Annotated in this window: 56 protein-coding genes and 1 riboswitch (1 of these 57 running past the window's edge); of the genes, 31 read left to right on the forward strand and 25 right to left on the reverse strand. The window is 70.6% G+C overall.

The features are described 5' to 3' along the window. Both Pth03_RS42235 and Pth03_RS31780 read right to left on the reverse strand, forming a co-directional pair. Positions 1-976 (reverse strand): malectin domain-containing carbohydrate-binding protein (locus Pth03_RS42235; protein ID WP_203948131.1); only part of this gene is annotated, 976 nt, incomplete at its 3' end. 250 nt (positions 977-1,226) lie between these two features. Further along, positions 1,227-1,640 carry a hypothetical protein gene (locus Pth03_RS31780; RefSeq protein ID WP_203948132.1) on the reverse strand — a complete coding sequence of 138 codons (414 nt, stop codon included), beginning with the start codon at positions 1,638-1,640 and terminating at the stop codon, positions 1,227-1,229. 227 nt (positions 1,641-1,867) lie between these two features. On the opposite strand from Pth03_RS31780, the gene Pth03_RS31785 reads away from it, so the two are divergent. Beyond that, positions 1,868-2,845, forward strand: coding sequence for a Ppx/GppA family phosphatase (locus Pth03_RS31785; protein ID WP_203948133.1), 978 nt, complete (start codon positions 1,868-1,870; stop codon positions 2,843-2,845). 62 nt (positions 2,846-2,907) lie between these two features. After that, entirely contained in the window at positions 2,908-3,039 is a 132-nt protein-coding gene (locus tag Pth03_RS42240) for a hypothetical protein (protein WP_275413256.1), read from the forward strand. 23 nt (positions 3,040-3,062) lie between these two features. On the opposite strand, the gene Pth03_RS31790 is transcribed toward Pth03_RS42240, so the two are convergent. Further along, entirely contained in the window at positions 3,063-3,200 is a 138-nt protein-coding gene (locus tag Pth03_RS31790; RefSeq protein ID WP_203948134.1) for a hypothetical protein, read from the reverse strand. 164 nt (positions 3,201-3,364) lie between these two features. Here Pth03_RS31790 and Pth03_RS31795 point away from each other — a divergent pair, with 164 nt between their 5' ends. From Pth03_RS31795 to Pth03_RS31815, 5 genes are all read left to right on the forward strand, one after another. Then, complete coding sequence (locus Pth03_RS31795; RefSeq protein ID WP_203948135.1) at positions 3,365-3,856, forward strand: metallophosphoesterase family protein; 492 nt, start codon at positions 3,365-3,367, stop codon at positions 3,854-3,856. A 73-nt stretch (positions 3,857-3,929) separates the two neighbouring features. Continuing rightward, on the forward strand, positions 3,930-4,343 hold the full coding sequence (locus Pth03_RS31800) for a PH domain-containing protein (RefSeq protein ID WP_239119514.1): 414 nt from the start codon (positions 3,930-3,932) through the stop codon (positions 4,341-4,343). 100 nt (positions 4,344-4,443) lie between these two features. After that, complete coding sequence (locus tag Pth03_RS31805) at positions 4,444-4,848, forward strand: DUF3592 domain-containing protein (RefSeq protein WP_203948136.1); 405 nt, start codon at positions 4,444-4,446, stop codon at positions 4,846-4,848. A 161-nt stretch (positions 4,849-5,009) separates the two neighbouring features. Then, positions 5,010-7,457, forward strand: a complete 2,448-nt coding sequence (locus Pth03_RS31810; RefSeq protein WP_203948137.1) for a CehA/McbA family metallohydrolase — start codon at positions 5,010-5,012, stop codon at positions 7,455-7,457. 78 nt (positions 7,458-7,535) lie between these two features. Beyond that, entirely contained in the window at positions 7,536-8,999 is a 1,464-nt protein-coding gene (locus tag Pth03_RS31815; protein WP_203948138.1) for a WS/DGAT/MGAT family O-acyltransferase, read from the forward strand. Between the two features lie 13 nt (positions 9,000-9,012). Here Pth03_RS31815 and Pth03_RS31820 read toward each other — a convergent pair whose 3' ends face one another. The 7 genes from Pth03_RS31820 to Pth03_RS31850 all read right to left on the reverse strand — a co-directional run bounded on the left by Pth03_RS31820 (position 9,013) and on the right by Pth03_RS31850 (position 17,540). After that, positions 9,013-10,590: a serine/threonine-protein kinase gene (locus Pth03_RS31820; protein WP_203948139.1), complete on the reverse strand. Its 1,578-nt coding sequence runs from the start codon at positions 10,588-10,590 to the stop codon at positions 9,013-9,015. A gap of 88 nt (positions 10,591-10,678) precedes the next feature. Continuing rightward, positions 10,679-11,989 carry an NAD(P)/FAD-dependent oxidoreductase gene (locus Pth03_RS31825; RefSeq protein ID WP_203948140.1) on the reverse strand — a complete coding sequence of 437 codons (1,311 nt, stop codon included), beginning with the start codon at positions 11,987-11,989 and terminating at the stop codon, positions 10,679-10,681. A gap of 115 nt (positions 11,990-12,104) precedes the next feature. Further along, a complete protein-coding gene (locus tag Pth03_RS31830; protein WP_203948141.1) occupies positions 12,105-12,953 on the reverse strand; it encodes an ABC transporter permease in 849 nt (282 codons plus the stop codon). Between the two features lie 44 nt (positions 12,954-12,997). Further along, entirely contained in the window at positions 12,998-13,717 is a 720-nt protein-coding gene (locus tag Pth03_RS31835) for an ABC transporter ATP-binding protein (RefSeq protein WP_203948142.1), read from the reverse strand. A 123-nt stretch (positions 13,718-13,840) separates the two neighbouring features. After that, positions 13,841-15,427 carry a monocarboxylate uptake permease MctP gene (gene mctP, locus Pth03_RS31840; protein WP_203948143.1) on the reverse strand — a complete coding sequence of 529 codons (1,587 nt, stop codon included), beginning with the start codon at positions 15,425-15,427 and terminating at the stop codon, positions 13,841-13,843. Continuing rightward, positions 15,424-15,639: a DUF3311 domain-containing protein gene (locus Pth03_RS31845; protein WP_203948144.1), complete on the reverse strand. Its 216-nt coding sequence runs from the start codon at positions 15,637-15,639 to the stop codon at positions 15,424-15,426. The genes mctP and Pth03_RS31845 overlap by 4 nt, the downstream gene beginning before the upstream one ends. Before the next feature lie 257 nt (positions 15,640-15,896). Next, positions 15,897-17,540 (reverse strand): CocE/NonD family hydrolase, encoded by a 1,644-nt coding sequence (locus Pth03_RS31850; protein ID WP_308442397.1) that lies wholly within the window; start codon positions 17,538-17,540, stop codon positions 15,897-15,899. Between the two features lie 256 nt (positions 17,541-17,796). Between Pth03_RS31850 and Pth03_RS31855 the strand changes: the two genes are divergently transcribed. Together Pth03_RS31855 and Pth03_RS31860 are read left to right on the forward strand one after the other, a co-directional pair. Next, on the forward strand, positions 17,797-19,932 hold the full coding sequence (locus tag Pth03_RS31855; RefSeq protein ID WP_203948145.1) for an anthranilate synthase component I: 2,136 nt from the start codon (positions 17,797-17,799) through the stop codon (positions 19,930-19,932). A 76-nt stretch (positions 19,933-20,008) separates the two neighbouring features. Continuing rightward, complete coding sequence (locus Pth03_RS31860; protein WP_239119515.1) at positions 20,009-21,178, forward strand: amidohydrolase family protein; 1,170 nt, start codon at positions 20,009-20,011, stop codon at positions 21,176-21,178. 8 nt (positions 21,179-21,186) lie between these two features. On the opposite strand, the gene Pth03_RS31865 is transcribed toward Pth03_RS31860, so the two are convergent. Then, positions 21,187-21,921, reverse strand: a complete 735-nt coding sequence (locus tag Pth03_RS31865) for a GNAT family N-acetyltransferase (RefSeq protein WP_203948146.1) — start codon at positions 21,919-21,921, stop codon at positions 21,187-21,189. A 116-nt stretch (positions 21,922-22,037) separates the two neighbouring features. On the opposite strand from Pth03_RS31865, the gene Pth03_RS31870 reads away from it, so the two are divergent. The 3 genes from Pth03_RS31870 (at position 22,038) to thyX (ending at position 24,589) form a co-directional block, all read left to right on the forward strand. Beyond that, positions 22,038-22,928, forward strand: coding sequence for an ABC transporter ATP-binding protein (locus tag Pth03_RS31870; RefSeq protein ID WP_203948147.1), 891 nt, complete (start codon positions 22,038-22,040; stop codon positions 22,926-22,928). Further along, positions 22,925-23,710, forward strand: a complete 786-nt coding sequence (locus Pth03_RS31875; RefSeq protein ID WP_203948148.1) for an ABC transporter permease — start codon at positions 22,925-22,927, stop codon at positions 23,708-23,710. The genes Pth03_RS31870 and Pth03_RS31875 overlap by 4 nt, the downstream gene beginning before the upstream one ends. Positions 23,711-23,806: 96 nt before the next feature. Further along, on the forward strand, positions 23,807-24,589 hold the full coding sequence (gene thyX / locus Pth03_RS31880; RefSeq protein ID WP_203948149.1) for an FAD-dependent thymidylate synthase: 783 nt from the start codon (positions 23,807-23,809) through the stop codon (positions 24,587-24,589). A gap of 1 nt (position 24,590) precedes the next feature. Here thyX and Pth03_RS31885 read toward each other — a convergent pair whose 3' ends face one another. The 3 genes from Pth03_RS31885 to Pth03_RS31895 form a co-directional block, all read right to left on the reverse strand. Next, the gene (locus tag Pth03_RS31885) at positions 24,591-24,899 is read right to left on the reverse strand and encodes a ubiquitin family protein (RefSeq protein ID WP_203948150.1); all 309 of its coding nucleotides are present in this window, start codon (positions 24,897-24,899) and stop codon (positions 24,591-24,593) included. A gap of 16 nt (positions 24,900-24,915) precedes the next feature. Beyond that, on the reverse strand, positions 24,916-25,992 hold the full coding sequence (locus Pth03_RS31890) for a WD40/YVTN/BNR-like repeat-containing protein (protein WP_203948151.1): 1,077 nt from the start codon (positions 25,990-25,992) through the stop codon (positions 24,916-24,918). 104 nt (positions 25,993-26,096) lie between these two features. Next, positions 26,097-27,212 (reverse strand): globin domain-containing protein, encoded by a 1,116-nt coding sequence (locus tag Pth03_RS31895; protein WP_203948152.1) that lies wholly within the window; start codon positions 27,210-27,212, stop codon positions 26,097-26,099. 304 nt (positions 27,213-27,516) lie between these two features. Between Pth03_RS31895 and Pth03_RS31900 the strand changes: the two genes are divergently transcribed. Beyond that, on the forward strand, positions 27,517-28,212 hold the full coding sequence (locus tag Pth03_RS31900; RefSeq protein WP_203948153.1) for a gamma-glutamyl-gamma-aminobutyrate hydrolase family protein: 696 nt from the start codon (positions 27,517-27,519) through the stop codon (positions 28,210-28,212). Positions 28,213-28,252: 40 nt separating this feature from the next. Beyond that, entirely contained in the window at positions 28,253-29,035 is a 783-nt protein-coding gene (locus Pth03_RS31905; RefSeq protein ID WP_203948154.1) for an enoyl-CoA hydratase/isomerase family protein, read from the forward strand. A 4-nt stretch (positions 29,036-29,039) separates the two neighbouring features. On the opposite strand, the gene Pth03_RS31910 is transcribed toward Pth03_RS31905, so the two are convergent. The 3 genes from Pth03_RS31910 to Pth03_RS31920 form a co-directional block, all read right to left on the reverse strand. Beyond that, positions 29,040-29,462 carry an SRPBCC family protein gene (locus tag Pth03_RS31910; RefSeq protein WP_203948155.1) on the reverse strand — a complete coding sequence of 141 codons (423 nt, stop codon included), beginning with the start codon at positions 29,460-29,462 and terminating at the stop codon, positions 29,040-29,042. Positions 29,463-29,557: 95 nt separating this feature from the next. Next, complete coding sequence (locus Pth03_RS31915) at positions 29,558-30,769, reverse strand: acyl-CoA dehydrogenase family protein (RefSeq protein WP_239119516.1); 1,212 nt, start codon at positions 30,767-30,769, stop codon at positions 29,558-29,560. Positions 30,770-30,900: 131 nt separating this feature from the next. Further along, positions 30,901-31,491, reverse strand: a complete 591-nt coding sequence (locus Pth03_RS31920; protein ID WP_203948156.1) for a class I SAM-dependent methyltransferase — start codon at positions 31,489-31,491, stop codon at positions 30,901-30,903. A 131-nt stretch (positions 31,492-31,622) separates the two neighbouring features. Between Pth03_RS31920 and Pth03_RS31925 the strand changes: the two genes are divergently transcribed. From Pth03_RS31925 to Pth03_RS31970, 10 genes are all read left to right on the forward strand, one after another. Continuing rightward, on the forward strand, positions 31,623-33,284 hold the full coding sequence (locus tag Pth03_RS31925) for a sensor histidine kinase (protein ID WP_203948157.1): 1,662 nt from the start codon (positions 31,623-31,625) through the stop codon (positions 33,282-33,284). Next, a complete protein-coding gene (locus Pth03_RS31930; RefSeq protein ID WP_203948158.1) occupies positions 33,281-33,970 on the forward strand; it encodes a response regulator in 690 nt (229 codons plus the stop codon). Before Pth03_RS31925 ends, Pth03_RS31930 begins: the two co-directional genes overlap by 4 nt. A gap of 10 nt (positions 33,971-33,980) precedes the next feature. Further along, positions 33,981-34,547 carry a cardiolipin synthase ClsA gene (clsA, locus tag Pth03_RS31935; RefSeq protein WP_239119517.1) on the forward strand — a complete coding sequence of 189 codons (567 nt, stop codon included), beginning with the start codon at positions 33,981-33,983 and terminating at the stop codon, positions 34,545-34,547. 3 nt (positions 34,548-34,550) lie between these two features. Beyond that, positions 34,551-37,055 carry a mannose-1-phosphate guanyltransferase gene (locus Pth03_RS31940; protein WP_203948160.1) on the forward strand — a complete coding sequence of 835 codons (2,505 nt, stop codon included), beginning with the start codon at positions 34,551-34,553 and terminating at the stop codon, positions 37,053-37,055. Positions 37,056-37,251: 196 nt separating this feature from the next. After that, complete coding sequence (locus Pth03_RS31945) at positions 37,252-37,755, forward strand: double zinc ribbon and FHA domain-containing protein (protein WP_203948161.1); 504 nt, start codon at positions 37,252-37,254, stop codon at positions 37,753-37,755. Positions 37,756-37,774: 19 nt separating this feature from the next. Further along, positions 37,775-38,431, forward strand: a complete 657-nt coding sequence (gene ftsR, locus Pth03_RS31950; RefSeq protein WP_203948162.1) for a transcriptional regulator FtsR — start codon at positions 37,775-37,777, stop codon at positions 38,429-38,431. 76 nt (positions 38,432-38,507) lie between these two features. Further along, complete coding sequence (locus Pth03_RS31955) at positions 38,508-38,978, forward strand: bifunctional nuclease family protein (RefSeq protein WP_203948163.1); 471 nt, start codon at positions 38,508-38,510, stop codon at positions 38,976-38,978. Between the two features lie 143 nt (positions 38,979-39,121). Beyond that, positions 39,122-39,739, forward strand: a complete 618-nt coding sequence (locus tag Pth03_RS31960; protein ID WP_239119518.1) for a MerR family transcriptional regulator — start codon at positions 39,122-39,124, stop codon at positions 39,737-39,739. An 87-nt stretch (positions 39,740-39,826) separates the two neighbouring features. After that, positions 39,827-39,915, forward strand: a riboswitch (glycine riboswitch). 176 nt (positions 39,916-40,091) lie between these two features. Beyond that, a complete protein-coding gene (gene gcvP / locus Pth03_RS31965) occupies positions 40,092-42,917 on the forward strand; it encodes an aminomethyl-transferring glycine dehydrogenase (RefSeq protein ID WP_203948165.1) in 2,826 nt (941 codons plus the stop codon). Between the two features lie 108 nt (positions 42,918-43,025). Then, positions 43,026-43,589 (forward strand): hypothetical protein, encoded by a 564-nt coding sequence (locus Pth03_RS31970; protein ID WP_203948166.1) that lies wholly within the window; start codon positions 43,026-43,028, stop codon positions 43,587-43,589. On the opposite strand, the gene Pth03_RS31975 is transcribed toward Pth03_RS31970, so the two are convergent. Together Pth03_RS31975 and Pth03_RS31980 are read right to left on the reverse strand one after the other, a co-directional pair. Continuing rightward, complete coding sequence (locus tag Pth03_RS31975; protein WP_203948167.1) at positions 43,570-43,944, reverse strand: hypothetical protein; 375 nt, start codon at positions 43,942-43,944, stop codon at positions 43,570-43,572. The two genes, Pth03_RS31970 and Pth03_RS31975, sit on opposite strands and share 20 nt — an antisense overlap. A gap of 127 nt (positions 43,945-44,071) precedes the next feature. Then, the gene (locus tag Pth03_RS31980) at positions 44,072-44,722 is read right to left on the reverse strand and encodes a helix-turn-helix domain-containing protein (RefSeq protein ID WP_239119519.1); all 651 of its coding nucleotides are present in this window, start codon (positions 44,720-44,722) and stop codon (positions 44,072-44,074) included. Positions 44,723-44,821: 99 nt separating this feature from the next. Here Pth03_RS31980 and Pth03_RS31985 point away from each other — a divergent pair, with 99 nt between their 5' ends. Further along, positions 44,822-45,418: an alpha/beta hydrolase family protein gene (locus Pth03_RS31985; RefSeq protein ID WP_203948168.1), complete on the forward strand. Its 597-nt coding sequence runs from the start codon at positions 44,822-44,824 to the stop codon at positions 45,416-45,418. On the opposite strand, the gene Pth03_RS31990 is transcribed toward Pth03_RS31985, so the two are convergent. Both Pth03_RS31990 and Pth03_RS31995 read right to left on the reverse strand, forming a co-directional pair. After that, a complete protein-coding gene (locus tag Pth03_RS31990; RefSeq protein WP_203948169.1) occupies positions 45,405-45,605 on the reverse strand; it encodes a DUF5999 family protein in 201 nt (66 codons plus the stop codon). The two genes, Pth03_RS31985 and Pth03_RS31990, sit on opposite strands and share 14 nt — an antisense overlap. A gap of 376 nt (positions 45,606-45,981) precedes the next feature. Next, positions 45,982-46,548 (reverse strand): TetR/AcrR family transcriptional regulator C-terminal domain-containing protein, encoded by a 567-nt coding sequence (locus Pth03_RS31995; protein ID WP_239119520.1) that lies wholly within the window; start codon positions 46,546-46,548, stop codon positions 45,982-45,984. A gap of 123 nt (positions 46,549-46,671) precedes the next feature. Here Pth03_RS31995 and Pth03_RS32000 point away from each other — a divergent pair, with 123 nt between their 5' ends. Then, positions 46,672-47,067 carry a hypothetical protein gene (locus Pth03_RS32000; protein WP_203948171.1) on the forward strand — a complete coding sequence of 132 codons (396 nt, stop codon included), beginning with the start codon at positions 46,672-46,674 and terminating at the stop codon, positions 47,065-47,067. Positions 47,068-47,177: 110 nt separating this feature from the next. On the opposite strand, the gene Pth03_RS32005 is transcribed toward Pth03_RS32000, so the two are convergent. Together Pth03_RS32005 and Pth03_RS32010 are read right to left on the reverse strand one after the other, a co-directional pair. Next, positions 47,178-48,509, reverse strand: coding sequence for an RNA polymerase sigma factor (locus tag Pth03_RS32005; protein WP_203948172.1), 1,332 nt, complete (start codon positions 48,507-48,509; stop codon positions 47,178-47,180). Between the two features lie 97 nt (positions 48,510-48,606). Further along, positions 48,607-49,755: an AMP-binding protein gene (locus Pth03_RS32010; RefSeq protein WP_203948190.1), complete on the reverse strand. Its 1,149-nt coding sequence runs from the start codon at positions 49,753-49,755 to the stop codon at positions 48,607-48,609. Positions 49,756-49,883: 128 nt separating this feature from the next. On the opposite strand from Pth03_RS32010, the gene menB reads away from it, so the two are divergent. The 3 genes from menB (at position 49,884) to Pth03_RS32025 (ending at position 53,195) form a co-directional block, all read left to right on the forward strand. Further along, positions 49,884-50,714, forward strand: a complete 831-nt coding sequence (gene menB / locus Pth03_RS32015; RefSeq protein WP_203948173.1) for a 1,4-dihydroxy-2-naphthoyl-CoA synthase — start codon at positions 49,884-49,886, stop codon at positions 50,712-50,714. A gap of 68 nt (positions 50,715-50,782) precedes the next feature. Continuing rightward, positions 50,783-52,432 carry a 2-succinyl-5-enolpyruvyl-6-hydroxy-3-cyclohexene-1-carboxylic-acid synthase gene (gene menD / locus Pth03_RS32020; protein WP_203948174.1) on the forward strand — a complete coding sequence of 550 codons (1,650 nt, stop codon included), beginning with the start codon at positions 50,783-50,785 and terminating at the stop codon, positions 52,430-52,432. A 118-nt stretch (positions 52,433-52,550) separates the two neighbouring features. Continuing rightward, on the forward strand, positions 52,551-53,195 hold the full coding sequence (locus Pth03_RS32025; RefSeq protein WP_203948175.1) for a DedA family protein: 645 nt from the start codon (positions 52,551-52,553) through the stop codon (positions 53,193-53,195). 7 nt (positions 53,196-53,202) lie between these two features. Here Pth03_RS32025 and Pth03_RS32030 read toward each other — a convergent pair whose 3' ends face one another. Further along, entirely contained in the window at positions 53,203-53,940 is a 738-nt protein-coding gene (locus tag Pth03_RS32030; protein WP_203948176.1) for a GntR family transcriptional regulator, read from the reverse strand. Positions 53,941-54,195: 255 nt separating this feature from the next. Here Pth03_RS32030 and Pth03_RS32035 point away from each other — a divergent pair, with 255 nt between their 5' ends. Next, positions 54,196-54,663: a cupin domain-containing protein gene (locus Pth03_RS32035; protein ID WP_203948177.1), complete on the forward strand. Its 468-nt coding sequence runs from the start codon at positions 54,196-54,198 to the stop codon at positions 54,661-54,663. Positions 54,664-54,685: 22 nt separating this feature from the next. Next, positions 54,686-55,309 (forward strand): IMPACT family protein, encoded by a 624-nt coding sequence (locus Pth03_RS32040; protein WP_203948178.1) that lies wholly within the window; start codon positions 54,686-54,688, stop codon positions 55,307-55,309. An 8-nt stretch (positions 55,310-55,317) separates the two neighbouring features. Here Pth03_RS32040 and Pth03_RS32045 read toward each other — a convergent pair whose 3' ends face one another. Further along, on the reverse strand, positions 55,318-55,370 hold the final stretch of the coding sequence (locus Pth03_RS32045) for an isochorismate synthase (protein ID WP_203948179.1). 1,171 nt of this gene lie beyond the right edge of the window; only the last 53 of its 1,224 coding nucleotides appear in the window; its start codon lies off the right edge, out of view; it ends in the stop codon at positions 55,318-55,320.

Here is a 55,370-nt window from a genome sequence, read left to right on the forward strand (position 1 = left end):
AGCCGGTGACGCCGACGTTGTCGGTGGAGGCGCTCCAGGACAGGGAGACGCTGGAGGTGGTGGTGCCGGTGACCTGGAGGTTGCCGGGCACGCTCGGCGCGGTGGTGTCGCCGCCGCCTCCGGTGGTCTGGGTGGTGCCGGTGACCGAGGCGCTGTTCGCGGACAGGTTGCCTGCGGCGTCCCTGGCTCTGACGGTGTAGGTGTAGGCGGTGCCTGCGGCCAGGCCGGTGTTGGTGTAGGTGGTGCCGGTCACCGTGGTCAGGAGGGTTCCGCCCCGGTAGACGTCGTAGCCGGTGACGCCGACGTTGTCGGTGGAGGCGCTCCAGGACAGGGAGACGCTGGAGGTGGTGGTGCCGGTGACCTGGAGGTTGCCGGGCACGCTCGGGGCCGTGGTGTCGCCGCCCCCGCCACCGCCGCCGGTGATGGAGATGCCCGACACGGTCGCGTAGTTGGCGCCGCCGTTCATGTTGAACTGGATGTTCAGCTGGCCGTCGCTGACCGTGGCGGAGAAGGTCCGGTCACACGCGGTCAGCGCGCCGCAGGAGGCGAAGATGTCGAAGGCGGTGAGCACGGTGGAGTTCTCGGCCCGCACGTCGAACTTGCGCTGGCCGGGGCCGTTCGCCCAGTCCTCGACCATCTTGAGCGTCACCTGGTAGGTGCCGTTGGGCACGTCGAACTTGTAGCCCGACCAGCCGCTGAAGAGCGTGTAGTTCTGGTAGATCGCGTCGTCGGTCGTTCCGGCGATGGCGCTGCCGGTCGAGCCCGAGCCGTACTGCGTGTCGTAACCCCAGCTGCCGCTGGAGTAGGCCTTGTCGGCCACCCATGCGTTGCCCGAGCCGTCGGTCAGGGCCGGGCCGCCGGCGTTGGCACGGATCGGGACGGTGACCGCCCCGTACGCGCTGGGCACGGAGACGGCGACGGGCAGGAGCAATGCCCCCACCGCCGCCATCAATGTCGGAAGGATCCTGCGTTTCATGTGTGCTCCACGTCCAGGGGGGCGGGGGGGAGGGGGTGCGATGGACGCGTGCGCGACGGATGACGTCACGCGAGGGGGGTCTGCGGCCCGCACGGGGGCCTTGGGCATGACAAGTCACTTGGTGGGCGGCGACCGTGGCATGACGCGGTTCCTGCCTGTGTGTTCTCGCCTAACTATTAGTAAGCTTTCCTTTTAATTTGAGGTGAACTTATACGCAGGCAGGAACAGCGTCAATACGTTGTCAGAACCGCTAACGGCTCCCGCCGTACATCTGCATGCCGGCGAACAGGAGCAGGGAGATCGCCACCAGCGCGTACGGCAGGAGCGGCGGGATGCGGTGGCGAGGCGGGTCGGACGTGACCTCGCCCGCCGGGCGCAGGGGGCCGGCCGGCCCAGCAGTCGGTCCGGGGCGCTGCCCGAGGGCGGTCGTCGGGTGATGGGCGAAGTAGCCGGTGGGGAAGGTGGTCACGCTGCCGCACCCGCAGTGCGGGCAGACGGAGCCCGACCACGGCGGCTGCACCTGCGTGCCCTCCCGGGTCCAGATGACGACGTCGTTGCCGTGCCCGTCGGTCTGGCGCCTGACGAGGTACTCCTCCTCCCAGACGCGCAGGCAGTGCAGGCACTCGAACGGCCACGTCTCGTAGGTGCTGAAACCTTCAGGCACCCGGACCACCCCCTAGGGACGCGGGCACACCCGGCGATCTCGTGCCAACCGACGAGGTCGCGATGAACCCCCGCTTTCGAGTGTGGTCGCGGCGCGGAATCCCAGGCAATAGTGCTGCATGTCACGATACGTAATTATTAGATTACTTAGTGCGACCATATCGGTCTGTGATATCCAATAGCGGGGGAGGGGCCGATGTGGGGTGAACGTGGCTGTAGCGTCGGATCATGCGACTCGGAGTCCTGGACGTCGGTTCCAATACGGTGCACCTGCTGGTCATGGACGCACACCAGGGCGCGAGGCCTCTCCCGGCGTACTCCCACAAGGAGGAGCTGCGCCTGGCCGAGCATCTGGATGCCGGCGACCGCCTCTCCGACGAGGGCGCGGAGAGGCTGCGCAAGTTCGTCGCCGACGCGATCCGCATCGCGGAGGACAAGGGCGTTGAGGACCTGGTGGCCTTCGCCACCTCGGCCGTGCGCGACGCCGTCAACGGCGAGGAGATCCTGGCCACGATCGAGGCCGAGACCCCCGTCGACATCCAGCTCCTGTCGGGCGACGACGAGGCCAGGCTGACCTTCCTGGCCGTGCGCCGCTGGTTCGGCTGGTCGTCCGGGCGGCTGCTGGTGATCGACATCGGGGGCGGCTCGCTGGAGATCGCCTCGGGCATCGACGAGGACCCGGACGTGGCGGTGTCCCTCCCCCTCGGGGCCGGGCGGCTGACCCGTGACTTCTTCACCGCCGACCCGCCGCCCGCCGAGGAGGTCCGCCTGCTCCGGCGGCACGCCCGCACCAAAATCGCCAGGGAGGTCGGCACCGTCACCCGGTACGGCAAGGCCGACCACGCGGTCGCGACCTCCAAGACCTTCCGGCAGCTCGCCAGGATCGCCGGGGCCGCCTCGTCCAGTGAGGGGCACTACGTGCGGCGCACCCTGGCGCACGGCAACCTCACCGAGTGGGCCGCCCGGCTGTCGGGCATGCCCGGGGCGGAGCGGGCCAGGCTCCCCGGCGTGTCCGCGGGCCGGGCCACCCAGCTCCTGGCGGGCGCGCTCGTCGCCGACGCCGCGATGGATCTCTTCGAGCTGCCCGTGCTCGAGCTGTGCCCCTGGGCGCTGCGCGAAGGCGTCATCCTCCGCCGCCTCGACATGATGCCCACGGCGAGCGCCGATCGGCCCATCAAGCCGATCGGGCCGATGGGCAAGGTATGAACCAGGAGATAAAGGGCAGTCACCGCTAGGGACAGAACGGCCGACCTCATGGGGGATCACGCATGCTGGAGCTGCTGGGTGTGTTCGTCTCCCTGGCGGCGGTGGCGGTGCTCTCCGTGGTCGCGGTGGTCCTGATCGCGATCGTGGTGCTCGTGGCGCTGGGAGTGCTGGCGGCCGGCACCAAGTGGGAGTAGTGACGCCGCCGCCTCCGCGGGCCTCACGTGGACTCGCGGTCGCCGGACAATGCCTTGACCAGCTCGGTGAGTTGGGCGACCTGCGTCTCCAGCCCGCGTACCCGGGCTTCCAGCTCGACGAGCCTGGGGTTCTGGAAGCCGTCGGCGATCTGCCTGCTCATCGTTCCTCCCGAGCGGCGCCGGGCGGGGGCCGGCGTAGGTGCGTGCGGCACGTGGCGACGTGTCGCGGCGGGGACGAGGGTTCCTATTCCCCTGAATATTCGGTGTTATCCCGCGATTCCTGCTTCACTTGCGCGGGCTCTCGCCGTCGTGGGAGGACGTCACGATGAAGATCGCGGTGCTGGCGGACACGCACGCGCCCCGCCGGTGGAAGTCGTGCCCCGCCACCGTGGCCCGGCATCTGCGCCAGTCCGACGTGATCCTCCACGCCGGAGACGTCTGCACCGCCGCCGTGCTCGACGAGCTCGCCCAATACGCTCCCGTCCACGCCGTGCTCGGCAACAACGACGGGCCCGACGTCGCTGCCTGGGGCGCACCCGAGACCGTGGAGCTCGATCTCGCCGGCCTGCGGGTGGCGATGATCCACGACAGTGGGCAGGCCTCCGGCAGGACCGCCAGGATGCGCCGCCGCTTCCCTGACGCCGACCTCGTCGTCTTCGGGCACTCCCACATCCCGATGGACCTGACCGGAGACGGCGTCCGCGTCTTCAACCCGGGCTCGCCGACCGACAGACGCCGCCAGCCGCACGGCACCATGGGGCTGCTCACCGTGGAGGACGGCAGCCTCGCCGAGGCCAGGATCGTCGCGGTGGCCTAGCCGTACGGTGACCCCGGTGTCGTGGCGCGAGGCAAGATCTGCGCGAGGCCCGTCGAGGGGTTACGCTGCCACGGTGTCTGATGTTGAGGGGCCGCGGCACGAATGGCGGGTGCCCCGGCGGGTCACCGCGCTGAAGGCGGCGGGTGTGGTCGTCTTCGTCGTGGTCGCGCTGCTCGGCGACCGGCCGCAGTTGCTGCTGGCCGGAGTGGCCGCCCTGGGTTTCGCCCTGCTCGTGTTCCGCGACCTCTACGCGCCCGTACGGCTGGCCGCGGGGGAAGACGGCCTGATCGTCGGCGGCCTGGCCGGCAAGGAGCGGATCTCCTGGAACGACGTCGACCGCATCCGGGTGGACAGCCGCCGCCGATACGGCCTGACGACCGAACTGCTGGAGATCGACGCAGGAGACCAGATCCACCTGTTCAGCCGCTTCGACCTCGGCGAGTCCGTCTACGACGTCGCCGAGGCCCTGATGCGCCTCCGCCCGTGAGAGGCCGGCCCGCGCGGGTGTGACCGTACGGCAACACGATCGCAAGGCACAGGCAAGCTGTTCCCCTTACGGTGCAGCCGTGGTTCAGAATCTGTTTTTCTTGCTCATATTCGGAATCGTCGGCTTCGGTCTGATCGTGGCCGGAGGAGTCATGGGCATCGGCTCCTACCGGTTCCTCCGCCAAGCCCAGCGGGCCGACGGAGAGGTCGTGAGACTGCGGACCCGGCGGACGGGACGGCAGGGGCACAGATCCACCGTCTACTACCCGACCGTGCGGTTCACGACCGTCTACGGCCAGCAGGTGGAGGCGGAGGCGAACATCGGCACCGGGCGCCCTGCCGCCATGCCGGGGGAGCACGTCCCGATCCTGTACGACCCGGAGAAGCCGACGCGCATCCGGATCGACACCCGGCAGGGCAGGGGCGTGGTCGCGGGGGTGGTCTTCGCCGTGGTCGGGCTCGTCTTCTGCGCCGTCGCCGCCTACATCTACGCCGTTTCCCCATGACCCCCAGCGCCTGAGCACCCAACAGTGTGAAGTGTCCGATGGATTAATAAATCGGACATATTTGCTTCTAGTGTCATTCAGCTCGGGCGACAGTGCGATGGCTAGCGTTCTCCGGGTTCACCGCCGAGATCTTCTCGGAGGGGCACCTAAGGGGAACGTCAATGGAGTTGAACAGAAGGCAGTTCATCGTCGTGGGCGGGACGGTGGCCGCGGCCGCTGGACTGTCCGTGGAGCAGGCCACGGCAGCCGACGCCGCCGTCGCCGCCGAGGGTTCGAAGAAGCAGGCGCCGCGCGGTGAGTGGCTGGCCGGGGACACCCACGCGCACGACGACCACTCGTCCGACGGCAGCCTGCCCCGCCAGACGTCCAAGCAGACGCTGCCGGGCAACCTCCCGGTGGGCGACCAGATCGGCGAGGCCGAGCGGGTGGGGCTCGACTTCCTGCCGCTGACCGACCACCGCACCTACGACCAGCACTGGGACCCCCAGTGGCGCTCGTCGAAGCTGATCCTCATTCCCGGTGAGGAGGCGAACGGCTCGCCGCACGCCACCGTGCTGGGAGCGGTCGACACCGTGGTGGACGGTGCGAACCCGCCCGGCTCTCCGGGGTTCCGGCACGTCCAGCAGTCCATCTGGGACGCGCACGCGCAGGACGCCTCCTGGGGCACCGCCCACCCCGACGACGGCGAGTACACGCCCGCGGCCGGGCCCAACGACAACGCCAGCGCGCAGGGCGTGAACACCGTCGAGGTGTGGAACGTCGCCTCCGACCCCGACGCGGAGATCGACTACGCGGAGAACCGCTGGAACAAGGGCTTCCGCTTCGGCGCCGTCGGCGCGAGCGACTGCCACTTCCGCGAGGTGTGGGGGAAGGCCAGTCCCGGCCAGCCGACGACCTGGGTGTTCGCCGCCGAGCGCTCGGTGCGCGGCATCCTCGACGCGATCCGCGCCGGCCGGACGGCGGTCTCCGCCTCCCCGCAGGGCGCCCTCGTGACGATCGAGGCCGACGTCGACGGTGACGGGGTGTTCGAGGCGATCGGCGGCGACGAAGTGATCGTCCGTGACCGCCGCCTGTCCAAGAAGGCCCGGCTCCGCGTGCGCGTCCGCGGCGGCGCCGGCGCCCGCGTCCTGGTCTACGCGTCTCCCGGCCGGTCCGCCGGACCGCTCGCGACCTTCACGCCCAACTCGGCCGACCAGACGTACGTCGTCCCCTTCACCCTCGGCGACGTGCACAACTGGTTCCGGGCCGAGGTCCGGGCGCCGGGGGACCCGTCGGGCGTGGACGCCGACCCGAACCTCCCCGACCAGCTTCGCGCGGCCACCTCGCCGGTGTTCGTGTCCGTCGACGCCCCTGCAGCGCCGGCCCCGGAGATCCCCCTGCCGGCCGCGGACCGCCGCGACGACCGGGCGTCCCTGGTGATCGGCGAGACCGGGGAGTTCGCCGGCTTCGCCGACGTGGCCGGGAACGACGGGGTCGCCCACGTCGTCGCCGAGGTCCACAGGAACCACAGGACCTCGGTCGTGTACCGCATGGTCAAGCGTCATGGCCACCCGGCCCACGAGGTGGAGCTGTCCGCGGGCTCGCCGACGGCCTCCTCGCCCAAGATCGCCGTGTCGGGCGACGACGTGTGGGTCGTGTGGCAGGACTCGCGGGGCCAGGAGAAGCCGCACCGGTCGCAGATCTTCCTGCGGCACAGCAAGAACGGCGGACACTCCTTCGAGCCGGCCGTGCGCCTGACCGACACCCAGGGGCGGGCGATCCACCCGGACGTCTCGGTGGTGGACGGCAGCCACGCCGTGGTGGTGTGGGCCGACAACGACGGCGGCGCCTTCGACGTCTACGCGCAGGTGATCGGCGTCGACCACGCCCCCGTCAACCTGTCGGCGGCGGGGAAGACCGTGACGCCCGGCATCGCGACCGACTCGCGGTCCCCGCGCTACCCCGCCTCGCTCTTCCCGGCGATCGCCGTCGGTAAGGACGGCGGCACCGTGGTGACCTGGCAGGACAACCGGTTCGACCCCGATCCGCTGTGGACCGGGCACACCCCGCCGGCCGGCTCGCCGGCCAGTGGCAACACCGACCCGGACAACTGGCAGATCGTGGCGAGCACCCGGCCCGCCAGGCAGAAGAGCTGGTCGGCGCCCGTGCAGGTCAGCGCCGCCACCGACGCCGCGGACCGGCACCCGAGCATCGCGGCCGACCGCGACGGCGCCTTCGTCGTCATGTGGGAGACCAAGCGGCTGGCGAGTTCGGGCGCCAACCTGTCGCTGCGGGCCGCCCGCTCCACCGACGGCGGCCACACCTGGTCGGCGTCCGAGCCCGTCGCCCTCGACCCGGACGCCATGAGCCAGCGCCCGCGGTTGAGCCGCGACGCGGACGGATCCGTCCGTGCGGTCTGGTACGACACCCGGTCCACCGACTGGCGGTGGAAGGTGTTCACGGCCAAGCTGGACCGGACCACGGGATGGACCGGCCCGGTCCAGCTCAGCACCCGCGGCAACGGCACCTTCCCGTCGGTCGGCGGCGGCTTCGTGGTCTTCACCGGCGACCGTGGAGCCACCCGGACCCAGCGCGACGGAACCCAGCAGATCTTCCTGCTGGAGCCGTGAGCGGAGTCCCCCGCGCCGGGTCGGCAGGCCCGGCGCGGGGGACGGTCCAAGGCCGGGTTTTCGGGGCAGGTGTAGGGAATGGGGCGGCAGCTCAGCGCGCTCGACGCGCAGTTCCTCAACTTCGAGACGGCGACCAACCTCGCGCACATCGCGGGGCTGAGCATCCTTGACCCGTCCACGGCGCCCGGCGGCGTGATCACGCGGGACGACCTGGTTGACCTGCTGTCCAGGCGGCTCCACCTGGCCCCGCCCCTACGCCGCCGCCTGGTGGAGGTGCCTCTCGGGCTCGACCACCCTTACTGGGCCGAAGACGAAGAGGTCGACTTCGACTATCACGTCAGGGAGCTGGCGCTGGCGCCGCCGGGCAGCGATCATCAGCTCGCCGCCCAGGCCGCCCGGCTGCACAGCAGGCGGCTCGACCGCAGGCGCCCCCTGTGGGAGCTGTACCTGATCCACGGGCTCTCCGGAGGCCGGGTGGCCATCTACACCAAGGTGCATCACTCCGCGATCGACGGGGTGACGGGCGCCGAGGTGCTGGCCGCGCTCATGGACTTCACGCCGGTGCCCCGCGAGGTCGATCCGCCGCAAGAGGAGCCCGACGTGCCCTTCTGGGAGTCGGCGGCGTACGCGCCCGAGCCCGTCGAGATGCTCATCAGGGGTATCGCGCGTGTCCTGGACAACCCGCTGGCCCTGATGCGGTTCCTGGGCGAGGCGGTCGCGCGGCTCGACGAGGTCCCGATCGTCTCGCAGATCCCCGGTGCCGGGCTGCTCGCCCGCCTGGTCCGCGGCACCCGGGCCGGCCTTCCCGGCCTGCCGCGCATGTCGGTGCCGCGCACGCCGTTCTCCGGACGCGTCTCCGAGCATCGCAGGTTCGCCTTCGGCGCGGTCTCCCTCGACGAGGTCAAACAGGTCAAGAACGCCTTCGGCGTCACCGTCAACGACGTCGTGCTCGCCCTCTGCGCGACCGCCCTGCGCCGCTGGCTGGCGAAACGGGACGAGCTGCCCCGCCTGCCGCTCGTGGCCGGCATCCCCCTGTCCACCCGTGGCCAGCGGGCCGACGACACGCTCGCCAACGAGGTGACGCTGGCGTTGACGACCATCCCCACCGACGTCGCCGACCCGGAGGAGCGGCTGCGCACGGTCAGCCGCAACATGAAGGTCGTCAAGGAGCGGTTCGCCGCCGCCCCCGCGACCTGGCTGCTGGAGTTCAGCCAGGCGATGCCGGCCGCGCTGAGCGCCCTGGCCAACCGGGCGGCCTTCAGGCTGGCCTCCCGTACGGCTCCCGCGATGAACCTGCTGATCTCGAACGTGCCGGGGCCGCAGTCGCCGCTCTACATCTGCGGCGGGCGGGTGCTCGCGCAGTACCCGATGTCGGTGATCACGGACGTGAGCGGTGGGATCAACATGACCGTGTTCTCCTACGACGGGAGGATCGACTTCGGCATCGTCGCCGACCGCGAGATGGTGCCCGACGTCTGGGATCTGATCGACTACCTGCGGGACGCCCTCGCCGAGCTCGTACGGCTGGCCCGCGCGTCCTGACCGGCCACGGCCTCTAGCCCGCTACGGCGAACGAGCTGCCCGTCAGCGGCTTGCCGGTCACGGTGCCGACGCACCGGAAGACCCGCAATCCTTGCGCGAACTGCAGCGCGCTCGGGGGCATCACGCTCACCTCCCACCGGTCGGGCGTGATCTTCCCGGCGGCTCCGGTGCGGGACTTCTCCAGGGTCGACATGGTGCACAAGGCGGCCACCGCGGGATGCCTGGCCACGACCTTCTCGTTCGAGGTGGTCAGCTCGAGGGGGAGCGGGGCGATGGCGAAGGTCTCCCACGTGTGGGGCCCGGAGCATGGGACGGCCTGCGCGGTCACGTCTCCCGCCATGATGTTCAGGCCGCCCCAGCACTCCGGCTCGGCCACACACTGCGCCCCGACGACGCCCGGCACCTCCGATGCCGGACAGTTCCGCATGGTGACCGCCACCTTGTAGTCGGGCGGAGGAGGGCCTCCCGGCGGGCCTCCCGGGGATCCCTGCGAAGGCCCAGGACCATTGAGGAACAGCGCGGTCACCCCGGCGCCGAGCATCACGGCGAACACGACGGCCACGATCCCGAAGACCATCGAGGGCCGCGGCCCGCCCGCGCGTCCGCCCGGAACGGTGGGAGGCCGGCCGGCCTGCGACAGCAGCCCGGGTCCCGTCGTGCTCCGCGAAGGTTCGGCGCCGCCACTGGTCTCGTCCCGGCCGAGCCCGCCGTGATCGACGGGAGACACCCCGGGGGCCTGACCGCCGGCCTCCGCCACGGGGCCGTCGAGGTCGGCCGCCGCCAGCGCGTCGCGCAGCTCGGCCGCCGTCTGGGTGCGCTGCCGCGGATCGGTGGCCATGCCGCGCCGCAACACGTCGGTCAGCTCGTACGGCACGCCCTCGATGTCGGGAATGGGCCGCCGGTGCAACGCCATGATCACCGCGAGGTTGACCACGCCGCCCGCGGGGAAACGCGGAGGCCTGCCGTACAGGAGGGCGTAGAGCGTGGCCGACAGCGCGTAGACGTCCCCTGCGGCGGTCGGCTCGGTCAGCTCGAACGCCTCCGGCGGGGCGTAGGCGGGCGTGAGGGACTCCAGGGTCACCGACATCTCGTTGCCGGCGGCGGCGCCGGGCCTGGTGGCCAGCCCGAAGTCCGACAGCGCGACCATGCCGTAGGAGTTGACCAGGATGTTGGCGGGCTTGACGTCGCGGTGCAGCACCCCCTCCGCGTGCGCGGCGGCCAGCGCGTCGGCGATCCTGACGCCGATGTCGCGCACCTCGCGGGCGTCCATCGGGCCGTGTTCCTTGAGCCGGTCGGCGAGGGAGCCCCCCGGGCACAGCTCCAGCACCATGTACGGCCGGCCGTCGGGGAGCATGCCCGCGTCATAGACGTCGGCCACGTGGGGGTGCCCGGACAGGGCCCCGGCGGCCGTCACCTCGCGCATGAAACGCCGCTGGTCGCGCTCCGACACCAGCACCCGATTGTCGATCTTCAGGGCGACCTCGCGGCCCACCGCGAGCTGCCTGGCCCGGTAGACGACGCCGAACCCGCCCTGGCCGAGCACCCCGAGCACCTCGTACCCCGGCACCAGTGGCGCGCCCGTCTCGTCCACTTCCGCTGCCTCTCGCCTGGGGGGAACGTCCGCGTCGCGCACACTACCGGAGTCGGCGCGCCGTCGATCGTTTACGCGAGGACAGGCGTCAGCCGGTCGGGTCCTGAGGCCGTTCGGGAGTCGTTCCGGCGAGCGGGACGGCCGAACCGTGCACCAGGTCGAGCTGGACCGTCTGGCGGGGCAGCACCGCGTCCAGCAGCCAGTTGCCGGCGATGCGGGCCCTGCCGCCGGGAAGCGCGAGCAGGTGGTAGCCCCGGGTGACGGCCTTGGCCACGATGCCGGACAGCGGCACCCCCAGCGGGTTGGCCGCCGCCTTGACCCCGCCCAGGTCGACGACGAACCCGAGGTCGCTGTGCTTGTACGGCTTCCGCCTGCCCCTGCCCAGGGAGGCGGCCACGTTGTGCGCGACGCGCTTGCCCTGGCGCTGGGCGTGCTGGGCGGTCATGGTCGTGTACTCGCCCGGTCTGGTGAGGTCGGGGACGGCCGCGGCGTCGCCGCAGGCGAAGATCTCCGGATGGCCGGGCACGTTCAGGTACTCGTCCGTCAGCAGGCGGCCTTTCTCCGTGGGCAGGCCCAGCGACTCCACGAAAGGATCGGGCCGAACGCCCACGCACCAGATCAGCGAGCGGGTCGGCACGAACTCCCCGTCGGAGAGCTTGACCCCCTCGGCGGTCGCCTCGGACACACTCGTGCCGGTCCGGATCTCCATCCCGCGCTTGACCAGGGTCCGGTGGGCGGTCCGGGACAGGTGCTCGTCGAGCTCGGGCAGGATGCGCGGGGCGAGGTCGGCGAGGATCCAGCGGAGCGGCTGGTCGCTCAGGCCCGGCCGGTGCCTGCGCGCGTCCCGGGTCAGCAGCTGTCCCTGGGCGGCGACCTCGGTGCCGGTGTATCCCGCGCCGACCACGACGAACGTGCAACGGGCGGCCCGCTCCTCCGGATCGTCGGCGGCGTCGGCGAGCTCGATCTGCCGGATGAGGTGGTCGCGCAGATACAGCGCCTCGCCGACGCTGCGGAAGCCGTGGGCGTGGTCGGCCACCCCCGGGATTGGGAGCAGCTTGTTGACGCTGCCCACCGCGAGGACCAGCCGGTCGTATCCGATCTCCCGGGTTTCGCCCTCCGGGTCCGTGCAGGTCAGCCGCCGGTTCTCGATGTCGACGGAGTCGACCGAGGCGAGCAGGTGCCGTACGCCCGGGCAGTTGCCGGACAGCGGGATCGCGACCTTGCGCGGGTCGAGGATCCCCGCGGCGACCTCCGGCAGCAGCGGGAGGTAGAGGAAATAGTCGGTCGGGTTGATCAGGATGATCTCCGCCGTCCCCCGGGTGATCCGGGCGAGGGTTCTGGCCGCGGTGAAACCCGCGAAGCCGCCTCCGACGATCACCACTGTCTGCCGCTCGGCCATGATTATGAACTCCCGGGTTCGCGGAATCGGTTGCCCTTGGCTGCCTGCCCCTTTTATGACAGATCGACCATCCAAGTACATAGAGAAGACGATTCGGCGGGCTGCAATGTGACACTCACTCGCCGAAACGGGACAGCCGCCCCTTCGCGCGGGCGTGCCGGAGGGTCACCGTGTAGAGCGCGAGGGCCAGCGCGACGTAGACGACGTCGAGCGCGGCCGCGGCGGCCATGCGGTCCCACGGGATGGCGGCCCCGCCGAGCACGTCCCGCATCCCCTGGAAGACGTGGGTCGCCGGGACGAACGAGGCGACCACCTGGAGGCCCGACGGCAGCACGGACACCGGATAGAAGACCCCGGCGATCGGCTGGAACACGAAGACAAGGCTCCACGCGATCACCTGGGCGCCCTCGCCGAACCGCAGCACACACGAGATCGCAACGATGGCCAGGGACCAGCCGAGCACGAGCAGCAGGCCCATGAACGGCACCAGCGCCACCCCGATCGTCAAGATCCCGAACCCGTAGAGCAGGTAGGCCATCGTGCCCATCATGGCGACGCTGAAGACGACCTTGGTGAGCGAGAACACGATCAGCCCGCTCAGGTACTCCGTCGTCGTCAACGGCGTGACGTGCATGTTCAGCAGGTTCCGCGACCAGATGTCCTCCAGGAAGCCGATGGCGACCTCGTTGGAGGCCCGGTGGAGGATCTGCCACAGCAGCACCGCCCCCAGCAGCATCGACACCACGAACGGCACCTTGCTGGCCTGCAGGTACACCGTCACGAACCCCCACACGACGAGCTCGATCGTCGGCCAGAAGACGATCTCGAAGATCCGGATGGGGCTTCGCCGCAGCGAGGCGAGGTCGCGGCGCACCACGCCGGAGATCCGGCGGCGCCGGGCGGCGGCGCTCAGCGGGGGAAGCACCGTGGTCGTTTCGGGCACCGTCGTCATATCGAGGGTCATGTCGCTGCCTTTCGCTCCGGACCCCGCACGCCGGGGCAGGCCGTCTACTGGCGGGCCACCTTCAGGAACACCTCTTCGAGGTCGGCCACCTCGAAGTCGGCGGCGAGCTCGGCCGCCGTGCCCGACGCGACGATCCGCCCGGCCGACATGAAGTGGATGCGGTCGCACATGCGCTCCACCTCGCGCATGTTGTGCGAGGTGATCAGCATCGCGCGTCCCGACTCCCTGGCCAGGTCGACGAGCAGCCGCCTCACCCGGTCGCCGGTGTCCGGGTCGAGCGCCGCCGTCGGCTCGTCGAGCACGAGCAGCCGCGGCTCGTTCAGCAGCGCCTTGGCCAGATGCACGCGGGTCTGCTGCCCGGACGACAGGTCGATCACCTTGCGCTTCAGCAGCGACCCGATGTCGAGCAGCCCGACGACCTCCGCGACCCTTCGCGCCGGGTGCCGCAGGCCGTACAGGCGGGCGAAGGCGTCGAGCACCTCACGCACCTGCAGCACCCCCGGCAGGCCGAGATATCCGGCCGAGAAGTTGACCTGGCTCAGCACCTCGGTGCGGTGCCGGTCCAGGTCGAGCCCGAAGAGCCTGACGCTGCCCGAGTCGGGAGTCACCAGGCCGAGCAGCATGTGGAGGGTGGTCGACTTGCCCGCGCCGTTCGGCCCGAGCAGCCCGGCGATCTCACCCTCCGCGACGGTCAGGCTGACCTCCTCGACCGCCGTCACCGGGCCGAACCGCTTGGCGAGCAGGCACGCTTCGAGAATCGCCACCCGTTCAGGGTGCGCGGGAGAGCATGGGCGCGCAACGCAATTTCCGGTACGGCAGGCCGCCCGGGTCTGGCGGCTGGGGTCGGGCGGCTCGGTGGCGCCCCGGCCACCGAGCCGTGCGCGACGTCAGGTGGAGCTGGTGACCTCGAGATCGCGGACGCGGGGGTCGCCCTCGTCGGCGGTGTAGTCGGTCTCGGAGGTGGCGTCCGGCCCGTCGGCGACCTTCGCGGAGCGCGCGATGATCGTGCCGAGCACCGCGACGACCAGGTTGACGATGAGCGCGAGGAAGCCCGCGTAGATCGTCATCTTGGTGTCCAGGCCGAGCTTCTCCAGCGAGAAGGCCGAGCCGCCGAAGTGGGCGTGCTTGGTCGCCGGGTTGGCGATGTTGTACAGCATGACCATGCCCGCCGTCATGCCGGCGACCCATCCGGCGATCAGTCCCGCCCGGTGGAACCAGCGGGTGAACAGACCGAGGGCGACCGACGGCAGCGTCTGAAGGATGATGACGCCGCCGATGAGCTGCAGGTCGATGGAGAACTGCGGGTCGATGAGCAGGATGCAGAGCACCGCGCCCACCTTGACGACCAGCGAGGCGATCTTGCTGGCGGCGGCCTCCTGCGCGTCGGTGGCGTCCCGCTTGATGTACTCCCGGTAGATGTTGCGGGTGAACAGGTTGGCGGCCGCGATCGACATGATCGCGGCGGGCACCAGCGCGCCGATGCCGACGGCCGCGAAGGCCACACCGGCGAACCAGTCGGGGAACATGCGCTCGAACAGCTGCGGGACGACCGTGTTCACGTCGGTGCCGATCGGCTTCACCCCGGCGGCGATGGCCATGTATCCGAGCAGCGCGATCAGACCCAGCAGCACGCTGTAGGCCGGGAGCGCCGACATGTTGCGCTTGATCACGTTCCGGTTCTTCGAGGCGAGCACGCCGGTGACGCTGTGCGGGTAGAGGAAAAGCGCCAGAGCCGAGCCGAGGGCGAGCGTGACGTACTGGAGCTGGTTGTTGGCGTTCAGCAGGATGCCGTCGGTCGGCGCCGGCGTGGCCTCGAACTTGGCCTGCGCCGCGCCGAAGATCGACTCCCAGCCGCCCAGCTGCGTCGGGATGTAGATGATCGCCACGAGGATGACCACGTAGATCAGCGAGTCCTTGACGAACGCGATAAGGGCGGGGGCGCGAAGGCCCGACTGGTAGGTGTAGGCGGCCAGGATGGCGAACGCGATGATGATCGGCAGGTCGCCGGTCACCCCCATGGTCTTCAGGACCGCCTCGATGCCGACGAGCTGCAGCGCGATGTACGGCATGGTGGCGACGATCCCGGTGATCGCCACGAGCAGGGCGAGCGTCGGCGAGCCGAACCTCGCCCGCACGAAGTCGGCCGGGGTGACCAGGCCGTGCACGTGCGACACCGACCACAACCGGATCAGCACGAGCATGACCAGCGGATAGACGATCACCGTGTACGGCACGGCGAAGAAGCCCGTCGCGCCCGCGCCGAACAGCAGGGCCGGGACCGCCACGAACGTGTAAGCCGTGTACAGGTCGCCCCCGACCAGGAACCACGTGATCCACGTGCCGAAGTTGCGCCCGCCCAGGCCCCACTCGTGGAGGCTCGCGATGTCGTCCGGCCGCCTCCACCGGGAGGCGACGAACCCCATGCCGCTGACGATGAGGAACAGGACGGCGAAGACGACGATCTCCGTGGTCATCGGCCCCTCCTGCCCATGCGGTAGACGACGAGGGTGGTCGCGACCGCGACGAGCACGAAAGCGAGCTGCAGCCAGTAGAACAGCGGGATCCCGAACAGGCGCGGCTCGACGCTGTTGAACAGGGCCGGGATCAGGGGGATCGCGATCGGCACCAGGAGCAACCAGTTCCATGGACTGCGATCGCTGCGAGGGGTGGTGCGAGGGCTGGTCATCACACGCTCCTATTCGGACATGGATTGATCCGCAGCGTAAGATTTCCGGCCCCGGCGGGACCTCACTGATCGCCAAGCGGTCGTGTTGCCGCGCCGAGCGACACCCATATGGGTGATCGCAGCTTGATGGTGATCATGCAGAACTTCGGCGATCTGTACGACAACCTGCGCCTTCGCGTGCCGTGATCATGCAGAAGTTCATGATCACGACATGCGTTCGCGCTGCTCCCCCCGCACCTCCTCGAACTTCTGCATGATCACGCCGAGGGTGGGGTGAAGCGGGGGAGGATGACGGCGGTCGGATGGGCGGGGGAGTGCAGCACCTCCTGGTCGGAGGGGTACATGGCTGCCCCAAGCGGAAGGGGGTCTCCCGTGCCCGGATTCCTGGCGATCCGCGGGTAGGCCCCGCTGGCCACGTGTACCCGGATCCGGTGGCCCCGGCGGAACCGGTGCGCGATCGGCCACAGATCCACCTCGACCCGGCGCACCCCGTCGGCGCCGGCCTTATCGGAGGGGGTGAGCCGCCTGACCCCTTCGCACACGTTCATGGACGACCCGTCGGGATGGACGTCGCAGATCCGCACGACCATGTCGGTGTGCTCACGGCTCGTGCGCACGTACAGCTCCGCCGCGACCGGCCCGATCATCTCGGTGTCCTCTGCCAGCGCGTCGGAGGTGTAGACGAGCACGTCCTTGCGCGACTCCAGCCGCCGGTTGTCGCGCGGTTCGGAGTTGCCGATGAGCACCGGCCCGCCCATCACGGGCGTGGGGTTGGCGGGGTCGTACCGGTACAGGTCCGGCTCGGCGTCGGCCGGGTTGTCCCGCGAGAGCCCGAAGCCGGGCTGCAGGTGCCATCGCTCGGGGCGTGCTCCGGCGACCGGCCAGTCGGGGTGGTCGCGCCACTCGCCCGCCCCCGTCACGTAGATCCGCACCGGGTCGCGCCGCAGGCCGGACGGGTCACCCATCAGGTGCGCGCGGAACCAGGCCAGGGCGTCGGTGTTGGAGGCCAGGCCGTGCCGGATGTCGGCGTGATACCAGGGGCCGATCGTCAGGTAGGGCTGCCGTCCCGCCTTGCGCATCGCCGCGTAGTCCTTGAGCTGCCACGGCAGGAACACGTCGTACCACCCGCCGGTCATGGTGACCTCCGCGGTCACCTCGCCCACGGTGGCGGAGAAGTCCCTCTTCTTCCAGTACGGCGCGGCCGGGTCGGCGTGATGGTTCAGGAGCTCCTGGAAGAACGGCATCGTACGGCCCGCCGAGGCGAGGTCGAGCTCCGACAGGGGCCGGCCGGACAACACGGCCCGGCGGGTGCGCCAGGGGGCGATGAAGGCCGCCATGCCGCCCAACCGGCCGTCGAGCTGGGCGGTCAGGGTGGTCCAGATGAGAGACGACTCGAGCGCGAACGCCCCGCCGACATAGGCGGCGTCGCGGAAGTTCGAGGCGGTGACCTGGGTGGCCATGGCGAGCAGGTCGGGCACTTCCGAGGCGATCGCCCACTGGTTGTAGCCCAGGTAGGAGGGGCCGTGCATCGCGAAGGAGCCGCCGTACCACGGCTGAGCGCGCATCCACTCGACCGTCGCGAGGCCGTCTTCGCGCTCGTCGCCCAGGGGGTCGAGCAGGCCGCCTGAGCCGAAACCGCCGCGGCAGCTCTGGATGACGACCTGGAAGCCGTGTCGCGCGAAGGTCCAGCCGTACAGCCAGCCGAAGACCCCGGCCCGGCCGTACGGCGTGCGGATCAGGATCGTGGGGGGCTGGTGCGCGCCCACGGGGATGTAGTGGTCGGCCAGAAGGGCCACGCCGTCCGGCATCGGGACGGGAATGTCCCGCCGGACGCGGACCCGGCGGACCGGCAGACCGGGCGCCCGTGGCAGGGGCACCCGGGGAACGGGCAGGTAAGCCACCACCGCCTCCTTAACTTCCTGGTAACAGAATATCAATACGATGTACCACTTTGGGGCCTATCATCCAGTTTGTCGCGTTGCAAGATCGTGGTGGGGTTCGCTAGCCTGGCCGCATGCGAATCTCCGCCTCCTGTCAGTGGTGGCGCCGCTAACCGGCGGCGTGGATATTCGCATTCGCGAGCAGAGTGACTGGCCGCCCCGAGAGGCGGCCTTTCTTGTGTCCGCCCCCGGGGCATTCGACTAAAGGGGCGAGACAGTGGAGAGCAGCGGATACACCACAGCAGGAGGCGTCGCGGTCCAGCGCGTCGTGCGCGAGGTGTCCGAGGAGGCGCTGGAAGAGATCGTGACGGCGCTGGGAGAACGGCGCGGGGGCGCGTTCTCGTCCGGCATGGACTATCCGGGTCGCTACAGCAGATGGGCCTTCGGTTACGTCGATCCGTGCGTGGAGATCGTGGCGAGAGGGCGGCGCATCTCGGCGCGGGCCCTCAACGACCGGGGCAGGGTCGTGCTCCCCGTGATCGCCTCATGTCTGCTCGCCGCCGGGAAGCCGGTGGCGGAGCCGGACGGCGACCACGTTGAGGTCCACGTGCCCCCGTCGGAGGACGTGCTTCCCGAGGAGCAGCGCAGCCGCCGCCCCACCGTCTTCAGCGCGATCCGCGAGGTGATCGCCGCCTTCCGCGGGGACGACCCCCATCTGGGGCTGTACGGCGCCTTCGGCTACGACCTGGCCTTCCAGTTCGAGCCCATCGATTACCGCCTCACCCGGCCGGCCGACCAGCGCGACCTCGTGCTCCACCTGCCCGATCGGCTGGTCGTGATCGACCGGGTGCGCGAGACCAGCACCGAGTTCTCCTACGACTTCACCGTCGACGGCGCCTCCACGACCGGCCTGCCGCGCACCGGCGACAGCTTCCCGATCACCGCCCCCACCGAGATTCCGAAAAATCCGGAAAGGGGGACGTATGCGCAGGTCGTCGCCAAGGCAAAGGAGAAGTTCAAGCGCGGCGACCTGTTCGAGGTGGTCCCCGGGCAGGTCTTCCACTCCTCCTGCACCGATCCCTCGGCGTTCTACCGGTCCCTGCGCACCGGCAACCCGGCGCCGTACGAGTTCCTGATCAACCTCGGCGACGGCGAGCACCTCGTCGGTGCATCCCCCGAGATGTACGTGCGGGTGACCGGCGACCGGGTCGAGACATGCCCGATCTCCGGCACGATCGCCCGCGGCGCCAACCCGGTCGAGGACGCCGAGGCAATCAGGACCCTCCTGTCCAGCGTGAAGGAGGAGTCGGAGCTCACGATGTGCACCGACGTCGACCGCAACGACAAGTCGCGGATCTGCGTGCCCGGCAGCGTGAAGGTCATCGGCCGGCGCCAGATCGAGATGTACTCCCGCCTCATCCACACCGTCGACCACATCGAGGGCCGCCTGCGCCCCGAGTTCGACGCGCTCGACGCCTTCCTCACCCACATGTGGGCGGTCACCGTCACCGGCGCCCCGAAGACGTGGGCCATGCAGTTCATCGAGGACAACGAGGCGACCACCCGCCGCTGGTACGGCGGCGCCGTCGGATTCATCGGCTTCGACGGCTCCATGAACACCGGCCTGACCCTGCGCACGGCCCAGATCCGCGACGGGGTCGCCGCGGTGCGGGCGGGCGCGACGCTGCTGTTCGACTCCGACCCCGAGTCGGAGGAGCGGGAGACCGAACTGAAGGCCAGCGCCCTGCTCGCCGCCCTGGCCGCCGTCGGCAAGGAGCAGGCCCCCGCAGAGGCGATGCCGGCCGCCGACCTGCCCGGCGACGGCCACAGGGTCCTCCTCGTCGACTACGAGGACTCCTTCGTCAACACCCTGGCCGACTACTTCCGCCAGCAGGGCGCCTCGGTGGTGACCCTCAGGCACGGCTTCCCCCCGGCGATGATCGATGAGATCGCGCCGACGCTGGTGGTGCTCTCACCTGGCCCCGCGTGGCCGTCCGACTTCGGCACCGCCGCCCTCATCGACGTCGTGTACGCCAAGGGGCTGCCGGTGTTCGGCGTCTGCCTGGGCCTTCAGGCGATGGTCGAACAGGCCGGGGGCACCCTGGAGTTGCTGCCGTACCCCGAGCACGGCAAGCGCGGCCGGGTCAGGCGCGAGGGCGCGAGCGCGCTGCTGGACGGCCTGCCGGAGGAGTTCGTCGCCGCGCGTTATCACTCGCTGCACGCCAAGCGGCCGGGGGTGCGCGGCTTCTCGGTGACCGCCGCCACCGAGGACGGCGCGGTGATGGCGATCGAAGACGTGGACAACCGCCGTTTCGGCGTGCAGTTCCACCCGGAGTCGATCCTGACCACCGAGGGCGGCGCGGGAGCCAGAATCATCGCCAACGTCCTGCGCCTGGCCGGCCAGGCCCGGTGACGGGCGCTGTTAAAGCGGGTAAAGAGGGGCGCGAAAGCCGTACCGGCACGGGGGATGGGCCGTAAAGTCCACTCCCGTGCCGGAGACCAGAGCGGACGACTTGCCACCGGTTGACCTGCCCGACACGGTGCGTGCGGCGCTCGCCGCTCCCATGGTCGACCACCACTGCCACGGGGTGCGCCGCGACGATCTGTCGAGGTCGGAGTTCGAGACGCTGATGACCGAGGCCGGCGGCCCCGCGCCGCCGGGCACCACGCATTTCGACACCCCCGCGGGCCTGGCCGTGCGCCGCTGGTGCGCCCCCCTGCTCGACCTCGAGCCGCATGCGTCCCCGGCCGTCTACCTGTCCCGGCGGGCCGAACTCGGGGCCGCGGAGGTCAACCGCCGGCTGCTCAGGAAGGCCGGCGTCGCCGCCTTCCTCGTCGACACCGGCCTGGACCGGCCTGAGCTGCTCACCGCCGCCGAGATGGGCCGCGTCGGCGGGGCGGCCGCCGACGAGATCGTCCGCCTGGAGCAGGTGGAGCAGGAGGTCGCCGAGGCCGGCCTGTCGGCCGTCGGATACGTCCGGGCTCTGCGCGACGAGCTGGCGGCCCGGGCGGCGCGGGCCGTGGGGCTGAAGTCGGTCGCCGCCTACCGGTGCGGGCTCGCGCTCGACGCCGCCCGGCCGTCCCGCGGAACGATGATCGCCTCGGCCGGGCGGCGGCTGTCCGACCCGAAGGGACGCCTCACCGACCCCGTGCTGATCAGGCACCTGCTGTGGACGGCGGTCGACGTGGCGAGGGAGCGCAGCCTGCCGCTGCAGTTCCACTGCGGTTTCGGCGACACCGACCTCGACCTCCATCGCTGCGACCCGGCCCTGCTCACCGGCTTCATCCGTGCGGTGGCGCCCGCCGGCATGCCGGTGGTCCTGCTGCACTGCTACCCGTACCACCGGCAGGCGGCCTACCTCGCCGCCGTCTTCCCCCACGTCTACGCCGACGTCGGGCTCGCGCTGACCTACACGGCGGCGGGCTCGGCGGCGGTGCTCGGCGAGATGGTCGAGCTTGTGCCCTTCCACAAGCTGATGTTCAGCTCCGACTGTTACGGCCTGGCCGAGCTGTGCCTCCTGGGGGCGCTCTACCACCGCCGCGGCCTGGCCCGGGTGCTCGCCGCCCGCCTCGCCGAGGACGAGTGGAGCACGCATGACGCGGCGAGGATCGCCCACATGATCGGCTCGGGCAACGCCCGGAGGGTCTACCGGCTCTAAGAGCCTGATCAGAACGACATCAGGTCGAACGCGTCCACGGCACGGAAGCCCATGCGGTGGTAGACCGGTTCGCCGGAGGGGGTCGCGGTCAGAGCGGCCGTGCGGATGCCCCGGTCGCGGGCCAGGTCGAGCGCGGCCCTTGTCATGGCGGCGCCGATGCCGCGGCGGCGATGCTCGGGCCGGGTCCCGATGAAATACAGCGTGAGCAGGCCGTGGCTCAGCCAGGCGACGGCCGTGCCGGCGATCTGGCCGTCGTCGAGGCGACCGGCCAGCTTGATCACGGTGCCGTCGCCGGAGAACGCCTTCTCCCGATCGATCGCGGTAGCCACACCTTCTGGGGGAATGCCGGACACCCGGGCGTAGGCGCCGACGAATTCCGCCAGGTCGGTGGCCTCGGTGATGTGCAGCCCGGCCGGTGTTGGCGCGGAGGCCACCTGGTCGATCGCCATCGTCATGATCGGCATGCGGGCGAGTCGCACGGCGCCGAGGGAGAGCAGACCCTGCGCGGTGCCGGAGTCGCTGTCGGGGCCGACCCACCAGATCCTCGGCAGGCCGTCGAGGCGGCGGCGGGCCTCGGCGAGCGCATCCTGCGGCGTGCACCCGCGAACGCGCAGCACGCCGTTGAGGGGCGCGTGCGGCACCTCGCTGCGGTAGGTCGGCAAGTCGGGGCTTCCGGCAGTGCCGGTGTTCCAGCCGAGCAGGTACGAGCGGTGGGCGGCGAGCACCGTGTCCAGAGACTCCACTCGGAGGAGGCTAATGGGGCGCGTGCTCGGGGGCCGTGAGGGGGTCTCAAGGACGTGCCCGGGCTTCATCATCAAGAAGGAGGACACGCCGGGCAAACTAGATCACAATCGCGGTGATGACTGCGATAGAGATCCGCGATCTTGCGAAGTCGTTCGGTTCGGTGAAAGCGGTCGACGGGGTGTCCTTCACGGTGGAGGCCGGCTCCGTCACCGCTTATCTCGGCCCCAACGGCGCCGGCAAGACGACGACGCTGCGTTGCCTGCTCGGCCTGGTGACCCCGGACTCGGGTGAGGCCCTCGTCGACGGCAGGCGCTATGCCACGCTGCCCCAGCCTGTGAGCGAGGTCGGGGCCGTGCTCGAAGCCACCAGCTTCCATCCGGGCCGGACGGCCCTCGACCACCTGCGCATCCTCTGCGTCGCCGCGGGGCTGCCCGACCAGCGCGCCCGGGAGTCCCTGGAGGCGGTCGGCCTCGGCGACGTCGCCGACAAACGGGTGGGCGCCTTCTCGCTCGGCATGCGCCAGCGGCTGGCGCTGGGGAGCGCGCTGCTCGGCCGGCCCAAGATCTTGATCCTCGACGAGCCCGCCAACGGCCTCGACCCGGCCGGCATCGAATGGCTCAGGGGCTTCCTCCGCCACCTCGCGCACGAGGAGGGAGCGGCGGTGCTGGTCTCCAGCCACGTGCTCGCGGAGGTCGAGCAGACCGTCGACAACGTGGTGATCATCGCCAAGGGCCGGCTCGTACGGCAGGGCACCCTGGCCGAGCTCACCACGAACGGCGACTCGGCCATCCGGATTCGCGCCTCGGACACGGCCACGCTCGCCCCCGCTCTCGAGGCGGCCGGAGCGGCCGTCGACCGGGTGGAGGACGGCCTGCTGCGCGTGCGGGGGCTCGACGCCGAGGCCGTCGGACGGATCGCGCTCGACCAGCGTGTCGTGCTGACCGAGGTCGCCCAGGAACGGTCCGACCTGCAAAAGGTCTTTCTCGAACTGACGGGGGAACGATGATCGGACTCGTCAAGGCGGAGGTGCGCAAGCTGTTCACCACGCGCCTGTGGTGGATCATGCTGCTCGTCATGCTGGTCCTGATCGGCGTCAACCTGACGTTCATCACCGCCTTCGCCGGCGTCACCAGCGAGGCCGGCGGGGCGGCCCTTCCCGCGCGGGACACCGCGGAATGGGTGCAGACCGCCTGGTCGGTCGGCTCGGGTGGCTCCATCTTCGTGATGATCCTCGGCGTCGTCATGATCACCTCGGAGTACCGTTACCAGACGGTCACGGGGACCTTCCTCACCACGCCGCGCCGCGAACGGGTGATCATCGCCAAACTGATCACCGGCGCGCTCGTCGGCCTGCTCTTCGCCCTGGTGGCCCTGGTGCTGGTCGCCGCCGTCGTGATCCCCGCGACGCTGCTGTCCGGGGGAGAGCTCTCGTTGTCGGAGTCGCGCATCCCCCAGGTGAGCGTCGGCATCCTGGCGAGCCTGGCCCTCTACGGGCTCTTCGGCATCGGGCTCGGGGCGCTGGTGCGCAATCAGATCGCCGGAATCGTCGGCGCGGTCGTGTGGGCGTACGTGGTCGAGAGCATCTTCACCGCGATCCCGGTGCTGCACCCGGTGGGCAAGTGGCTGCCCGGCGGGGCGGCCCAGGCGCTGATGAGCATCGACGTCGACACGGGGCTCGGCAGACCCGAGTGGCTGCCCGCATGGGGAGGCGCGCTCGTCCTCATCGGTTACGGTCTGCTGTTCGCCCTGGTCGCCTCGGCCACGACCGTCCGCCGCGACATCACCTGACCCCGGCCGCTGGGCGGCGGGCTCCTCCCGGTCGGTAGGGTGTTGGGCCGGACGGGCCGCGAGTCGGCCACCGTACGGACAATGGGGGAGATCGTCATGCGCAGTGTGGAACCCGAGGTCTTCCTCGTCGCCCGGCCTGAGCTCGACTACGACGAGCTCGCCCGCTACCTGCACGAGATCGGCGGCGAGAGCTGGCTGGACCGGCTGGAGCGCGGCGAGTTCGACGCGCAGAACCTCGCCGAGTTCGCCGGGCGGTTGTGCTACCGCTCGTTCGAACCGGGGCTGAACCCGAACGTGACCCGCATCCGGACGGACCAGACCCAGTACCTCCAGAACATCCTCGCCAGCGCGCACGGATCGGTGCTGGAGCACGTCAGCTTCAGCTTCGTCCTGCACAACGTGTCCCGGGTCTTCACCCACGAGCTCGTACGGCACCGCCCCGGCGTGGCCATCTCGCAGGAGTCGTTGCGGTTCGTGCGGCTGTCGGAGCTGCCTTTCTGGTTCCCCGAGTGGGCCAGGGAGGACGCCGAGCTGATGAAGCGGGCGACGGCGGTGCTCGACCAGCTGGAGGAGTTCCAGACCTGGATGGCCGGCCACTTCGGGCTCGACGAGGAAGGCGTGAAGTTCGCCGAGAAGAAGCACCACACCTCGTTCATGCGGCGCTTCGCGCCGGAGGGGGTGGCGACCGGCCTGGTCTGGACGGCCAACGTCCGGACCCTCCGGCACATCATCGAGTCACGCACCGCCGTCGGAGCCGAGGAGGAGATCCGCCTCGTCTTCCAGCGGATCGGCGAGCTCATGAAGGAGGAGGCCCCGGCGCTGTTCGGCGACTATGTGGTCGAGGACGGCGCCTGGATCCCCGGCTGGCGGAAGGTCTGAACTAGACCAGGCTCGGCATCACGTAGACCTCGGCGCCGGGCGGCAGTCCGCAGGACAGGCCGCCCAGCGTCCGGGCGTTCTCCCCGCAGACGAACATGCTGATGTGCCTGCGGATGTGGCCGTTCTCGTCGCGCAGCCGTTCCTCCAGGGACGGGTGTGTGCGGCGCAGGGTGTCGAGCGCGGCGCCGAGCGTCGGGACGTCCTCCCCGGAGGGGGCGACGGCGAACACGCGCACCTCCGCCCGGTCGCCGATGCAGCGGCGCAGGGCGGGAGGCACGACGAACGTGACCAGCGTGACGGGCCCGGCCATTTAGAACACCGCCATTTCAGAGCACCGCCGCCCTGACCGTGAGGACGTCGGGGAGGTGGCGGGCGATGAGCGTCCACGTCTGGCCGCCGTCGGCGGAGCCGTACACCTCGCCGTCGCGTGTGCCGAAGAAGACGCCGGCGTCACCGGCGACCATGGCGTCCCGCAGCACGGATGAATGCACCGGCTCGTCCGGCAGGCCGTCGGACAGGCCCTTCCAGTCCGCTCCTGCGTCGTCGCTGCGATAGACGTTGTAGCGGTGGTCGACCGGGGTGCGGTCGACGTCGCCGTGCAAGGGGAAGACGTAGACGGTGTCGGGGTCCCCGGAGTGCACGGCGATGGGGAAGCCGAAGTCGGAGGGCAGCCCGGCGCCGATGTCGGTCCAGGTGCCGCCGAAGTCGTCGGAGCGGTACACCCCGAAGTGGTGCTGGAGGAACAGCCGCTCCGGCCGGGCCGGATGCTGGGCGACCTTGTGCACGCACTGGCCGAACTCCGGGTACTGCGCGCCTTCGGGCAGGAAGGGCGCCCGGATGTTGTGGTTGGCCGGCTCCCACGAGGCGCCGCCGTCGTCGCTGCGGAAGAACCCGACCGCCGACGCGGCCACCGCGATGCGCCGGGGGTCAGAGGCGTGGGGGATGACGGTGTGCAGGCACAGCCCGCCGCCTCCCGGCTGCCATTCAGGCCGTGTGGGGTGGTCCCAGAGCCCTTCTACCAGGCGATAGGTGGCGCCGCCGTCCTCCGAGCGCCAGAGGGAGGCGGGCTCCGCGCCCGCCCACACCACGCCGGGTTCCGACGGCGAGGGTTGCAGCTGCCACACCCGGGCGAGCGTGGCGCCGGTGTGCTCGGGGAACGCGATGGGCGGAGTCTTCGCCTCCTCCCAGGTTCGCCCGAGGTCGTCGGACCACATGACGGACGGGCCGAAATGGCCGTATTCGATGCCGGCCAGGACCCGTGGGACGTCCCCACGGGTGTCGATGGCTACCGACGGCACACCGATGGTGGAGAAACGCACGGGGTCCACCTCGAACGGCCCGCCGCCGGATGAGCGTGCGAGGAACAGTCCCTTCCGTGTCCCGATCGCGAGCAGGGCTTCCATGAGCACCTCCCAGGACTCTCGTAGGGGCTATCGTGCCAGGCGGCACGCGGCCGGTCAGGGAGATCCGTCAGGAGACCGATATGTCCGCTCTGTGGAGGGCTGAACTAGGGCTCTCCCTGGATGGTGTCGCGGTGGATCCTGCACAGGGGCACTCCGGAGGCCTGTAACCGCTGGACCGTCATGTTCACCATCGAGGAGGGGCCGCAGACGTAGACCTCGTGCTCGGCCCACGAGTGGAACCGGTCCATGACGTCGGGCAGGGAGCCGCGCATCCCGTCGAAGGCGCTCTCGTCGGAGACCACAGGAAGCACGCGCAGCCACGGGAAACTCGACTCCATCCGGATGAGGTCCTGCATGTCGTAGAGCTCCGACGCGCGCCTGACGCCGTGGAGGAGGTGGATGTTGGGCCGGCGGCCCGAGGCGATGACGTGCTCGACGATGGCCTTCAGCGGCGCAAGGCCCGTGCCTCCCGCGACGAACAACAGGTCCCGGTCGGTCTCGACCGGCACCATCGTGCCGACGGGCGGGCCGAGCAGGATCTGGTCGCCGATGCGGGTGTGCTGCACCAGCGCCGAGCTCACCCAGCCGCCGGGGACGGCCCGCACGTGCAGGCGCAGCGTGTTGTCCTCACGCGGAGCGTTGGCGATGGAGAAGGTCCGCCAGACCCGCGGCCACCTGGCTGTCTGCACGGTGACGTACTGCCCGGGGGTGAAGGTCATGTGCTGGCCCGGCCGTACGGTGATGACCGCGATGTCGCGGGTGCGGCGGTCGTGGTCGACGACCTCGGCGAGCCACCAGGGCGGCGCTAGCCCGGCGTCGGCGGTGGCCGCCTTGATCATGGCCTCCGAGGCCATGCCGTACGCGGCGACCCAGGCCGCTTCGATCTCGGCCGTCCACGCGTCGCCGGCGAAGTGCTTGATCGTGGCGATCAGGGCCTTGCCCACGGCGGTGTAGTGCTCGTCGGAGACACCGTATTTCCGGTGGTCGCGCCCGAGCTGCGCGAGATACGCCGAAAGGCCGTCGGGGCTGTCGAGCAGCCAGACGATCCGCGTGAGCGCCTTGAAAAGGCGGTCGCGCTGCATGTCCATCGCAGGAGGAAACATCGCCCGCAGTTGCGGGCTCTCCGCGAACAACCGCCCGTAGAAAAACGCCGCGGCCTTCCCCGCGACGGGCTCGATGACGGAGAAGCTCTCTTTGACGAGGCGCGGATTAAGCGACATCTAATGTGTCCCACCCTTGGGACCGGACCTGCTCCGGTCTTGTCGATCCACCTCCTGACGACTCCGGGTGATGAGCGGCGGCGGCCCCGGCTCAACCGCGCTCATTCCGGAGTCTCGCACTCGCAGCAGGACGTCACAACCGTTTCGCCACAAGGCGGACGAAGGCGCACCGATTGTGATTGTGCGGTAATGCACTGTAATCAGGGATGTTCTGGTGCGGGAGTGAATACTGAGATAATTGAGACAAAGGAGAATTCGGCTGTGCCATTAAGGGTGCGCCGATTTGCAGCCCCGGGGAGATCGCATGGCGCGTCCGCTCGTTGGCATCACCACCTACCTCGAGGCCGCCCGGTGGAGCGTCTGGGTGCGGGAGGCGGCCGTCTCGCCCCAGGCCTACGCGGTCGCGGTGGAAAAGGCGGGCGGATCACCGGTCCTGCTGCCCCCCACCAGCGCCGCGTCCGTCCCCGAATACGTGCGCGGGCTCGACGGCATCGTGCTCGCCGGCGGGGTCGAGATCTCGCCCACCCTGTACGGCGAGGCCCCCGGCGAGCGGTACGACGAGCGGTTCGGCGAGCCGCAGGCCCATCGCGACCGGTTCGATCTGGCCCTGGCCCGGGCGGCGGTGGAGTCCGACCTTCCGGTGCTCGGCGTCTCCCGGGGCATGCACGTGCTCAACGTCTCCCAGGGCGGCACGCTCATCCCGTGGCTGCCCGAGGTCGTGGCCCACGACCGGCACGAGACGGCCAGGCACCAGATCACCGTGAGCATCTCCAGCAAGGTCGGCAAGGCGGTCGGCGACCATGCCGAGGTCACCGGGGCGCACCGGCAGGGCCTGCGGCGACTCGGCACGGGCGTGCAGGCCGTGGCCTGGGCCGACGACCAGATCGTCGAGGCGATCGAGATGCCGGGCCGCCGGTTCGCCGTCGGCGTCCAGTGGCATCCCGAGCGCGGCACGGACATCAGCCTCTACGAGGCGCTCGTCGAGGCCGCCCGGCCGTGACCGTTCCCTCACCGGTAGGTGCGCGGTTAGCGTGCCAGAGGTGAGGGACTACGAGAAACTCAAGATCGACTGGCCTGCCGAGGGCGTGCTGCGGATCGTCGTCAGCGCACCCGGCAGGCTGAACGCCGTCGATCGCACCGGGCACCGGGAGCTCGCGGAGGTCTGGCGTGACGCCGACGCCGACGACCGGGTCCGCGCGGTGGTCGTCCGCGGGGAGGGCGAGGCGTTCTCCGCCGGCGGCGACCTTTCGATGATCGAGGAGATGACGCGCGACCACGCGACCCGCATGCGCGTGTTCACCGAGGCCCGCGACATCGTCTACAACCTGATCAACTGCTCCAAGCCGGTGGTGTCGGCCATCCAGGGGCCGGCGGTCGGGGCCGGGCTCGCGGTCGCGCTGCTGGCCGACGTCTCCGTGGCCGGCCGTACGGCACGGGTGATCGACGGGCACACCCGGCTGGGGGTCGCGGCGGGCGACCACGCGGCGATCGTCTGGCCGCTGCTGTGCGGCATGGCCAAGGCGAAATATCACCTGCTGCTGTGCGAACCCGTCACGGGTGAGCAGGCCGAGGCGATGGGCCTGGTCAGCCTCTGCGTGGACGACGACCAGGTGCACGAGCGGGCGCTGGAGATCGCGGGCAGGCTCGCGGCGGGGTCGGCCGAGGCGATCAGGCTCACCAAATACGCGCTGAACAACTGGCTGAGGCTGGCAGGGCCGTCCTTCGACGCCTCCCTGGCCATGGAGTTCCTCGGTTTCACCGGACCGGACGTGGCCGAGGGAGTGGCGGCCGTGCGCGGCAGGCGCCCGCCCCGGTTCACGTGACCGGTCACCGGAACCGCGTGCGCAGCGACTCCAGGCCGGGGCCGAAGACCCGGCGCGAGAGGATCTTCGCGGCCTCGGCCGGGTCGGCGGAGTCGTAGACGGCGTACCACTCCACGAACGCTTCGCCGCTGCTGGTCACCGGCGCCACCCGGTAGGTGGCCTGATAACCCGAGACCGGCAGCGGAGACTCCACGATCTCGTACGTCAGCGACCGCCCGCCCTCGTCCAGGGCCAGCAACCGCTCGCGGAACGGCGTGCCGAATCCCTCGATCCGGCGCACCGCCCCCGGAACGGGCGCGTAGCCCTCCTCGATCTCACAGGAGGCCACACCGGGCAGCCATTCTGCGAGATTGCCGAAGTCGCGCAGGAAGGCCCAGACCGTCCCGGCGTCGGCCGCGACCACCGTGCTCGCGTAGGTCTTCTCCATCGAACCCCCCCGCCCGGACCACACGCCCGAACCACCCGACGTTCCGCCGTACGCCGGGAACCTTCCCCGCGTGCGGCCCGCGCAAGGGTGGGAGATCAGAAGCTGCGCGGAAGCCCGAGCACCTGCGTGGCGATGTAGTTGAGCAGCAGTTCCTCGGTCACGGGGGCGATCCTGCCGATGCGGGCGTCGGCGAGGAGACGCGCCACCGGATACTCCAGCGAGTAGGCCATGCCGCCGTGGGTCTGGAAGGCGGCGTCCGCGGCCTCCCAGGCCGCCTGCGAGGCCGCGAGTTTCGCGATGTTGGCCTCGGCGGCGCAGGGCAGGTTGTTGTCGAAGGACCAGGCCGCCTTGTACAGCATGAGCCTGGCCAGCTCGATCCTGGCCTTCACCTGGGCCAGCGGGAAGGCGATCGCCTGGTTCGACCCGATGGGCCGGCCGAACACCTCACGCTCCTTGGCGTAGCCGACGCCGGTGCGCAGCGCCACCTCCGCCCCGCCGAGGGCGCTGGCGCCCAGCAGGATGCGCTCGGGGTTCAGCACGTCCCAGAGCACCGCGGCGCCCGCGTCCAGCTCGCCCAGGATGGCGGAGGCGGGCACGCGGAGGTCGTCGATGAACACCATGTTGGACGGGGTCGTGTTGGCCCCCATCTTCGGGATCGGCCGGTACGACAGCCGGCCGGCCGCGACCGCCTCCGGCACGTTGACCAGGAAGACGGTCATGCCCGCGGTGCGCGGCCTGGCCTCGGCGGCGGGGATCGTCCGGGTGACCAGCAGCATCCAGGTGGCGCGCTGCACGCCGGTGATCCAGATCTTCTGCCCGTTGACGACGTAGTCGGAGCCGTCCCGCCGGGCGAAGGTGGAGATCGCGAGCGAGTTGGACCCGGCGTCGGGCTCGGTGAGGGCGAAACATGTCTCGATCTCGCCGGTCGCCAGCTTCGGCAGCAGCTCGGCCTTCTGCTCCGCCGAGCCGTGCCTGGACAGGGTCATCGCGCCGAAACCGGGTGTCAGCACGTAGGTGAACGCCGAGCCGCCCGCCGACCCCGACGCCGACAGCGTCTCGGTGGCGACGGCCAGCTCCAGCAGCCCCTGCCCCGCTCCGCCGTACTCCTCGGGTACGGCCAGGCCGAGCCAGCCGCCCTTGGCGAGCTCGGCCCACACCTCCTCGGGCCAGCGCTTCTCGGCCTCGCAGCGCTCCCAATAGGCCATGTCGTAACGGGAGCAGATGTCGGCGATACCCCGTTGTACGGCTTGCGCGCTCTCCGGCAGGGAGAAGTCCATAAGCGTCTCCATTTCCTGGTCGCGCGTCATAGTAGAACGAAGTGATCTCCAAATCACCGGGGTGCGCGGAGCCGGGAGACGAGGGCCGAGCGCCGTTCAGCGGCGCGCCTATGTCCAGGGCCCAGTGGCGGGGCTCAGTGGCGAGGCTCAAGTGGCGGGACTCAGTGGCGAGGCCGCCTCGCGTGGTAGACGAACGCGGGCGGGATGTTGCGCCAGACGGTGCGCCCGGGCACGACCTCCTCGAACGCCGAGCTCAGCGCGGAACGGAAGCGCAGGGCGGGGGGCAGCACCCGCGCGTGCATGTACGAGAACGTGGTGAACGCCCCGCCGGGCGACAGCGCGTCGACGACCGCGCGCAGCAACGTCGACTGATGGGAGTCGGAAAATGCGGCCCACGGCAGCCCGCTGACGATCACGTCGGCGGACGCCACGCCGCGGTCGGTCAGCAGTTTGGGAAGCCGGGCCGCGTCGTCGACCACGACCTCGACACCCGGATGGGCGGCGGCGAGGGGACCGGCGAAGCGCGGGTTGATCTCTACGGCCACGTGCCGCCCCCGCCCGCCCAGGCGGCGCTGGATCTCGGCGGTGAACGGTCCCGTCCCCGGTCCGAGCTCGACCACCATCGGGTTGCCGCGCTCCGGGACGGGCACGCAGACCGCCGAGGAGAGGCGGCGGGAGCTCGGCGCCACCGCGCCCGTCGTCGCCGGGGCGCGGAGGAACTGACTGAAGAAGGTCCCTGACTCGTTGGCCATGATCAGAACTTAGGGCCGCCTGTACGGCGGCGCGCCCCGTCCTCCGGACCATCTCGTCGGCCAGAAGAAGGAGGGCCCGTCCTCCCTCGGGAGGAAGGGAACCATACGCCCGCTGCAGATACCGTTCCGGTATGCGGTGGCGCGGAACGGCTCTCGACGTGCTCCTTGCGGCGTGCGGTCTCGTCCTCGACGTACTCGTGACCTGGGGCCACTGGGGCGGTCCGTCGGCGCCCTGGTGGGCGGCCGTGCTGCTGTGCCTCCTCGCCGGCCTGCCCCTGGGACTGGTACGCGGGTGGCCGGGGCCGGTCGCGATCTACTTCTCGGTCCTGCTCGTCGTCTGCGACAGGCTCGGTGCCTTCACCACCGACACGGTGCAGATCCTGCTCCCCGTGGCGGTCGGCGTCCTGGCCCGGGACAAAGGCTGGCGCTGGACCGGGCCTGTGGCGGTCGTCGCGAGCGCCGCGACGGCCGTCAACCTGGCCGACCCCGGCATCGCCTTCACCCGCACCTCCTGGTTCTACTCGGTCGGTCTCATCGTGTTTCCGCTGCTCATCGGCCGCTACCTGCGCAGCCAGAAGGGGCAGGGCAGGGAGGAGCCCGCGCCTCTGCTGGACCTGCTGCTGGCCGGCGGCGGCGTGGCCTTCGCCGTGCTCGGCACCTGGCCGGCCTGGGACAGCGGGCGGCCGCCCGTGTGGGCCGTCGGCCTCGGCGTGATGCTGGCCGGGCTGGCACTGGGCGTGGTCAGGAAACATCCGGGCGCCGTGCTGCTGCTGGAGAGCCTGGTGCTGATGGTGGCCGACCAGTACGCGCCGAGGACGGGCGGCAGCCTCCAGTTGCTGGTGCTGGTCGCGCTCGGCGTCTTCGCCACCCGGGCGAGCTGGCCGTGGGTGGGCGCGGGTTACCTGCTGACCTGCTCCGTCACCGCCATCGTCACGGTCGACGACCACACCGAGATCTCGTCCTTCCGCGTGATCGCCCTGATGGCCATGGTGACCGCCCCCGTGGCGATCGGCCGCTACGTCCGCACCCGACAGGACGAGGCCCGTCAGGCGGGGGAGCTGGCCGTCGAGCGGCTGCGCGCCGACCGGCTGGCCGAGCGGGAGCGGATCGCCCGCGACGTGCACGACATCGTGGCCCACCACGTCGGCGCGATGGTGCTGCGGGCGAGCGCCGCCCAGTACGCCGGGGCGTCCGGGCCCGCCGCCGAGGCCCTGGCCGACATCAGGGACACCGGCCACCGCGTCCTGGAGGACCTGCGCGGCCTGCTGGCGGTCCTCCGCGATCCCGAGCGCGACGAGCTGTCCTCGGCGGCGGGCGGGCACGCGCGCGACCTCCTGATGCTGGCCGACCCCGACGACGTCATGCGCGACGCCGTCGCCCGGATGGCCGCCGCCGGGCTGCGGGTGGACCTGAACATCGCCACCGAGGCCTTCGCCGCCCCCCTCGTCGTCAGGGCGTCGGCGGCCAGAATCGTCCAGGAGGGGTTGACGAACGTGCTCAAGCACGCAGGTCCCGAGGCCGCCGCCGAGATCACCGTCGGGATGGAGCCGCGGGCGATGACCGTGGAGGTCCGCAACGGGCCCGGCACCGCCGGGCCGCGGGAGACGCTTCCCTCGACCGGGCAGGGAATCGCGGGCATGCGCGAGCGGGCCCGCGCCCTCGGCGGCCGCCTGTCGGCCGGGCCCGCGGAAGACGGCGGCTGGCGCCTGGCCGCGTCGCTGCCCCTGCCCGACCCGAAGGACGGCGCGGACGCCGACCCCGAGTGCCGCTGGACCGCGCGGGGCGCCTCATGATCCGGGTCGTGATCGCCGACGACCAGGCGCTGGTCAGGGCGGGCGTGCGGATGATGCTGGAGGCGGCAGGCGACATGGAGGTCTGCGGCGAGGCCGCCGACGGCGCCGAGGCCGTCCACCTGGCCTCCATGCATCGTCCCGACGTGATCCTCATGGACCTGCGCATGCCGCGGGTCGACGGGCTGGAGGCCACCCGGCGCATTCTTGCGGGCGACCCGGCCGCCAGGATCGTCGTGCTCACCACCTTCTCCGACGACGCGAACCTCTACGCCGCCCTGGGGGCGGGCGCCCTGGGCTTCCTCGTGAAGGACGACCCTCCTGACCGCATGGTCGACGCCGTACGGCGGGCGGCGGTCGGGGAGCCGCTGCTGGCCCCCTCCCTGTTGCGGCGGGTCGTCCAGCGTGCTTTGGCGGCGGAGCGCCAGACCGTGCCGCTGCCGGGCGTTCTCACCGAACGAGAGGTGCAGGTGCTCACCCTCGTCGGCATGGGGCTCTCCAACGCCGAGATCGGCGACCGGCTCCATGTGGGGGTCACGACCGTCAAGAGCCACGTCGCGGCGATCATGGAGAAGCTGGAGCTGCGCAACCGCACCCAGGCCGCCGTCGTGGCGCACCGATTCGGCTTGGTGGACGCCGAGTTCAATGCCCTGGAACCGCCTCGCGGCGGGCGGGGAGCCGACATGTAGGGTCTGGGGCGTGAACGCTGCCGAGGACCGGATCTTCACCATTCCCAACCTGTTGAGCATGCTGCGGCTGCTCGGCGTTCCGGTGTTCCTCTGGCTCGTTCTGGGGCCGCACGCGGACGGGTGGGCCATCCTCCTGCTCGCGCTCGCCGGCTTCTCCGACTGGCTCGACGGCAAGATCGCCCGTGCCTGGGGGCAGACCAGCAGGCTGGGCCGCCTCATCGACCCCCTGGCCGACCGGCTCTACATCCTTGCCACGCTGGTCGGGCTGGTCCTGCGCGACGCCATCCCGCTGTGGCTGGCGCTGGTCGTGCCGTTGCGCGACGTCTTCCTTTTGTGGGTGCCGCCCGTCCTGCGCCGCAACGGGTACGGCCCCGCCCTGCCGGTCCATTTCCTGGGGAAGGCGGCCACCGCGGCCCTCATGTACGCCTTCCCGCTGCTCTTCCTCGCCTCCCACCAAGGCTGGTACGCGGAGATCTCCACGATCTTCGGATGGGCCTTCGCCATCTGGGGAACTGGTCTGTATTGGTGGGCGGGGGTGTTGTATGTCGTACAGGTGCGCCAGCTAACGAAGGGGTGACCCGTGAAGGCCGTCGTCATGGCGGGCGGGGAGGGGACACGGCTGCGGCCGATGACCGCGAACCAGCCCAAACCCCTGCTCCCGATCATCAACCGGCCGATCATGGAGCACGTGCTCCGGCTGCTGAAGCGGCACGGCTACACCGAGACCGTCGTCACCGTGCAGTTCCTGGCCGCTCTCATCCGCAACTACTTCGGCGACGGCGACGAGCTCGGGATGACCCTCCACTACGCCACCGAGGAGGTGCCGCTCGGCACGGCCGGGAGCGTCAAGAACGCCGCGGACAAGCTGCGCGAGGACCGCTTCCTCGTGATCTCCGGGGATGCGCTGACCGACATCGACCTGACCGACATGCTCCGCTTCCACCGGGAGAACCGGGCGCTGGTCACCATCGGGCTCAAGCGGGTGCCGAACCCGCTGGAGTTCGGGATCATCATCGTGGACGACAACGGGCGCATCCAGCGGTTCCTGGAGAAGCCCACGTGGGGCCAGGTGTTCTCCGACACGGTCAACACCGGCATCTACATCATGGAGCCGTCCGTCCTCGACCACATGGAGCCGGGGCAGCCCGTCGACTGGTCGTCCGACATCTTCCCCAAACTGCTTGAAAGTGGCAAAAGGCTCTTCGGGTACGTGGCCGACGGCTACTGGGAGGACGTCGGCACCCACGAGAGCTATCTGAAGGCCCAGGCCGACGTCCTGGAGGGCAAGGTCAAGGTCGACTTCGACGCCTTCGAGCTCGCGCCGGGCGTCTGGGCCGCCGAGGGCGCCTCCGTCGACCCCGACGCTGTGCTCAAGGGGCCGCTGTACATCGGCGACTACGCCAAGGTCGAGGCCGGTGCCGAGCTGCGCGAGTACACCGTGCTGGGCAGCAACGCGGTGGTCAAGGAGGGCGCCTTCCTCCACCGCGCGGTCGTCAGCGACAACGTCTACGTCGGCCCCGCCGCCCACCTGCGCGGCTGCGTCATCGGCAAGAACACCGACGTGATGACCGGGGCGAGGATCGAGGAGAACGCCGTCGTCGGCGATGAGTGCGTCATCGAGGCCGAGGCCTACGTCTCCTCCGGCGTGAAGATCTATCCGTTCAAGACCATCGAGGCCGGGGCGGTCGTCAACACCAGCGTCATCTGGGAGTCGCGCGGCCAGCGCAGCCTCTTCGGTCCCCGCGGGGTCTCCGGTCTCGTCAACGTGGAGATCACCCCCGAGCTGTGCGTACGGCTGGCCAGCGCCTACGCGACGACGCTGCGGAAGGGCGACACCGTCGTCACCTCCCGCGACGCCTCCCGGGCCGCCCGGGCGCTTAAACGGGCCGTGATCAGCGCGCTCAACTCCAGCGCCATCAACGTCGTCGACCTGGAGGCGGCCGCCCTGCCGGTCACCAGGTTCAACACCTCCAGGGAGAACGTGCGGGGAGGCATCGCCCTCAGGACCACCGCGGGCGACCCCCAGAGCGTCGACATCGTCTTCATGGACGAGTCCGGGGCCGATCTGTCCCAGGCGGCTCAGCGCAAGCTCGAACGGGTCTTCTCACGCCAGGAGTACCGCCGCGCCTTCCCCGGCGAGATCGCCGAGCTGACCTTCCCCGCCAGGGCCGTCGACACCTACGCCAGGGAGCTGCTGCGCTGCATCGACATGAGCGGGGTCAAGGACGCCGAGATGAAGGTCGTGGTGGACTGCGCCGGCGGCACGTCCTCGCTCGTGCTGCCCAGCCTCCTCGGGCGGGCCGGGGTCGACGTGCTGACCGTCAACAACCGGCTCGACGACGCCTCCCCGACCGAGAGCCTCGCCGAGCGTCGCCGCGACCTGCAGCGCCTCGCCGAACTGGTGGCCTCCTCGCGGGCCGCCTTCGGCGTACGGTTCGACCCCGTGGGGGAGCGGGTCTCCCTCGTCGACGAGATGGGCCAGCTCATCAGCGAGGAGCGGGCGCTGCTCGTCGTGCTCGACCTGGTCGCGGCCGAGCGCAGGGGCGGCCGGGTGGCACTGCCCGTCACCACGACCCGGGTCGCCGAGATGGTCTGCCGGTTCCACGGCGTGCAGGTCGACTGGACGGCGACCAGCCTGGACACGCTCACCGCGGCGGCGGCGCACCCCGACACGATCTTCGCCTGCGACGGCCGCGGCGGGTTCATCGTGCCCGAGTTCGCCCCCACGGTGGACGGCCTGGCCGTGTTCCTCCGCATGCTCGGCCTGGTCGCCAGGACCCGGCTTTCCCTCAGCCAGATCGACGCGCGCATCCCCGAGGCGAAGCTGCTCAAGCGGACCGTTCCGACGCCGTGGGCCCACAAGGGCACGGTGATGCGCTCGGTGGTCGAGGCGGCCGAGGGCCGGCGGCTCGACACCACCGACGGCGTGCGCGTGGTGGAGGAGGACGGCAGCTGGGCCCTCGTCCTGCCCGACCCCTCAGAGGCGGTCACCCACCTGTGGGCCGAAGGCCACGACGTCGACGGCGCCCAGGCCATCCTCGAACGCTGGGCGCGCGTGGTCGAACAGGCCGCCGGAGCCTCATGAGATTGATCACAGTTGCATTGGCGCTCGCTTCTTCCGTGGGCGCAGTAGGCTCGTGTGGCGGGATGGACCATGAACGGCCGGGGGCTGTAACGTTGGTCAGTCCGTGCCCAGCGACGCTTCTTGACCTTTGCCCCTGATCAGCGTAAGTTGCGTCATTCGCAGTCTGAGCAAGTCGTGAGAGAGGCCGAGCCGTTCGATGCCCAGCGTCTACTGCACGCAGTGCGGTCATGCCAACCCCGAGGATGCCCGTTTCTGTTCTCGATGCGGTTCGCCGCTGAGCGCTCCGGCACCTGTCGCGCCCGACACCACCTCGACGATCTCGCTTGACGCGATCGAGGCGGAGCTCGGTCAGCCGCTCATGCCGGACCGTGCGGCCCTGGAGCAGCTGCCTCCGGGGACCGCGCTGCTCGTCGTGATGCGCGGACCCAACGCGGGGAGTCGTTTTCTGCTCGACAGCGACCTCACTACGGCGGGTCGCCACCCGGAAAGCGACATCTTCCTGGACGATGTGACCGTGTCCAGGCGGCACGTGGAGTTCTACCGGCGTGGTGGCCAGTTCACCGTGCGTGATGTCGGAAGTCTGAACGGCACCTACGTCAACCGGGAGCGGATCGAGGAGTTCCCGCTCGCGGGAGGCGACGAGGTGCAGATCGGCAAGTTCCGGCTGGTGTTCCTCACGCGTGGCCCTGGAGGGCCATGATCGGTGAGGAGGTGGAGCCATGAGCGCGCAGGCCGTACGGGCGTTCATGAGCATCGGGGAGGTCCTCGCTCTGCTGCAGGGCGAGTTCCCCGACGTCACGATCTCCAAGATCCGGTTCTTGGAGGGTGAGGGGCTCATCGAGCCCCAGCGGAGCCCGTCGGGGTACCGCAAGTTCACCCACACCGACGTCGAGCGGCTCCGCTACATCCTGACCGCACAGCGTGACCACTATCTTCCGCTGCGTGTCATCAAAGATCAGCTCGACGAGCAGGCCACCCGTCCGCGCGGTGTTCCCGCCGAGGCCCCTGCCATACGGCTCAGCCGGGAGGAGCTGATCGAGGCGGCGGGCATCGACGAGGACACCCTCGCCGAGATGGAGAGCTTCGGGCTGGTGACCGCCGTGGCGCGCCGTTACGACGCGGACGCGCTCGAGGTGGCCCGCAGCGCCGGTGAGCTGGCCCGTTTCGGCCTGCACCCGCGGCATCTGCGGGCGATCCGGGCGGCGGTCGAGCGCGAGGCCGGCCTTGTGGAGCAGGCGGTCGCGCCGCTGCTCCGGCGCCGCGCTCCGGGCGCGATCGACCAGGCGGGGGAGACCGCGCGCGAGATCTCCGGACTTCTCCAGAAATTGCACAGTGCATTACTTCGTGAGGGTGTTCGGGGCGTTCTGGGACGGTGACCGGCTCATTCGCTCCGTCGCGGTGTTACGTTGAATGCCTGGTGATATGCCGCGACGCTTTGAGACGGAGTCGCCCGTGTTGCAGATGGAGGTCGTGGGGGTTCGCGTTGAGATGCCCTCCAACCAGCCGATCGTGCTCTTGAAGGAGGCGAGCGGCGATCGGTACCTGCCGATCTGGATTGGCATGACCGAGGCGACCGCCATCGCGCTGGCCCAGGCGGAGGAACCGCCGCCCCGGCCGCTGACCCACGACTTGTTCAGGGACGTGCTGGAGGCTCTCGGGGTTCGCCTCCGGACCGTCAAGATCGTCGCTCTCCGCGACGGGATCTTCTTCGCCGACCTGGTGTTCTCCAACGGCGTAGAGGTCAGCGCCCGCCCTTCGGACTCGATCGCGCTGGCGCTGCGGACGGGGGCGACGATCTATGCCAGCGAGGACGTGGTCCAGGAGGCGGGGGTGAGCATGCCCGACGACCAGGAGGACGAGGTGGAGAAGTTCCGCCAGTTCCTGGACAACATCACCCCCGAGGACTTCGGCCGTGCCGGCTGATTTCGGGATATTACGCTTCACGACGCGCCGGACGGGGTCGTTGACTGAGGATGGCCTCGGTCCTACGGTGCAAGGGAAACCACGGTTGTAATTCACGAACCCCCAGATCAGACCGTGGGATGAGAGAAAGCCGGAGGTCCGCAGTGGCGGTCAGCAGCGGCGAGGGTAAGCCGGTCGGCCAGCATGATCCGGTTCGGCAGGCGGCACGGGAGCGTGCCGGCGAGCAGGGTCTGCTGTTCGACGAGCAGCCGGCGGCTCTTCCCGAGGACATCGGGTACCGCGGCCCCACCGCATGTGCGGCGGCCGGGATCACCTATCGACAACTCGACTACTGGGCGCGCACGGAGTTGGTGCTGCCCACGATAAGAGCCGCTCAGGGCTCAGGTTCACAACGTCTGTACAGCTTCCGGGACATTCTCGTCCTCAAAGTGGTCAAGCGCCTCCTCGACACCGGTGTCTCTCTCCAGCAGATACGCACGGCCGTGCAGCACCTGCGGGACAGGGGAGTCCACGACCTGGCGCAGATCACCCTGATGAGCGACGGGGTCAGCGTCTACGAGTGCACGTCGGCCGACGAGGTGATCGACCTCCTGCAGGGCGGCCAGGGCGTGTTCGGCATCGCGCTCGGACGGGTCTGGCGCGAGGTGGAGGGCTCGCTGGCCGAGCTTCCCGGCGAGCGCGCGGAGAGCTCCTCCGACGCGGAGGGCGACCATCCGGCGGACGAGCTCGCCCGCCGTAGGAAGGCCCGCAAGACCGGCTGAAGGTACATCCCGCTGAAAACAGCCCCTTTGCGGGCAGGGAGGTACGTCACCGTCAATTCCGGCAGCCGGTAGAGTTGGTGACGCCGACGACCTCGTGCGGGAGAGTCCCCTTTCAGGGGCGCCGAAGGAGCAAACCTCCCCGGAATCTCTCAGGCAAGCGGTACCGCACGGACGAGGCAACTCTGAAAAGCAGGCGCGTCAGCCAGGCGTGCCTCACCGAAGGGGAAAGCCGGGCACGATGATCGCCCGGCGAAGCTCTCAGGTCTGATGACAGAGGGGGAGACCGAACGACGACGGGCTGTGCCACCGGGCACGGCGCGCGCTGGTCTCGACCCGCCAGGAGGCCCCTGTCATGACCGATCGCTCACCGCTTCGCGATCTTTCCGCACCGCCCTTCGCCGCCCGCCACATCGGTCCCTCCGACGCCGAGCAGGCGCGGATGCTGGAGACCGTCGGCTATGAGTCGGTGTCCGACCTGGTGGACGTGGCCGTTCCCGCGGCCATCCGGACGGCGACGCCGCCGGTGCTGCCCGAAGCGGTGAACGAGACCGAGGCACTGGCCGAGCTGCGCTCCCTGGCCGGCCGCAACCAGGTGCTCACGTCGATGATCGGACTGGGCTACCACGACACGATCACTCCCGGCGTCATCCTGCGCAACGTGCTGGAGAACCCGGGCTGGTACACGGCCTACACGCCGTACCAGCCGGAGATCTCGCAGGGACGGCTGGAGGCGCTGCTCAACTTCCAGACCGTCGTCAGCGACTTGACCGGCCTCGACGTCGCGGGTGCCTCACTGCTGGACGAGGCGACGGCCGCGGCCGAGGCGATGACGCTGGCCCGCAGGGCGAGCAAGGCCAAGGCGGACGTCTTCGTGGTGGACGCCGACACGCTGCCTCAGACGAAGGCCGTGCTGGCGACCAGGGCCGAGCCGCTCGGAATCACCCTCGTCGAGTCCGACCTGACCGGCGACCTGCCCGAATGCTTCGGGGTGCTGGTGCAGTACCCGGGAGCGAGCGGACGGGTCGCCGGATTCCGCGACCTGGCCGAGCGGGCGCACGCCCTGGGCGCCCAGGTGGTGGCCGCCGCGGACCTGCTCGGTCTGACGCTGCTGGCCGCCCCCGGCGAACTGGGCGCCGACATCGCGGTGGGCTCCACCCAGCGGTTCGGCGTGCCGTTCGGCTTCGGCGGCCCGCACGCCGCCTACATGTCCGTACGCGAAGGGCTGCAGCGGCAGATGCCCGGCCGCCTGGTGGGCGTCTCGGTGGACGCCGACGGGCACCCGGCCTACCGGCTGGCCCTGCAGACCCGCGAGCAGCACATCCGCAGGGAGAAGGCGACCAGCAACATCTGCACCGCGCAGGTCCTGCTCGCCGTGATCGCCTCGATGTACGCCGTCTACCACGGCCCCGACGGGCTACGGCGGATCGCCCAGCGCGCCCACCGGCACGCGGCGATCCTGGCCGCGGGGCTGCGCGAGCACGGCGTCGAGGTCCTGCACGAGGAGTTCTTCGACACCGTGCTCGCCCGCGTGCCCGGCCGGGCCGACGAGGTGATCGGCGCCGCCGCCGCGGCGGGCGTCAACCTGCGCAAGGTCGACCAGGACCTCGTCGCCGTCGCCTGCGACGAGAAGACGACCACGGCCCACCTCAGCGTCGTGTGGGAGGCGTTCGGCTGCTTCGGGGTCGTCGTGGACGACCTCGACCGGGTGACGCCGGACGCCCTGCCCGCCGACCTGGTCAGGACCTCCGACTTCATGACCCACCCGGTGTTCCACTCCCACCGGTCCGAGACGGCGATGCTGCGTTACCTGCGCAGGCTTCAGGACAAGGACATCGCGCTCGACCGCTCGATGATCCCGCTGGGCTCGTGCACCATGAAGCTCAACGCGACCACCGAGATGGAGCCGATCACCTGGCCCGAGTTCGCCGGCATCCACCCCTTCGCGCCGAAAGACCAGGTCGGGGGATACCTGGAGCTGATCGGCGGTCTCGAGGGCTGGCTCGCCGAGATCACCGGCTACGCCCGGGTGTCGATCCAGCCCAACGCCGGCTCGCAGGGCGAGTTCGCGGGACTCCTCGCCATCCGCTCCTACCACCGCTCCCGCGGCGACCTCGGCCGCGAGGTCTGCCTCATCCCCTCGTCGGCTCACGGCACCAACGCCGCCAGCGCCGTCATGGCAGGCATGCGGGTCGTGGTCGTGGCCTGCGACGACAGCGGCAACGTCGACCTTGACGACCTCGCCGCGAAGATCGACAAGCACCGGGACGCGCTGGCCGCGATCATGGTCACCTACCCGTCGACGCACGGCGTCTACGAGGAGACGATCGTCGAGATCTGCGAGCGGGTCCACGAGGCGGGGGGGCAGGTCTACGTCGACGGCGCCAACCTCAACGCGCTGGTCGGCCTGGCCAAGCTCGGCGAGTTCGGCGCCGACGTCTCCCACCTCAACCTGCACAAGACCTTCTGCATCCCGCACGGCGGCGGCGGCCCCGGGGTCGGCCCGGTGGCGGTGAAGGCCCACCTCGCCGATCACCTGCCCGCGCACGTGTCGGCCGCGCCGTACGGCTCGGCGGGCATCCTGCCGATCTCCTGGGCGTACGTCAGGATGATGGGCGCGGATGGGCTGCGGCAGGCCACCGAGCAGGCGATCCTGTCGGCCAACTACCTGGCCAGGCGGCTCGCGCCGCACTACCCGGTGCTCTACACCGGCCGCGACGGCCTGGTCGCCCACGAGTGCATCGTCGACCTGCGCCAGATCACCAAGGAGACCGGCGTCACCGTCGACGACGTGGCCAAGCGCCTGATCGACTACGGTTTCCACGCGCCGACCATGTCGTTCCCCGTCGCCGGCACGCTGATGATCGAGCCGACGGAGAGCGAGGACCTCGCCGAGCTCGACCGGTTCGTGGACGCGATGATCGCCATCCGGGCGGAGATCGCGCGAGTCGCCTCCGGCGAGTACGACAAGACCGACAACCCGCTGCGGAACGCGCCGCACACGGCCGACTCCCTGGTGTCCGGCGAGTGGTCCCACCCGTACGGCAGGGCCGAGGCCGCCTACCCGGTGCCGTCGCTGCGCGACAACAAGTACTGGTCGCCGGTGCGCCGCATCGACCAGGCCTACGGCGACCGCAACCTGGTGTGCGCGTGCCCTCCCCTCGAGGCGTACGAGGACTGAGGTCTCCGGGGAACGACCAGTTGCGCATGTCGCTCCCGTGCGGCGGCGGCGATCGTTAAGATCTTGCTGATCGTTCCCCACCCCACCTGATCACTGCGAGGCCCCCTCATGACGGCAGTCGACCCCGGGCGGCCGATCGACCAGGCACGCCGGCTCGCCGAGAACGGCGATCTCGGTGAAGCTGCGGCGATCTTCGCGGAGCTCGCCGCGGACGCGGAGGGCCCCGACCAGGCCGACGCCGCCGTCGGCCTGTCGGTCGTCGCGGAGCGCATGGCGGCCGACCTGCTGGACGACGGTCAGCCGGAACAGGCCGCCGACGTGCTGCTGGAGGCGCTGTCGGTGACGGCCGTCGCCGACGCCGCGAGGTTGCGGATTCTGCTGGGCATCGCCCACCTCGACATGGCGTGCGGCCAGTTCGCGAACGCCGTCGAGGAGGGCCGGTGGGAGGACGGGGAGGCCGAGACCGGAGCGCTGGCCATCGAGTTGCTCGCCCGGACGCTGCCGCTGCGCGGCCGTGACGCGGACGCCGAGACGGTCTGGCGTTACGGTCTCGACCACCCCGACGAGGTGGTGGCCGAGCAGGTGCGCCTGCGGATGGGCCGCGACGTACGGCCGGCCGCGGGGAGCGACACCCCCGGCGTCGACGGAGCCGTCAGCGAGAACGGCGGCTGAGCGCGTAGGCGATGTTGACGCCGATGATGCCGGCCCAGACGAGCAGCAGGCCGGGACCTCCGGCGGCGTCTCCCGCGATGGCGGTGAGGGGGATGGCGATGCCGAGCGACCCGAGGGCCACGGGCACGGCGGCGTCCTTGGCGCGGCGGTTGTCCTTGCCCGCGGCGCCCGAGGTCTGCGCGGCCACCTCGGACCGGACGCGCGCTGCGATCTCGACGTCGAGCTTGTCGAGGAACGAGTCGACCAGCGCGTCCTCGTAGTCGGGGCCGAGCTCGCGGCGGGCCTCGATGATCGCGTGAAGGTCCTGCCGCGTGGTGGGGGACGCGACCCGGTGCTGCGGTGAGATATCCGTCACAATGAACATTCTGGCAAGCGGACTGCGCCGGTGCATCCCTCCTTCGGAGGGTCGCCTCTCGTACCAAGGTCGGAGAAGCGTGATCTCACGCGGCGGTTCGTCCGGTGACCGAGGGGGCCAGGCGCCGTCATCCGGCTGCCTCGCTCCGGGGACCACGGGCCGTGGGCGGTCCCTCGTGGCGCAAGGCGCCGTTGAGGAAGAGATCGACCAGTTCGTCGGTGGTCAGCGGGTCGGGCGCCCCTGGCCGCCCGGAGGCCATCAGCAGCATCTGGAAGGCGTCCGCCAGGCGTTGCGGTGCCAGCCTGAGGGAGTCCCGCTCCGGCTCGAACAGCGCGGCCAGAGCCGCGCGCGGCGCCCCGAGCCCCGCCTCTCGGTCGTGTCCGCCCTCCTGACCGGCCCCGGGTCGCGGGGGGCGTTCCCCCCGGCCCGCTCCGGCCAGCGCCCCCGCGACCGCGCCCACGCGGATCATGAAGCCGCGCATCACCTCGGCCGCCTCGGCGAGCCGGGCGGCGAGCGGCTGGTCCAGGGAGATCGCCTCCACGTGGGCGACGGCGTCGTCGGGGCGCAGGGCTTCCGCCATGCATGCCGCGAGCAGGGCGTCCTTGTCGGCGAAGACGCGGAAGATCGTGCCTTCGCCGATGCCGGCCGCACGGGCGATCTTCGCCGTGGTCACGGCCGCGCCGTACTCGATGACGAGGGGGAGGGCGGCGGCGACGATGGCCGCGCGCCTGCGGTCGGGGTCCATTGCCGGCGCACGGCGCCGGGAGGTTTCCGTCATACGATCAAAGTACGGAGTGAGTACTCACTCCGTCAATTTAATAAGCTGGGACGGGGCCGCGGCGAAGGCACGGGTCCGCGGCCGGTACGGTCTGCGTCCATGGAGGTCACCACACCGCATGGGCCTGCGCGGGTCGAGATCGACGAGGTCGACCGCCCCAGCTTCCTGCTCGTGCTCACGCACGGCTCCGCCGGGGGAGTCGACGCGCCCGACCTGCTCGCCGTACGGCAGGCGGTGCTGGGCATCGGCGCGACGGTGGCCCGGGTGGTGCAGCCGTTCCGGCTGAAAGGGGCGCGGGCGCCGGGCTCGGCGGTCAAGCAGGACGAGGCGTGGGTCTCGATCGTGACGGGTCTGCGCGAGACCTACGCGGGGTTGCCGCTGATCCAGGGCGGACGCAGCAACGGGGCGAGGGTGGCCTGCCGTACGGCGACGGCGGTGGGGGCGGCGGCCGTGGTCGCGCTCGCCTTCCCCCTGCACCCTCCGGGACGCCCGGAACGGTCACGGGCGGAGGAGCTGCGGCGGGCGGGGACCGACGTTCTGGTGATCAATGGAGACAGGGACCCGTTCGGGGTGCCGGACGCGGCCGACGCGGCGCGTCTCGTGGTCCTTGAAGGGGAGGGTCACGATCTGAACAGGGAACCCGCCCGCGTGGGCGAGGTGGTGGCCGACTGGCTGGAGGGGCTCAGGCTGCGCTGATGGCCATGTCGGTGGGTCGGTGGGGCGCGATGACCCCGCCGTTCGGCAGGAGCTCCCCGGTGTCCTCGAAGAGCACGACGCCGTTGCAGAGCAGGCTCCAGCCCTGCTCAGGGTGTGACGCTATCGTGCGGGCGGCTTCTCGGTCCTTCGCGTCCGCTTCGGGACAGGCCGGGTCATGAGGGCACATCGCCGGGGCTCCGTGTCTTTATCGATCGCTCGTGGTCGTTCACCGTGGACGGCGGCATGAGATCGGTCGCCGTCGCCGGTGTCTTCCTTCCCTCGTCTGGGGGGCGAGCCTTCGGGGTTGACGTATGAATATCTACACCACTTTGGTGGCCGGTCACATCGGCATGACATAGTCCGTTCGGGCGATATCGCCGATCCCGGGTGGGGAGGCGGTGTGGCCAGACTGGACCCATGCTGATGTGACCTGTAACACAAGGTTGCCTCATGGATGATAACGGGCCAACCTCGACACGCCGTCCGTCTGGTAACTGAGCCATTACCTCTGTCTTACGCCGCCGGGTGCTTTCTAGCGTTTTCGCCGATGATGACCGTTATCGTCAGCCTCCCAGGCCTCTGATCAGAGCGTCCAGGCCGTGCTCGAAGTCCCGCTCGCCGTCCTCCGTCCTCGCGTTCTGGACCGTCGCGTCCGGGTCGGCCCACCCGGACCGCTGCACCTCGACCGCGACGCTGCCGAAGACGTAGGCGCGCAGCGCGCGCACCGCCTCGCCCGCACCCTCCAGGCCGGCCTCCTGAAGTTGCTCGACCTGCTCCCGGACGGCGATCAGGGCGGCGCCCTTCGACGGCTTGGTCAGGGCCAGCGACAGGACGCCGGGGTGCTCCAGCAGCGCCGTACGGCTCGCGCGTGCCCATGCGCGCGCCCGCTCCTGCCAGGTGCCGAGCCCGTCCGGGGCGACCTGGACGGCGGTGACGTGCTCGGCGAGCACGTCCATCAGGGCCTCCTTGCCCCGGGGAAGGTGGTGGTAGATGGCCATCGCCTCCACCTGGAGGGCGTCGCCGAGCCTGCGCATGGTCAGCCTGCGCAGACCCTGCCCGTCGGCGATGTGCAGGGCGGCGTCGACGATGCGTTCGAGGGACAGGGGGACGGGCGGTCGCTTCGCAGGCATGGCGATCATGCTGCCACAGGTGTCCTTACTTCGTAAAGGACGGCGCACCCTGGTGTGCGCGGTGGCGTGAGGAGCGCGTACGCTACCGGCAGCGATGCGTTGTTCGATCTGGAGGGGCTGACGATGGCGTTTTTCCGTCGGCGGGTGAGCCGTGAGGCGGACCGCTACCACGCCGACCAGGAGACCGGAGGCAACTTCGGCGCTCTGCTGGAGCAGGCCAGGGAGGCCGAGCAGGCGCTGCGGACCAAGCGCGCCGCCGGGGCCTCAGCCGAGGAGTTGCGTGAGGCGGGTCTGGCCCTCGACCAGGCCCTGACCGAGGCGCTGAAGGCGGCCGAGGCGAAGCAGCGGGTCACGCTGGGTCTGAAGGCCTACGACGACCGCATCGCCCGGCGCAAGGCCCGGGCGACTCCCGAGGGCGCCAAGTGGACCGCCGAGGTGAGCCGCCTGCGCACCCTGCGCGAGGAGCACCGGCTGACCGGCATTGCGCGGGTGCCGAGGGCCGGCGTCGCCGGCCGATAGGGCACATGTAGGTCACATGGCAACGGCCGCCACCCGGCTTCGGGTGGCGGCCGTCGTCGTTTTCGCCGGGTCTCAGCCGGCCCAGTCCTCAGCCGGCCGAGGTCTCAGTCTCAGCTGGCCCAGTCGAGCAGCGGGCGCGCGTTGCTCGGGTGGCGGAGCTTGGACAGCGACTCCTTCTCGAGCTGGCGGATGCGCTCGCGGGTCAGGCCGAGATATCTGCCGATCTCGTCGAGGGTGTGCGGCTTGCCGTCGGTCAGCCCGAAACGCAGGCTCATGATCTTCGCCTCGCGCGGGCTGAGGTTGCCGAGCACGCCCTTCAGCTGCTCGGCCAGCAGCTGGCGGTCCACGACCTCGGACGCCTCGGGGGAGTCGATGTCCTCGATCAGGTCGCCGATGCGGGTCTCGCCGTCCTCGCCGATCGTGGAGTCGAGGCTGATCGGCTGCCTGCTGGTGCGGAGCAGCTCCTCGATCTGGTCGGGCGTCTTGTCGAGCTCGGCGGCCAGCTCCTCCGGGGTGGGTTCCCGGCCGAGCCGCTGATGCATGTCACGCTCGACGCGCGACAGCTTCGACAGCATCTCCAGCACGTGGACGGGCAGGCGGATCGTGCGGGCCGAGTCGGCGAAGCCGCGCTGGATGGCCTGCCTGATCCACCACATGGCGTAGGTCGAGAACTTGTAGCCCTTGGTGTAGTCGAACTTCTCCACGGCCCTGATGAGGCCGAGGTTCCCTTCCTGGACGACGTCGAGCAGGGCCATGCCGCGGTCGGTGTACTTCTTGGCCACCGACACGACCAGGCGGAGGTTGGCCTCCAGCATGTGGTCCTTGGCGCGCTTGCCGTCGTCGATGACCCACTCGAGGTCCTCGCGTACGCCGGGGGCGAGCTTCTCGCCGCTCTCCAGGGCGCTGTCCAGCTTGTACTCCGCGTACAGGCCGGCCTCGATGCGCTTGGCCAGCTCGACCTCCTGGGCGGCGGTGAGCAGCGTGCGGCGGCCGATCGACTTGAGGTAGGTGTGCACGGAGTCGCCCATGACCGACGAGTTGTCGTCGAGGTCGATCGTGGCCGTGTCTTCGGCGTCCTCGGGGGACCACTCCTCGTCGTCGGCCTCCTCGGCGGGGACGTCCTTGGGGGTGGCCGCGGTGGTCTTGGCGGTCTTCTTGGCGGCGGCCTGGGCGGCCCGGCGCGTGGTCTTCCTGGCCGGGGTCGCGGCAGCCTTACGGGGAGCCACGGCGGCGTCGTCGTCCGTGGCCAGGTTCACGCCCGCCTCGGTGAGCTCGCTCAGGATCGAGCGGCCCTCCGCTGGGCTGACCCCGAACCGGGCAAACGCCTCGCGTAGCTCAGTGAGGGAAAGGTGACCCTTCTCGCGGCCCTGGTCCAGAAGCCGGCCCAGTGGCGTGGGGGTCACCTCGCCCTCGGGCGAGGTTGCCACGGCTGTGCGGGGCATGAGGGCACCTCCTCCTTGACGGAGTTCCTTGTTCGTCGGGTGGTTGGCGGGTGGTGGCGGTAGGTCACGCGCACCAGTAGCAATAACGCCGACGGGTTCAGTTTGTTCCCGGAGGTTCGCCGGGGGAGGAGGTGGAGGCCGCGTGAGCAGGGGCCCGGCGTAGGGCGGCGAGGTCGGGCTTGCCGTTCGGGAGGGCCGGGATCGAGGGCACGATCTCGACGACGCGGGGTGCCGCGTAAGCGGGAAGCCGCTCCTTGGCGAAGATACGTAGATCTTCGAGTGTCGCCGTTCCCACGACGACGGCGACGACGATCTCCCCCCACTCCGGGTCGGGCCTGCCGACCACGGCCACGTCGCGCACCCCGGGGTGACCGGCGAGAACCTTGGCGACCACGCCTGCCACGACCTTCTGGCCGCCGGTGTTGATGACGTCGTCGGCGCGGCCGAGAACGCTCAGCCGCCCTCCTTCGATCACCCCGAGGTCGGAGGTGACGAACCAGCGCCCGTCGACCGGATGGTCGTCGCGGAGGCGGTAGCCCGAGAACAGGACGGGTCCGGCGATCCTGACCCGTCCGTCGTCGCCGATTTCGAGATCTACATTGTCAAGGGGCGCGCCGTCGTACACGCATCCGCCGCTCGTCTCGCTCATGCCGTACGTGGTGACGACGCGCGCGCCGGCGGCGGCGGCCTCGGCGAGCAGGCCGGGGGGAGCGGCGGCCCCGCCGAGCAGGATCGTGCGGAACGCCGACACGTCGGCTCCTATGTCGAGCAGCCGCCTGAGCTGGGTCGGGACGAGGGAGACGTGGTCGGCGCCGCTCGCGGCGACGGCGGCGGCCGAGAAACGCTCGTGGATGATCGGCTCGCTCCCGCTCAGCAGGGAGCGGACGAGCACCTGCATGCCCGAGATGTGGGCCGGCGGCAGGCAGCACAACCAGCGCTGCCCGGCCTGCGCGCCCACCCGGTCGAGCGACGCGCGTGCCGACGACGTGAGCGCCTCCGCGGTTAGCTCGACGCCTTTGGGCGTCCCCGTGGACCCCGATGTGGCGATGATCACAGTGGCGTTCGTCGCCTGCCCGCCGGGCTCGTGCCGTACGCCGTCGGGGGTGACGACGTGGGTGGGCCGCAGCGCGGCGATCGCGGCCTCGATCGCCGTTCGCGGCAGGTCGGGCGAGAGCGGCAGGACGGCCGGGCCCTCGCCTGACAGCGCATGCCGCACGGCGCTGAACAGCGCGGGCCCCGGTGGCATGAGCAGGGCGTGAACCGGTCGATGTCCGTTAGGGGTCGGCACGGTCGTAAGGTTAGTCCGGGTACGGGCGCGTCCGGTTGTGGGGCCGATTCTGACGACTGCCGATAAGTGATGACTGAGGAGCGAGCGTGGCCAACGGTCTCGACTGGAAGCGGTCAGGCGATTATGAGGACATCGTCTACGAGACCGCGGAGGGCATCGCCAAGATCACGATCAACCGGCCGGAGCGGCACAATGCGTTCCGTCCGACGACGTTGTTCGAGCTGCGCGATGCGTTCAACATCGCCCAGGAGGACACCGAGGTCGGCGTGATCATCTTCACGGGCGCAGGCGACAAGGCCTTCTGCTCGGGCGGCGACCAGAAGATCCGCGGCGACGACGGCTACGTCGACGACAAGACCCACGGCATCGGCCGCCTGAACGTCCTGGACCTGCAGGTGCAGATCCGCCGGTGCCCCAAGCCGGTCATCGCGATGGTGGCGGGCTACGCGATCGGCGGCGGCCACGTGCTGCACGTGTGCTGCGACCTGACGATCGCGGCAGACAACGCCCGCTTCGGGCAGACCGGTCCCAAGGTGGGCTCCTTCGACGGGGGCTACGGCTCCTGGCTGCTCGCCGAGACCGTCGGGCTCAAGCGGGCCCGCGAGATCTGGTACCTGTGCCGCCAGTACGACGCCGAGACGGCCCTGCAGTGGGGCCTGGTCAACGCGGTGGTCCCCCTCGAGCGGCTGGAGGAGGAGACCGTCCAGTGGGCGCGTGAGCTGCTGGAGAAGTCGCCGCTCGCGCTCCGCATGCTCAAGGGCGCGCTCAACGCGGTGACCGACGGCGCGGCCGGCATGCAGCAGTTCGCCGGCGACGCCACGCTTCTGTACTACATGAGCGAGGAGGCCCAGGAGGGCCGCGACGCGTTCAAAGAGAAGCGCACCCCGAACTTCGCGCAGTTCCCGCGCCGCCCGTAGACGCCGATGACCGCAGATCTGGGCCGGCGGGCACGCCGGTCGAACGGCGAGCCCGCGGGGGGACGGCCGTGAACCCGGCCACCGCACTCGCCACCGTGCTGACCGACGAACTCGTCAGGTGCGGAGTCACCGACGTCGTGCTGGCCCCCGGCTCGCGCTCGGCGCCGCTCGCGCTGGCCGTCCACGGCGAATCGCGGCTGCGGCTGCATGTGCGCATCGACGAGAGGTCGGCGTCGTTCCTGGCCCTCGGGCTGGCGAAGCGGTCCGAGCGGCCGGTCGCGCTCATCTGCACGTCGGGAACCGCCGCGGCGAACTTCCACCCCGCGGTCGTCGAGGCGTCGGAGTCGGGCGTGCCGCTGCTCGTGCTGACCGCCGACCGGCCGCCCGAGCTGCGGGACACCGGCGCGAACCAGGCGATCGACCAGATCAAGCTGTACGGCTCGGCCGTCCGATGGTTCGCCGAGATCGGGGTGCCCGAGGACCGGCCGGGCCAGGTGGCCTACTGGAGGTCGCTCGTCGGGAGGGCCTACCAGCGGGCGCTCGGGCCGGCCGACCCCGGGCCCGTGCACCTGAACGTGCCCTTCCGCGAGCCGCTGATCCCTGACGGCGACACCAAGTGGTCCGAGTCGCTCGACGGCGACGCCGGAGGCGCGTGGATCAGGGCGAGGGTCGCGCCGCCCGCCTCCGCCCTGCACATCCCGCCGACCCGCAAGGGAGTGCTGGTGGTCGGGGACGGGGCGCCGGGTGTCCGGCGCTACGTCGCGGCGGCGGGCATGGCTGGATGGCCTGTCCTGTCGGAGCCCAACGGCGGCGGCCGGTACGGCGACCACGCCATCTCGGCCTACCACTTCCTGCTGTCCGATCCGGACTTCGCCCGGGCCCACCGTCCCGACGTCGTCGTGACCCTCGGGCGCCCCGGCCTGTCCCGGCCGCTGATGTCGTGGCTGCGGCGGGCAGAGGAGCACATCGTCGTCGCCGGCGACCTCACCCGCTGGCCCGACCCGACCCGGTCGGCCACGCAGGTGGCGCAGGCCGTGGAGATCCCCATCGCGGCGGGCGACGACGCGTGGCTGCGGTCGTGGCGGCAGGCCGACCACGTCGCGAGGGAGGCGATCGACGGCGTTCTGGCCTCCTCGGGCCTGACCGAGCCGCGGCTCGCTCGCGACCTCACGGCGGTGCTGCCCAACGGGTCGCTGCTGTTCTGCGGGTCGTCGACGCCGATCAGGGAGCTCGACCAGACCATGCGGCCACGCCGCGGGCTGCGGCTGATGGCCAACCGGGGGGCGTCGGGGATCGACGGGCTCGTCTCCACGGCCATGGGCGCGGCCCTGGCCCACAACGGCCCCTCGTACGCGCTGATCGGCGACCTGACGCTGCTGCACGACCAGAACGGCCTGATCCTGGGCCCGCGTGAGCCCCGGCCGGACCTGTGCCTGGTCGTCGTGAACAACGACGGCGGCGGGATCTTCTCGCTGCTGCCCCAGGCCTCCCTGGAGGGGCCGTTCGAGCGTGTCTTCGGCACCCCCCACGGGGTGGACTTCGGTTATCTGGCCGCGGCCAGCGGCCTGCCGTACACGCTGCTCGAGGACATCGAGGACCTGCCCAAGGCGATCAAGGGCGAAGGTCTGCGGATGGTCGAGGTGCGCACCGACCGGGCGGCCAACGCGGTCGTCCACGCCGAGATGCGCGACGCCGTACGGGAGGCGATGCGCTCGTAGGCCTTCTGCCCCGGCTTGTCGTCGATGTGGACGCACCGCTTCGGCGGCAGGGGCAGAATGTACCTGTTTCTCCGGGTCATCTCCTCTTGATCGTTTTCCCCACAGCCCTAGGAGCCCCATGCACGCCGTCGACCAGTGGCTGCAGACCATTCCTTCGGTCTGGGTGTACGTCATCGTCGCGGGAGTCGTCGGCCTGGAAAGCCTCGGCATCCCGCTCCCCGGTGAGATCGTGCTGGTCAGCTCGGCCCTGCTCGCCGCGAAGGGCGTCGTCGACCCGCTCGTCGTGGGCATCTGCGCGAGCGCGGGGGCCGTCGTGGGCGACTCGATCGGCTACCTGATCGGGCGTAAGGGCGGCCAGTCGCTGTTCGACCGGCTGGGCCGGCGTTTCCCCAAGCATTTCGGGCCCGCGCACATCGCCAAGGCCGGAGAGATGTTCCATCGGTGGGGCATGTGGGCGGTCTTCATCGGCCGTTTCGTGGCCCTGCTGCGCATCCTCGCGGGTCCGCTCGCCGGGGCGCTGCGCATGCCGTACTGGCGCTTCGCGGTCGCGAACGTGCTCGGCGGCGTGTTGTGGGCGGGAGGCACGACAGCAGCCGTCTACTACCTCGGCATCGTGGCCGACAAGTGGATGAAGAACCTCTCGTGGGCGGGCCTGGGCGCCGCGGTCGTCTTCGGCGTCTGCACCATGATCTGGATGAAGCGCAAGGCGGCCAAGGCCGTCGCGGCCGAGAACGACGCGGCCGCCGAGGTGATCGGGGCGTGAACCCGCGTCAGCGTTCGATGAGCGTGACCTCGAGGGAGTAGTGGGAGGCGCGGTAGACGTGCGCGCCGTGCTCGACCGCCTTGCCCTGGTCGTCGTAGGTCGTTCGGGCCATCGTGAGCAGTGGTGCGCCGCGCCGTTCCCCCAGCAGGCGGGCCTCGGCCGGCGTCGCGGCCTTGGCGCCGATGCGCTGGTTGGCGACCCGCAGCCGCACCCCGGCCGAACGGAGCACCTCGTACAGTCCTCGCTCCTCCAGCACCGCCGCGGTCAGGTCGGCCGGACCGGGCGGCAGCCAGTTGTGGAGCACGGCGAGCGGCTCTCCTCCGGCGTAGCGGAGCCGTTCGATCCGCAGCACCTCTGCGCCGGGGGCCAGGCCGAGTACCCGGGAGACCTGCTCGTCGGCGGCCACGGGCCCTATGGACAGCACCCGGGTCGCGGGCTCCTGCCCGGCGCGGCGCAGGTCGTCGTAGAGGCTGGTCAGCTCGACCGAGCGCTTCACCTGGCCGTGCACCACCTGGGTGCCGACCCCGCGTTTGCGCACGAGCAGGCCCTTGTCGACCAGGTATTGGATCGCCTGGCGGATCGTCGGGCGTGACAGGCCGAGGCGGCCGGCCAGTTCGATCTCGTTGTCCAGTCGCGATCCCGGCGGGAGGACGCCGCGGCTGATGGCCGCAGAGATCTGCTCGGCGACCTGGAAATAGAGGGGGACCGGGCTCGACCGGTCCAGGTCGATCTCCAGCTCGCTCATGTTCTCCTCCTCTGCCGGACCAGATCTTACGGTGGGGAGAATGTCCGGACAAACCATGTCAAGACAAGAGTGATGTTGTCAGGAGGCGTACGGCGGTGAATCTACGCTGTAAAGGCACTCGCGTGGATTCACTCGACGAGCCCCGGGCGTGCCGCCGTGCCGGTCGTGGGTGCCGGTCGTGGGTGCCGGTCGTGGGTATGGTCTGCGCCGGTCACGCCTGTGTGGTTCGGCCACGGCCCGGAGGAGGAGATCGTCATGACGGAAGCGCTGATCCTGCCCGAAGACCCGTTCCACCGGAGGTTGCACCGCATCGCGCCCGGGGGGCTCACGTCGGAGACGGCCCAGACCTCGGGCATGCATCGGCAGGCCGCCATCAGCGGCGCCAGCGTGCACTCGTCGCGACTGTGGATGGGACAGACCACGGTGGCGCCCGCGACGGTCTCGGCCGACCACCATCACGGAGCGTCCGAGACCGCGATCTACGTCGTCAGCGGGTCGCCGTCGTTCGTCTTCCTCGACGTCGAGGGTGACGAGCCGCGGGAGACCAGGATCGACGCCCGGCCCGGCGACTTCATCTACGTGCCGCCGTTCGTGCCCCACCGGGAGGAGAACCCCGACCCGGACGAGGAGGCGGTCGTGGTGATCGCACGCAGCACCCAGGAGGCCATCGTGGTCAACCTGCCCGCCCTGCGGTGGGAGGGCCCGGACGCCCGGGGGCGCTGAGCGGGGTGTGTAGCCTGACGCGGTGGCCGCCCCCTACCTGACGATCAAGAGCGTGACCGAGCACGAGGTCGAGGTCCGCCGTTCACGCTTCATCTGCGCCCTCGCGCCGGCGGGCACGGAGGAGGAGGCGCGGGACTTCATCGCCGGGCGCAGGCGCCTGTACGCCGACGCCACGCACAACTGCACCGCCTACATCATCGGCACACAGGTGCGGAAGGCCGACGACGACGGCGAACCGGGCGGTACGGCAGGCACCCCGATGCTGGAGATGCTCGGCCGGCGGGGCTTCGCCGACGTCGTCGCCGTGGTCACCCGCTATTTCGGCGGCGTGCTGCTCGGCGCCGGAGGGCTCGCCCGGGCCTACGGCGGGGCCGTGGGGGAGACGCTCGATCGCGCCGGCACGGTGGAGATGGCCCCGGCGACGGTCGGTGTCGTGACCATCGGGCACGCCCTCGCCGGCCGGTTGGAGAACGACCTGAGGGCCTCGCCGTACGAGCTGCGGGGGGTCGCCTACGGCGCGGACGTCGCCTTCGAGGTGGCGGTCCCTCAGGAGGGGACGGCCGGTTTCGAGGAGTGGCTGGCGACCGTCACCGCAGGACGTGCTGACGTGAGTTTCGGAGGACTGGTCTACCTGGCCCGCGGGTAGGCCGGGCGTCAGCCTTCCAGCGCGTATTGCATGACGCGGAACTTGGCCTGTGCCTCGGCGA

The sequence above is a fragment of the Planotetraspora thailandica genome (assembly GCF_016863335.1).
In the GTDB taxonomy this organism is placed as follows: domain Bacteria; phylum Actinomycetota; class Actinomycetes; order Streptosporangiales; family Streptosporangiaceae; genus Planotetraspora; species Planotetraspora thailandica.

Bases quoted from the DNA above. Each gene is read 5' to 3' on its own strand.
- thyX (WP_203948149.1), top strand. From the start codon at position 23,807: ATGCGCAGTGTGGAACCCGAGGTCTTCCTCGTCGCCCGGCCTGAGCTC.
- Pth03_RS31875 (WP_203948148.1), top strand. From the start codon at position 22,925: ATGATCGGACTCGTCAAGGCGGAGGTGCGCAAGCTGTTCACCACGCGC.
- Pth03_RS31915 (WP_239119516.1), bottom strand. From the start codon at position 30,769: ATGACGCGCGACCAGGAAATGGAGACGCTTATGGACTTCTCCCTGCCG.
- mctP (WP_203948143.1), bottom strand. From the start codon at position 15,427: ATGACCACGGAGATCGTCGTCTTCGCCGTCCTGTTCCTCATCGTCAGC.
- Pth03_RS31990 (WP_203948169.1), bottom strand. From the start codon at position 45,605: ATGTGCCCTCATGACCCGGCCTGTCCCGAAGCGGACGCGAAGGACCGA.
- Pth03_RS31845 (WP_203948144.1), bottom strand. From the start codon at position 15,639: ATGACCAGCCCTCGCACCACCCCTCGCAGCGATCGCAGTCCATGGAAC.
- Pth03_RS31870 (WP_203948147.1), top strand. From the start codon at position 22,038: ATGACTGCGATAGAGATCCGCGATCTTGCGAAGTCGTTCGGTTCGGTG.
- Pth03_RS32005 (WP_203948172.1), bottom strand. From the start codon at position 48,509: ATGCCCCGCACAGCCGTGGCAACCTCGCCCGAGGGCGAGGTGACCCCC.
- Pth03_RS31910 (WP_203948155.1), bottom strand. From the start codon at position 29,462: ATGGAGAAGACCTACGCGAGCACGGTGGTCGCGGCCGACGCCGGGACG.
- Pth03_RS31995 (WP_239119520.1), bottom strand. From the start codon at position 46,548: ATGCCTGCGAAGCGACCGCCCGTCCCCCTGTCCCTCGAACGCATCGTC.
- Pth03_RS32010 (WP_203948190.1), bottom strand. From the start codon at position 49,755: ATGCCACCGGGGCCCGCGCTGTTCAGCGCCGTGCGGCATGCGCTGTCA.
- Pth03_RS31970 (WP_203948166.1), top strand. From the start codon at position 43,026: ATGACGGCAGTCGACCCCGGGCGGCCGATCGACCAGGCACGCCGGCTC.
- Pth03_RS31830 (WP_203948141.1), bottom strand. From the start codon at position 12,953: ATGACCCTCGATATGACGACGGTGCCCGAAACGACCACGGTGCTTCCC.
- Pth03_RS32025 (WP_203948175.1), top strand. From the start codon at position 52,551: ATGCACGCCGTCGACCAGTGGCTGCAGACCATTCCTTCGGTCTGGGTG.
- Pth03_RS31885 (WP_203948150.1), bottom strand. From the start codon at position 24,899: ATGGCCGGGCCCGTCACGCTGGTCACGTTCGTCGTGCCTCCCGCCCTG.
- Pth03_RS31825 (WP_203948140.1), bottom strand. From the start codon at position 11,989: ATGGCCGAGCGGCAGACAGTGGTGATCGTCGGAGGCGGCTTCGCGGGT.
- Pth03_RS31925 (WP_203948157.1), top strand. From the start codon at position 31,623: ATGCGGTGGCGCGGAACGGCTCTCGACGTGCTCCTTGCGGCGTGCGGT.
- Pth03_RS31980 (WP_239119519.1), bottom strand. From the start codon at position 44,722: ATGACGGAAACCTCCCGGCGCCGTGCGCCGGCAATGGACCCCGACCGC.
- Pth03_RS32030 (WP_203948176.1), bottom strand. From the start codon at position 53,940: ATGAGCGAGCTGGAGATCGACCTGGACCGGTCGAGCCCGGTCCCCCTC.
- Pth03_RS32000 (WP_203948171.1), top strand. From the start codon at position 46,672: ATGGCGTTTTTCCGTCGGCGGGTGAGCCGTGAGGCGGACCGCTACCAC.
- gcvP (WP_203948165.1), top strand. From the start codon at position 40,092: ATGACCGATCGCTCACCGCTTCGCGATCTTTCCGCACCGCCCTTCGCC.
- Pth03_RS31785 (WP_203948133.1), top strand. From the start codon at position 1,868: ATGCGACTCGGAGTCCTGGACGTCGGTTCCAATACGGTGCACCTGCTG.
- Pth03_RS31815 (WP_203948138.1), top strand. From the start codon at position 7,536: ATGGGGCGGCAGCTCAGCGCGCTCGACGCGCAGTTCCTCAACTTCGAG.
- Pth03_RS31795 (WP_203948135.1), top strand. From the start codon at position 3,365: ATGAAGATCGCGGTGCTGGCGGACACGCACGCGCCCCGCCGGTGGAAG.
- Pth03_RS31810 (WP_203948137.1), top strand. From the start codon at position 5,010: ATGGAGTTGAACAGAAGGCAGTTCATCGTCGTGGGCGGGACGGTGGCC.
- Pth03_RS32035 (WP_203948177.1), top strand. From the start codon at position 54,196: ATGACGGAAGCGCTGATCCTGCCCGAAGACCCGTTCCACCGGAGGTTG.
- Pth03_RS42240 (WP_275413256.1), top strand. From the start codon at position 2,908: ATGCTGGAGCTGCTGGGTGTGTTCGTCTCCCTGGCGGCGGTGGCGGTG.
- Pth03_RS31985 (WP_203948168.1), top strand. From the start codon at position 44,822: ATGGAGGTCACCACACCGCATGGGCCTGCGCGGGTCGAGATCGACGAG.
- Pth03_RS31895 (WP_203948152.1), bottom strand. From the start codon at position 27,212: ATGTCGCTTAATCCGCGCCTCGTCAAAGAGAGCTTCTCCGTCATCGAG.
- Pth03_RS31900 (WP_203948153.1), top strand. From the start codon at position 27,517: ATGGCGCGTCCGCTCGTTGGCATCACCACCTACCTCGAGGCCGCCCGG.
- Pth03_RS31930 (WP_203948158.1), top strand. From the start codon at position 33,281: ATGATCCGGGTCGTGATCGCCGACGACCAGGCGCTGGTCAGGGCGGGC.
- Pth03_RS31945 (WP_203948161.1), top strand. From the start codon at position 37,252: ATGCCCAGCGTCTACTGCACGCAGTGCGGTCATGCCAACCCCGAGGAT.
- ftsR (WP_203948162.1), top strand. From the start codon at position 37,775: ATGAGCGCGCAGGCCGTACGGGCGTTCATGAGCATCGGGGAGGTCCTC.
- Pth03_RS31790 (WP_203948134.1), bottom strand. From the start codon at position 3,200: ATGAGCAGGCAGATCGCCGACGGCTTCCAGAACCCCAGGCTCGTCGAG.
- Pth03_RS31920 (WP_203948156.1), bottom strand. From the start codon at position 31,491: ATGGCCAACGAGTCAGGGACCTTCTTCAGTCAGTTCCTCCGCGCCCCG.
- Pth03_RS31890 (WP_203948151.1), bottom strand. From the start codon at position 25,992: ATGGAAGCCCTGCTCGCGATCGGGACACGGAAGGGACTGTTCCTCGCA.